Genomic DNA, 57619 nt, shown 5'->3' with positions numbered 1-57619 from the left:
TTCACAACAGCCGAATGGCTGGTCATCCAGTGTCTTTGCTTTCAGGCACTGGATGACCAGCCATTCGGCTGTTGTGAAGCGCTTCCCGCCTTCGCGGGGATGACAGTGATTATTCAAACCTTCCTTAGTGCACCCTCCACATGCGCCCGCAACGCATCCACAAACACTCTGACCTTGAGCGCCCGCTGCGTCGAAGCGGGAAACACCGCATAAATGCCTCCTTCGGGTAGCGTCCACTGCGGCAATACACGAATCAACCTGCCCGCTTCGATGTCCTGGCTTACGGTGAAATCCGTCATCACACCGAAGCCGCCGCCACTCAGCACGACCTGCTTCATCGCTACCGCCGAGTCGGCGGTAAACACCGCGTCAAAGAAAACCTCCTCGGCTTCGCCTTGCGGCCCGGCGAATGTCCAATGGGCCGGTTTATCGAGCACCGAGAACGCCGCCATCGGCCGCCCCGAGAGGTCTTGCGGGGACTTTGGCAGGCCACCCGCGCGCAACAGACTGGGGCTGGCGACCAGCCATAGGGCAAAGCTGCCGAGTTTCACGGCCTGATGGCTGGAGTCAGCGAGCCAGCCAAGACGGATGCCGACGTCCACACGGTCGGCGACCAGATCCAGCACGCGGTCGGCCGTGATGAGTTCGATGCGCAGCGAGGGGTGTGCCTGGGTCAGTGCGGCAGCGACCGGCGCGACGACGGTTGCGGCGTAGTCCATCGGTGCGGTGACGCGCAGCGTGCCGGTGACTTCGCCGCTGTGGCAACGCGCGGATTCGATCGCCGCCTCGGCTTGCTCGACGATGACGCGGCTCGCTTCATAGAAGGCCTGACCGGCCTCGGTCAGACTCACGCTGCGAGTGGTGCGCACCAACAAGGTGGCGCGAAGTTCAGCCTCCAGCTTCTGAATGTGCGTGGTGACCATCGCCTTGGCGACATCGAGCCGTCGCGCGGCGCCGGCGAATGTACCCTCCTCGACCACCGCGACAAACACCGCCAGCCGATTGAGGTTGATACCGCTGACTTCGCTCATGTGGTCGTTCGCCCGGAGTGAATAGTGAGTTCGGAGGTGGCATCTTACGGGTACCGGCCATTCTCTCCATCATGCGCACACCTCGATGCGAAAGAAGCCAGACCGATGAACATCCCGCAGATCTCCCATCACTACGTTGACGTCGACGGCATCAAAGTCTTCTATCGGGAGGCCGGCCCCAAGGACGCACCGACCTTATTGCTGCTGCATGGTTTTCCGTCGTCGTCGCATCAGTACCGCCGATTGATGGATGCGCTGGGCGACCGCTATCACTTGGTTGCACCGGACTATCCCGGCTTTGGCCACAGTGACGCCCCCGTCCCGGCCACGCTAGGCGGAACGTTTGCCTATAGCTTCGACAGCCTGGCGGATGTGATCGAAGGCTTCTGCCGCGCACTCAGACTGGATCGCTTCGTGGCCTATATGTTCGATTTCGGCGCACCGGTAGGTTTTCGTCTGGCGGCGCGCCATCCGGAGTGGATCGAGGGTTTGGTGATCCAGAACGGCAACGCTTACACGGCTGGCCTCAGCCCGATTGCGCAGGAATTCACCGCGATGAAGCCGGGTGTGAAAGGTGCCGAAGAAGGCGTGCTTGGCCTGCTGACGCTGGAGATGACGCGTAGCCAGTACCTCACCGGCGCGGCACATCCCGAGCGGATCTCCCCCGATGGCTGGACCATGGACCAGCACTTCCTCGATCTACCTGGCCGGGCGCAGATCCAGATCGATCTCGCACTGAACTACCACTCCAACATCACTCTGTACCCGCAGTGGCAGGCCTGGCTGCGCGAACACCAACCGCCAACGCTGATCTTCTGGGGTCGTCACGATCCATTTTTCGTGGAGGCTGGCGCGCGGGCTTATCTGGACGACGTACCGAACGCTGAGCTGCACGTGCTGGATACCGGGCACTTCGCGCTTGAAGAATGCCTGCCCACCATCGCCCCGCGAATCGCAAGCTTTGTGGACCGTACGAGCGTGAACAAGGATGGCCAAGCCGAACGCGTCTGACATGCCTCATGTCGTAGCGTTCGGCTCGGCGCGATCCAGGAAAGTTCAAGACAGCCTGGGAGCCGCGTTACGCTCTCAGTGCCTGCTGCTCGACGTTGCTAACGCACGTGCTGGCGGCCTTATGAAGGAACTGCTTCAGCAGTGCCGCATGATCTGCCCGAAGGGCGTCGTTCGTCGGCGGGTCATTGGGATCGGTCGGATCAACCTTGCACAATTGCTGTGCAACCAATGCACCGGTCTTGCCGTCAATCAGACGAACACGCGCCGCATAAAAGACGTGATACTTGCTCCACTGGGTCGGGTAGTAGCTGTACATCCAGTTGATGGTCTTTACATCGAGGATGACGTCAGCGCCGGGATAGATCTTCACCAATGACGCTGGATTGTCGTCAGCGGCAATCTGATGCGAAGACGGAAGCACCGTAGCCGATCGTTTTACCGCCATGTCATTAGCGATCTGTTCGCTGATTTCAATGGCCGGGTCTTCGATATTCTCGGACTTAACCAGTTCATTGCCCGCGCTGACCATCGCCATGGCGCCAAACATGCCAAACGCAGCCTTTCCAGGCGTCATGGCAGAAAAGTCCGGCTTGGCATATTGCGTCACCACAACATGCTTGCCCTGCAGAGCTGACCCTGAATCCAACGACTTGGTGGGCGCGGACACACACCCACTCAGAACGACGGCAATGGCCGCCGCACAGCAGAACTTCTTCATGTTTTCCCCTGTTTGAATCCCCTCGGCCAAGCGGCCGAAGGCATCCTAGCAATGCGCCTGAACGCCGGTCCAGGGTTTCAGCATCGAGCCATTCGCCGTCGTCTTCGAAACGAATCAATCCTGTGGCTCACCATCAAAAGTCGCGGATGGGAGATCTTGGGAGGACCCTCCCCCCACATGAGAGCAGAGGGAGGGCACGCGGTTCCTGAGGGTTAAAACGACACCCTTACCCCGACGTTTGCCGCAGCCTGCCAGTTCGCCCCGAGGTGTGTACCGAGAGCGCGCTGGTAATCGAACTTCCCATACAAGTCGATTCGCGTCCCCAGCCTGGCGGTCAAGCCGCCCCCTACTCCGGCAGCGTTTTGCGCAAAGGTGTTCTGCAGCGTCGTCTGTGCCGCTGACGTGCTGTAGGTGGCGGTAAAGCGATCAGTGCCGTTGTGGACCAGGTTCACCTCCACATACGGATGCGCCACGGACACTGCACCGGCCGAGACATCCCACATCCCGCGCACGCCAAGCTTGCCGCTCACGCCCGAGGTCGAGCCCAACGACACCGTGGTGCCGCCGCTCAGCGTGGTCGTATCGTAGGTTTGATGTTGGTAAACCAGCTGGGCCAATGGCGCCACGGCAAAGCTCGGGCTCACCTTGAATGGCTGCCCCACCTCCAGTGCCACCAAGGCGCTGTTACCTTGCACGCGACCGGCATCGATATTCGTTTGATCGCGCGTCATGGCGCCCTGGATCACACCATTGACGTAGAAGCCGGAAGCGCGCTCATACGTGGCGTATCCATCCAGCGTATAGGCATGGCTCTTGATGACGCCTGCTGCGGCGTCCGCAACACCGCCCACCGTGCCGGTGGCAGTGCCCTGACCGTGCAGCAGGGTGCCAAAGGCACCGACGGTGATGTGCGAATCATCTGCCGTCGCACCCTGCCACAGGGCGGCACCGACCTGCAGGCCGGTCACGCTACCCGTCAGCCCGGCTTGGGTGACACCGGTGCTGTGCTGGTCGAGGCTGGAGACAAGCGTGCGCCCCCAAACCGCCGGACCTTGATCGGTGGCGATCGCATCCCCCTCTCGATCGTGACGGGTGGCCAACGCCGCTTGCGTCATGGCGTTGATCATTTCCATCGCCGCCGGCAAACGTGCGGCTTCCGGGCGGTACATCTGGAGCGCCGGATCAACCGGAGTGGGAGTGGTTGGAGTAGCCGGATCGACGGGAGTCGGAGGAGTTGGAGTAGTCGGAGTAGCCGGATCGACTGGAGTCGGAGGAGTCGGTGTGGTCGGAGTAGTCGGATCGACTGGCGTCGGAGGAGTCGGAGCCTGCGTCGTCAGGTACCAGTGTTGACCCGCGCCCCGGCTATCGCCAGCCCGCAATCTGTATACATAAGGACCGGCCATCACCGCGCTGGCCAGGGTAAAGCCATCTTTGCTGCTCTGCGCGGTCGTGTCGGCTCCGTTGATGCCTTGCACGACCTCAATGCCATTGCCAGTCGTGGCTGCACCGAGCCCGCCGACGTTGTTGATAGCCAATTGAGTGTGGCCAGTCACGCTACCGCCATTGACGATGAGCCGGTCGCCCACGGTGGCGCCGTCGTTGAGCACCTCATTGAGAACGAGGGTGCCGTTTTGGCCGGCGTAGTTGGTCACCGTCAGCGTGGTGCCTGGCGGCGTGTTATTGCCCAGGGTTACCCGGCCCGCGTTCGTCAGGCTGATAAGTGTCTGGTCGAAGCCGTTGAGGTCGAGTGTGCCGCCACTGGCCACCGTTACCGGCGAGTTCGGGCTGAACGTATTTGACGCGCCGGCCTGCAGCGTACCTTCACTGACGCTGGTGGTGCCGCCGTAGATGTTGGCGCCAGTCAGCGTCCACGTGCTGGTGCCGGTCTTCAGAAAAAGATCAAACCCCTGATACTGGGCAGTCGAACCCACGTCACCCAACTGCGTGGTGTCAAACGTCTGGTCGACTGTGCCGCCAAGCGCCAGTGCGTCACCGCCGTTGGTTGTCCCACTGTTGCTGACGACATTGCCGGTGAAGCTGTAGTCGGCCATCAGCATCAAGGTATTGCCGCCGCCGCTTAACTGGACTGCGTTCGCGCGCGTGTTTGTTGCCACTCCATTCGATGCACCGGCAATGCCACCCGCCACCGCACCGTTGATCGTGATAGTGGCATCACCTGTGCTGACGATGCCGACACCACCGGCACCGCCGGTTGTCTTGCCGTTGCCACCGTTGCCGCCGCTGATCGTTCCCGCGGTTTGGTTCAACGTAAAACCCGAACCGGCAACACCTGCGCCACCATTGCCGCCATTGCCGGAGACCGATAGCCAATTGGTGGCTCCGCCGGCACCACCGTTGATGGTGCCGGCACTCGTAAGGCTGGAACCGGCGGCTTCCGCGTTGACGCCTGCCCCGCCCGCACCACCGTTGCCACCGGCCGACCTACCGGAACTATTACTACCGCCTGCCCCACCCGATCCGCCGGTGCCGCCCGTAATCGTGGCCCCGCTGTTGTTCAGAAGCGTGAAGGCATCGCCACTGCTGGCAATACCGATGCCCTGGCCGCCGACGCCGCCGTTGCCCCCTATGCCCGGCGTAACCGGAGGGGCGGGACCACCGCTGCCACCGGCACCGCCGCCACCGTTGCCGCCCGTCATCGAACCACTGTTGGTAATCAGCGCACCGTTACCACTGGTGACCGCATTGCCGCCCGCGCCACCAAGGCCACCTGCACCGCCGCGCGCCAAGCCGTTCAGGCCAGCCATGCCACCTGTGCCGGCCGTCCCTCCCGAGCCGCCCTGAGCGAGGCCACCATTACCGGCTACCCCGCCGTTGCCACCCGTGATGGTGGCGCCAACGTTATTGGTCAGGATGAAGCTGCCGTCACCGGTCGCAGATCCGACACCGCTACCGCCGGCGCCACCTGTACCGCCTGTGCCGCCTGTGCCGCTGGCGCCACCTTGGCCACCGTTGCTACCGACGCCGCCGCTACCACCGCGACCACCCGTACCACCGTTGGCACCGGCGCCGGCTTTGCCACCGGCGCCGCCGCTGATCGTCCCGGAATTGGTGAGCACGAAGCTTGTGCCGCCGAGGATGCCACTGCCTCCGGCACCACCGTCTGACCCGCGCGCACCGTCTCCGCCCACGCCACCGGCGCCACCGTTGCCTGTGCTGCCTGCGCCGCCAGCTCCGCCGTTGCCGCCAGAGGCGGCAAGTCCGCCGTTGCCGCCAGTGCCGCCCGCGATCTTCCCGGTATTAGTGACATTGAAATCAGTACCACCAAAAGCGCCGTCGCCACCGGTACCACCGTTGCCGCCGCTTGTACTCGCTGCGCCATCGCCACCGGCCGCCCCGGCTGTGCTGTTACTTGCGCCTGCACCACCCGCGCCACCGGTGCCACCTGTGCCACCGGCACCCCCGGTGATCGCTGTGCTGCTATTGGTCCAGGTCACACTATCGCCGGCAAGAACGCCATCACCGCCAGCGCTGCCGGAGCTGCCAGCCGTTGATGACGGGGTGCCATTGCCACCTGTTCCAGCACTGGCAGACGTTCCCGACGAGCCATTCGCGCCTGCAGTTCCGGCACTACCTGCACACGTGTTCGAACTGGAAGTGGTGTTCGTTGAATTCGACGCAGGGGTGCATGTCTGCGCCATGGTGCGCCCGGAAGCGGCAGCAAAGCCGAAGGCGCAGATCAAGGAAATCGTCCGCAGCAGGCGGCTCGCCCCGCTGCCCCGCTTTTGGCCCTTGGCCAGTTCGCTGGCCGCCACGAAGGTGCGCCTTTTCTCGCACCATATATTTTTGAAAACCCTGTTCACAATTGAGACCTGCTTACAGGTGGGTGACTCTTTCCTCAGGAACGCGAGCAGGTCGCGTTTCCCATACCGGCACAGCAACCGCATTCGCACGTCGGATTGCTCTGCCGGACACTGGTCGAGGGTGCCACCTGCTGTTTCTGAACTCTGTTCTGCACATGACAGATGAGACGAAGTCACGCCCGGGCAAACAGAATGAATGCCGGATCGTGCTTCAAAAGGATGGCCGCCGCGGGCCAGGGGCGAACACCAAGTGCGGCCGGGAAAGTCCTGGGACTTTCGGAAGCATGGCGACTCAGCCTCTCTGATTCGAGTCCAGAGCAGCTCGCTTCTCACCTTTCAATCGAGGGCTTTACACCAGCCTTAGTCGCTCATGGCAAGCGCGAGTAGTCGCGGGTAGTCAACAATGTGAATACACCGATAAAGAACATCGATGAGCCCCATGCGTTCTAACGCTTTCATCTCCGCGTTGACCTTCGGCCTGCTGCACCCGACGATGTCGGCGACTTCTTCCTGGGATAACTTCAAGCCAATGGCTACGCCACGGGACGATTCCACGCCGAATTTATCCGCGAGTTGAAGCAGCACTAATAGGCAACGCTTCCTGAGCGAAAGCAGTGAATGACTCGGTAGAAGTTGATGCGCCCTTCTGCCTATACGGCATATCTTGCTTATCAATAGATCAGTGAACCTTTGATCAGCGAATCTTGCTTCGTTCACCGTGTGTCGAGACAACAAAATCACCTTGCCGTCCGTTCTGGCGACGTGGTCATAGGCATTTCTTTGACCGTCGAAACAGGCGAAGAGATTGAGGATATCGCCCGGTGCACCATAGGCGACGACCTGTTTACGGCCATCGACGGACATAACACTCGACTCAATCGCGCCGCTGAGAATGAGCGCAATATCCTGAAATTCCGCATTCCGGTGAAACAAGACGTCGCCGCGCCTCAGCACGCGCACACGCCCTTCCCCGAGAATGAGCTGAATGGTTGATGGCTCCATCAACTCGTGCCATTGCAATCGCTGAAGCGCTGCCGCCGCCAAGGCCCGCTGTCTGGCTTCCATCGCTTCCGGAATGGTGTCTACATCTAAGGTGGAAACGCAGCTGGCGGAAAACCAGCACGTGTATTCATCATTCGATGTGCAGCCAGCCCGTTGGCGAAGCTCTGGCCCTGGGCAGCGGAACGGTATGGGGACCTGCAATACATGGGTCACGGTCTAACTCCCCCCATAGTCTCATCCGTCTGTTCCGGCGAGTGCCCCTCCTTGGCGCGCCGTATGTGAGACATGGTGGACATTCACGATGAGAAACTCTGTCATCTGAAGAACAATTGCTAAAAAGCATCTTGCTCGCATGTGAGATGCCCCCTCTTCTTCGACATATCATTGATCTTTAACTTAGGCGCCCATCTCAATTTATGGCCAGCAAGCAAGCCGATCGTCCAGCGAAGCAACACCTCTGCGGACATAAGACTAGGGATCATGGCCACCGGCTTTACGCCTTAGTGATGACCGTCGCGGCGACCATGACAGGCTGCGCCAGCGAAGCCACCCGCCATGACGCACCATCGACGCAAAGCGCCACCACCGTGACGGATGCGTCATCCGTTTGGCCAGGCAAGGACGAAGTCAACGCTTTGCGAGCGGCACCGGCACGATGGCAGGCGCTTCGCTCCAACTGCGATCGTGACCTTGGCTACACGCCACACCCCGTTAGCGACTTTTCGCCTCCCCAACATTACGTCGATCGTGAGGGCGAGCAGCGTATCGCCAAGCCCTTCACCGACGATGGCCATGTGGCTTACCGTGAGGCGATGTGTTTTGCGGCCAGCGGCGACAGGCGTTATGCCATGGCGAGCGAGCGAATACTTGATGCCTGGGCTACGGGTGTGCAGCACATCGGCCAGGGACAAGGCGTCGCCGACTTTAATTTCACCTTCCCCTTGTACGCATTAGCCGCATCCATGGTGCGTACCGATGCTCAATGGAACGATGCTGCGTTTCGCGCATTCGTGCGACAGCGTGTGCTGCCGGTTTCAACGGCATCGCGCACCAACAACTTTGGCAACTGGGGTGTGCTTCTCGAGGCAAGCAGCGCGGCTTATCTGCACGACCGCAGCTTGATGCAGCGGGCCGCACAGCGCTGGCGTGCCCTGATGCTTAGCCAGGTAGCGCCGGATGGATCGTTGCCGGCGGAGATCTGTCGCAGCAATACCTCAAATTACTGCGGCGGACCGGACAAGGGCGTCAATGGTCTCTCCTACACCCATTACTTACTGCTTCCCACCACGCTGGCCGCTGAGATCTTCCATAACGATGGAATCAATATTTACGCCGGCGATGCAGGCCACCAACTCAACCTCGCGTATGCACAGGCCGCTCATTGGACCTTGCACCCGGAAACCTTTCCCTACTATGCGAGCAACGGCGGCCATCTGAATGGCGTGCGCAATGCCGCGTACTTCTGGATCTTGCAGCAGAGGATTCCCAACGACGATGGCCGTGCCGTCATAGAGCAAGGGCATCTCGGCATGGATGGTTTTGAGATGGAATTGCTGTACGCGCACAAGGGTTGATTTGCAAAAGAATGGGGTCAGGTTCACTTCCCTTCCGCACTCAGTGGGAAAAAGTCTCTGACCCCTTTTTTAGTGGCCGTCACCCGACTCAGGTCGACGCAGGCGAAGACTTTCGATGCCCTCGGCCAGCACGCGTACCCGCGATTGCGGCCGGCACTTGTCGGCGCAGCCAGGCATGCGCCGGGTCGGCGGCGTGGCGCGGATGCCACGCCATCACAACCGTCTCGCCACGCGGCAGAAACGGCAGCGGTACCACCACAAGACCAAGGCCAGGCGCCATCGCCCGCGCCAATCGTTCACTCAGAGTGGCAACAAAATCGCTACGCGAGGCAATGACGGGCGCCGCACTGGCGTTGGCCACGGTAACCACAACGCGACGCGACAGACCAAGCGCGGCCAATGCGTCGTCGACTAACGAGGGTGCCCCGGGGCGCCGCTGCACATCAACGTGCGCTTGTGTGACGTAGCGGCGTGCCGTTGCTGGACGATCCGCGAACGGATGACCGGCGCGCACGACGGCGATCATCGATTGGGGAAACAGTTCGACAACCTCGATTTCCGGATCGCGTGGTCTGAACGTACCGATGTCGAGATCGACGCGACCTTCGCGCAGGGCACCGGGGTCGTCGTGTGTCTCGGTCACGAATCGCAACTGCGCGCGCGGCATGTCCGCCGCCAGCGCGGTGCCGAGCGCGGCGCCGAAAGCGATGGCGAAGCCATCCGGTGCGCGCACGACGAAGGTGCGCTCTGTGGCCGCCAGATCGTCCCCCGGCGGCGTGTGTATCAACGACGCAGCCTGCGCAATCCATTGCGCCACCGGCTCGCGTAGCGCTAAAGCACGCGGCGTAGGCACCAGGCGACGGCCAGCGCGCACCAGCAGCGCGTCACCGGTCAGCTCGCGCAAACGCGCAAGCGCATGGCTAGTCGCCGGCACGCTCAGGTGAAGACGCTCGGCGGCGCCGGTGACGCTGCCGGCGGCCAGTAGCGCGTCCAGCGTACGCAGCAAGTTCAGGTCATACGTTTTCATGCCATGCAACATTTACTTCTGAATATTGCACTGGTCAAGCGGGTTGGTCGGGTCCAGGCTAGTGTCATTGCCCCCGCCGTCGTCACCCGCATTACCACGTCGACGATCTACGCCACCTTGGCGCTCATGCTCGCGCCGAGCGGTAACAAGCGCGATGCCGCGACAGGCGTTGTGGCTGATGCCACCCCTCCTCCCCCTGACGACCGTCTGATTCCCAAGAACAGCCATGACCAACATTTCAGAACACGACTCCCCCATCCTCGTGACCGGCGCCGCTGGCGCAGTGGGTGCCATCGGCCGCAACGTCACCAGCATGCTGCTGGCCCAGGGCCACCACGTGCGCGCCATGGTGCGACGGGAGGACGCTCGTGCAGACGACCTTCGCCGCCTCGGTGCCGAGGTCGTGGTGGGCGACCTGACTGACCTCGCATCGGTGCATCGCGCCGTCGAGAGCTGCAAGCGCATCTACTTCGGCATGTCGGTCTCCGCGGCCTACCTGGAGGCCACCGTCAACATGGCCGTTGTCGCCCGGCACCATGGCGTCGAGGCCGTCGTGAACATGTCGCAGATGACGGTCTCTCAGATGAGCATCACCGAAACGACCGACAGTCCCCAGCACAAGCTGCACTGGCTCGCTGAGCAGGCGCTCTCGTGGTCAGGCCTTCCGATGGTGACCATTCGGCCGACAGTATTCCTTGAGGGTTTCTTCCAGGTGCTCGCCGCAGCCGGCGTGCGCGATCGCGATGCGCTCGTGCTGCCGCTCGGCGACGGCCGCACCGCACCCATCTCCGCTGTAGACGTTGCGCGTGCTGTCGCCGTAGTGCTGGACGATCCGGCGCCGCACATTGGCCGCATCTACAACCTCACGGGAAAGGAGTCCGCCGATCTGGTGCACTTTGCGAACGTCTTTTCCGAAGTACTCGGGCGCACGATCACCTATCGGGATGCACCGGTCGATGCCTGGACCGACAAGCTACGCGAGGCCGGCTTTCCCGAACACCTGCTGGCTCATTTCGCCGCCATGGCGCGCCTGCATCAGCAAGGCCGCTACGACCGCATGACGGACGACTTCACTCGATTGACGGGCCGCGTACCGACAAGCATGCACGAGTTCGTGCAAGCGCATGCCACGGAGTTCACGCGGCCCACCACGGCCGCGTGAACGATGCTTTTCATCTACCGCAGAAACTCAACCTCGAGGGATGAAGGTTGTGTTCAATGCAGGCTGGTGGCGGCGTCCTCGATCACCTTCGCCACCTGTTCGGGTTGCGAAATGTAGACAAGGTGGCTGGCCTTGATTTCGGTGACCTTGGAGCCGGCGCGCTGATACATCGAGCGCTGCAGGTCGGGACTCAGCACATGGTCGTCGGTGGTGAGCACCGCCCAGGTGGGCTTGGTGTGCCACGCGGCGTCGGACACCGTGGCGGTGAAGGCCGCCTTGGCCGCGAACGGCTGTGACGCCGCCATGAAATCCGTGCGGTTCTTGATGAGGTCGCCGGCAAAATCCGCAGCGAACTTCGACGGCTCGACGTACAGATGGTCGTCGAGGGTGGCGACCACGTCATTACTCGGGGCGGGCACCGAGCTGAGCAACTGGCTCACGCTTTCGCCTTCCTTGGGCTCCAGCGCGGCCACATAGACCAGGCCCTTCACCTTGTCGCGCGTGCCGGCGACCGAGATCACGGCGCCACCGTAGCTGTGGCCGACCAGCAGCACGGGGCCATCCTGTCGACGGATCAGTTCACGAGTGAGATCGATGTCGTCGGCAAGCGATTCGATGCGCGGCTGCTCGACGGTGACGTTGTAGCCCTTGTGGATGAGGATGTCGTGCACCACGCGCCAGCCGGAACCGTCGACGAAGGCGCCCGGCACGATGACGATGTTCTTCACGCCATGTGGCTCGGAAGCGTGCGTGGGTACGGGCTTGACGTCAGCGGCGATCGCCGGAGCCTGGGCGGCCACAAACCCAATGGCGAAGCTCAACAACGTTCGCATGAAGGCATGTCCCCGCGATACCGGGGATGGCTGGGTGCGGAGGAGGTGGGTGGAATCATCGCGCCCGGCGCCATCGCTGTTGCGGGCCAGGCCTTCGTGGCTGCCGACCTTGCCGGTGTGGGGGATGGTGTTGGACATGACGAGTTCTCCTTGGGTGTCGTGTGGCGCGCTGGCGGCATGCCAGCCGGAGTGACTAGGAGACGCCCGCCGCGTAACGCCGGTGTGTCACACGCCCAGCCCAAATGCATCGAAATGTAAGGCGGCGACGGGCGGATACATTCCAATACAAAATGGGCATCGCGCATCGGCGGCTCGCGCCAGCACTGATGCATCACACGGATAGCGGTGCGCTATAAACGTGCCCGAAAGTGCCGGGCCATCTCGCCCTGCCCTTTCTTCCTCAATGTCATCGCCGGGTGTGCGATCTAGACCTTCACAGCGTCCCGAATTCGCGGCCGCGCTTCTCCCGCTCCAGATCGCACTGCACTTGCAGCAGCATCCAGTAGAGCGCACTGGTGTTGAGGACAACGGCGAGGCGGATGGCGTCGTTGGCGCGCATGGGAACGTCGCCCATGATGAGTCGCCGCAGGCTGGTCACGGTAAGCCCCGTGCGCCGGGCGAGGGCGGAGAGAGTCATAGCGCGGGGTATCAGGTAGTCGTCCCGCAGCACCTCACCGGGGGTGCGCAGGCGCTGTGAAGGGTCCACCCGCAGATGCGGGTCGAGGCGAATCAGGTTCATCGGATTTTCCGGTCAGGCACGGCAAGGCGACGCATCAGGGATGACATCGATGCGTGTCGGGGAATGTCCTGCGACGCTGTGCGTGATCGCCCAGGTGTGGCGCATCGATGGGTATCGACGCGCCACGGGGAACGATCACAGGACGGGGCTAAGCGTTCACTCTCAACGCCTCACCGTGCCCATCCACCAGACGTTCAAGGCACTGGATGGCGGTGGCCACTGCAATGGCCACGGCGGCCGGAAGCGGCCATTCCAACGACTTGTGGGAAAGCCCTTCGGTGCGGGCGTGCAGGCACTGCTCGTGATCGATGCGTAGCCGCGTCAGGGCATACGCGGCCAGGGCGAGATCTTCGCGGGTGAACACGAGCGAGGGAGGGAGTGCCGACGCCGACGCCGTGAGGGTGTCGGGTGGAGGAGTGTGGGTGCTGCCGGCGGGAACGGGCAGGCGTGCGCGTGCCGTATGATCGTGGGTAGCCAAGATCAACTCCTAAGGTTGGCTTTGGTCAGCGGGTCGTTTGAGTTACCGCTCAAGCGGCCCGCGCTTCACGACATTGCTGTCATGGTCACTCGCGGGGAACGGTTAAGAGACACCGCGAGTGACGTGGAGACGGTACCAAAGGCAAGCGCTAACGCGTGTCGGCGTTTCCCTCAAGCTGCCATCAGCTTCTGACGTGCTGACGACGGGGCCGATATCCTCAACGAGCGATCAGGTCTGTCGATCCAGAAAGACGTGTTATCGATGAAACGCGAGGTAGACCGCCTGATTCGGATGGAACGAACCACATCCGTTAGCGCAAGCACCGCGCAAACCAAGTCGATAAAGGTCTACGCGATCAAGCTTGCGCGATACCAGGACTTCGCCACCGTCCTCGAAGCTAATTAGCCCTCAATCAAAGAGCCTTACAGTCCGCGTGATGTTTGGGTGATTGACTTGGTATTTCTACGAGGATTGATGATTTAGAACCAGCAAAGTTCTCGTTCACTCAAGAAAAAGTCTCTGATCTTTTTTGGCAAACGATGACGACGGGCGCATAATCGCCGAATCGGGGGCGCCCGGTTGACTATGCAATCAAGCGGACCTACGCGGAGTGAGTTGCTCGCGCGATCACACACTCCGCCCGCACAGACCGCTCAGCATAGGCGTTGAATCTCGCGATGTAGCCATCGGCGCAGCCGAGTTTGTGTCTCTAAAACGTGATTAACGTAGGGAGGTGCGAAATGGTCGCCAGGAAAACGCGTGGCACTGTAACCATCAAGGTCAGCCACGAATATCGAGTGTCGCTACCCAGGGTAGCCCTTTCAAAGTCGCTCCAATTTATCGATGTCGATAATCTGGAAAAAAGAAAGAAAGCAACGATCGATTTTGGGCACGTTGAAACCGAATGCTGCTCAGCTCTGATAAGAGTGGATCTTGAGTACGGAAAAATTAAGGCTTTCCGTACTGAACGTTGCAAGACGGCCGGCACTCCGTCAAAAGCCTTCATCACAGCTGTTTCAGCAGCGCGCAAAAAACTAAAACAAACAAAGGGCGCCGGCATAGTCACTGTAGGAACCCCCATATCTGAGGTTCTTTCTAGTGCGCTGCGACTACCCGACATCATCATTTCCGATGGGTGCATCATGGTCTGTTGGGATGGGAGCGACGGCCGCGAACACTGCTTCTTCTGCTGCCTTGATCCCCGGACTTTATTCTTCTGCATGGGGCCATCCGACCTTCAGGCCGCGTTGTAGTTTTGCTCATCGCGGACTTCTGTGATGAGTGCCCAACAAAGCACTTCAGCCGACCGGCCTACCTCCGCTTCGCCGCGAAAGGCCGGCGGCTGAGTTTGGAAAACCAGGATCAGAGTGGACTTTCCATGAAAACTGGCAGGAAAAGTGCACTCTGACCCCTGTTTTGTCCTTGTCGTCCGAACAAAAAGGGGAGGAGTGCTTCTTCAGCCCATCGAGCTAAATCCTGTGCTCGCCTCGAAGGTTATTTCACGGATATGCCGAGGACGCCTGGAGGATTAGCTTCGCCCTTCGCGTCTGCGCCCGGGACTTGCGCAAGCTCCTTCAGCGTCACTCTTACTCTTTTGTCCATACCATGGTGTCTGGCTGAAGCTGGAAGTGACCTGTTCGTTGGTACAGCCGCTCAAGTGATTCATGCCTAACGCGGAACTGACTTCTCCGCTTGATCTTTGGCTTCGAGGACGACGCGCTTTCCATCTTGATCGCCGGATCGTAAAAGACAGCGCCTGCAGTCATCGCCTCAAGAAGTAGTCCAAAGTCAGCCTCCTCGCAGAGTAAAACGCGCGGACCATAGCGGTAGCTTGGCGGCGGCGAGTGCGATAGCGACGGCACATAGGCTGCTTGCGCGTGCTTTCTGTTCCAGTGCTCCATGAATTCGGTGAACTTCCATAACGCGGCAACTTCACCGTCCCGGGACACCAGCGCGATACAACCGTCGATGTCCGTTATCTTTCGCTTGATCGAGTCATAGCCCTGCAGCTCCAACTTGAGCCCGGTGTCGGGATGGAAGTCTTTGGTACAGTCATAAATGCCGCCAAAGTTGAGACGATCAGGCTTTCCGTTCTTGTCGGGATACCCGAAACGGCGCAGGAAGACATCAACTCCTTGATCGTGATAGATGCCGCCAGTCGGCTCGGGGGTCATCAATGTCACCGGTGACCTGGGCAGGAATTTTTCGAAGTCCCTGACGCCGTATTGCTTTATCTCCCAACCGAGGAAATCGGGCTCCGAGTAGCCGTTCGGCGATATACCAAGCTCCGCCTCCAGTGTGTAGCCACCGGCATTGCTCGCAATGTACGGTTGCAGAGCACCACCCCGATTGAGTCTCTGCGAGGGAATCCAGAGCTTTTGATGGATCGCTGCGAGCTTTGCGAGCAAGACGGTTCGCGTGTCTTCACCGGTTGCGGCGTCACTCAACTCTATGAACACGCCCAGCATGGGAGCGTCCGGGAGTGCCAGAACCTCCATTGCAACGGGATGGCCCTTACCCGCAGCGAAACCGAGAACGCGTTTGTCCTCAGTCATTCCGAGAACCAGGACGCGCCCCTCATCCCGCACCCTCAGCACCTTGCCCGGCGCGTTTCTGCAGCCCTTCAGAAAACCGGACATGCGGACTTCCGGGTATTTCGGATAAAGAATCAATTGCGCGCCGGGCGCACGGTAGCAACCGTGCTCATCTACCCAGTAGAGGTCCACATCAGCCTTGGCTCTGTCTCGCTTACTGCTGGCCTTCTCGTCGGCGTCCGCATAGATGCTGCCATGAGGGATTACGTTCAATGCCGAGAAGTCACCACCCAGGTAGATCTGGTTCTTTGAATTGTCGTTCGGCGCCAGCTTTTTGGCGTAGAAACGATTTGCTCCATGCGACTTCATCAGCGCCAGGACACCGGACACAGACTCGATCATGCTGACTCCCCCTGATTTCCATTTCAGCGTTGCCACCGTCAACGAGCGGACAGATGGCGAACTTCATTGCGACTCCGGCTCTGGCCGCACTTGAGCGAACACTCCCGAACGACATCGCGCCGCCAACTGGTATCACTCAATGCTGGGCGTAACCTTCCGTCACGATCACGACTCGGCCTGAGCCTCGTGACCCCCTTTATCGGCAGCCGCACAACAATCTGAAAAGGCTATACGTGGTCGAGATCTCCTGATCTCGGCGTCGCGAAGCGCGACGACCAGGCCCCTTTTTCAAAACCGAAAGTTGCTGACGCCGATGAGCCTCCATCTCAGACTTTGAGATGAGCGTTCATCAGACTTTCCTTGCGCCACTTTCGGACATTTCGCTCTAGCATGCAAGGGACAAACGAGTGATACTTCGTCACACATTTTTCCCGCAAAATAGATGACCCATGGCCGCCCATACCGAAGATCTCGACCTGATCAACAAGTTGCTTGAAATTTACGATCAGAAGCAGATCGCCGGCTTTCTGAATGAGGTGTCCCCAGATCACTGGTGCCGGGAGACCATTAACCGCTGGCTCAAAGGAAAGGCATCTCCCAAGCTGAGCGTGGCCGAACATGCTGCTTTAGAAGCACTGTTGCCCAAACCTCCGAAGGGCAAACGAGAGTTCGACTTTATCGATCTGTTCGCCGGAATCGGCGGACTCAGGCGCGGGTTCGAGCTGTCCGGTGGGCGCTGTGTTTTTACAAGTGAATGGAATGCCCCGGCCGTTCGCACTTACAAGGCGAACTATCACTCCGACCCGGAATTCCACAGGTTCAACGATGACATCCGGAAGATCACGCTGAGCGCTGATGAAAGCGTGAGCGAAGACGAAGCCTATAGGCACATTGCCAAAGCGGTGCCTGATCACGACGTGCTGCTGGCCGGCTTCCCCTGCCAGCCGTTTTCGATCGCGGGCGTATCCAAGAAGAATGCACTGGGCCGCGCGCACGGCTTCGAATGCAAGACTCAGGGCACCTTGTTCTTCGATGTGGCTCGCATCATCGCAGCGAAGAAGCCGAAGGCTTTTCTCCTGGAGAACGTGAAGAACCTGAAGAGCCACGATAAGGGGCGCACGTTCAAGGTGATCGTCGAAACGCTTGACGAGCTGGGCTACGAGGTGGCCGATGTCGCGGCCAGTGGCGCAGATGATCCTAAGATCATCGACGGAAAGCACTTCGTGCCCCAACACCGCGAACGAATTGTTCTTGCCGGATTTCGTCGCGATCTCGGAGTACACGACGGATTCACGCTGAAAGACATCAAGAAGCTTATTCCAAAGACAAAGCCTGTTCTGGGTGACATCCTTGAGAAGGAAGTGGAAGACAAGTACGTCCTGACGCCTAAGCTATGGACGTATCTGTACAACTACTCGATCAAGCACAAAGAAAAGGGCAACGGATTCGGCTTCGGTCTTGTCGGCACTGGCGACGTTACCCGAACGCTGTCCGCCCGCTACTACAAGGACGGCTCGGAGATCCTGGTCGATCGTGGCTTCGATTCCAAGAAGGATATCGACACGCCGAAGAACATGAAGAACCGGCCCCGCAGGCTTACACCACGCGAGTGTTCGCGACTGATGGGCTATGACAAGCCAGGCGAGGCCAGCTTTCGCATCCCGGTATCGGACATGCAAGCTTATAAACAGTTTGGCAACTCGGTCGTCGTTCCCGTCTTCGAGGCGGTCGCGAAGCTCATGAAGCCGCGAATTATCGAGGCGATCAAAAAGTAACGGCCAGATCGATTTCGTCATGACTGACGTTCACAACCCGGAACAACGCAGTCGCAATATGCGGGCCATCGGCCCGACCAATACCGCACCAGAACTTCAGGTCCGCAAGGCTCTTCATGCCGCGGGCCTGAGGTTTCGCCTTCATGTACGCGACCTGCCAGGAACCCCAGATCTAGTCCTCCCGAAGTACCGCTCCGTCATATTTGTGCACGGTTGTTTCTGGCATGGACATGACTGCCATCTGTTCAAAGTCCCGGCCACTGGCACCAGCTTCTGGTTGAAGAAGATCGAATCGAATCGGCATAGAGACGCCACCACTTCCAGAAAGTTACTGGACGAAGGCTGGAGAGTCCTGACGATCTGGGAGTGTGCTTTAAAAGGCAGAAACAAGTTGCCGATTTCCGAGGTGACGGAACGAACGCATCTCTGGCTCTGCTCTGAGTACCCACTTGGGACTATTCGGGGCACTACGCATCAGGCAACAACTTTCAAAACACAGGCATAGCGCTTACGATTTTCAGGCCGCGCACTTCCTAGCTCCGCTCTCTATCAGCAAAATCTGCATCACATTCGCCCCAAAAGCCCAAGTCAGATTCTACATGCCGTTTATGTGCGACTTAATCAGTGCCCTTAGCTCTTGGCGATCTTTGCCATGATGCAGTCTACGGTGGCAGCTCGGGCATAACCCGGCGGCGTTTGTAAGAGTGTCCTCCCCGTCCTCTGCAAGGGGAACTATATGATGAACCTCCAAGTAGGCGGTGCCGTCGTCTCTTTCAAATAGCTGACTCCTACAGCCGGGCATCTCGCACGCACCGGCAGCACGAGCCAAGGCTCCAGCAACTACTGCAATGCTTCGAGTGAACTCATTTCGCTCAACAACCTTCCTCTCTGGCCGACCTGTCGCCAGCTTGGCTCTCTCAATCAGCGCCTCCTTGCTTTCTCGCGACGCGGCGCGAATTACTGCCTGAGCCACCTCAACCGCTTCAGGTTCCTCGGCCGGAAGTTTCGCCGCGAACAGCTGCTTCCCCACGTTGCCGAGTATCACGTTGTCTCCAGGCGCAAGCCACGAGCTTATAAATTTCCCGCCCATTCTTGGCTCAGGTGTTCTCTCGTCTGGATTACGCGTGGAGAAATAGAAGCTTGCGTTGACCGAGTCTCTATCACCCAACAGAACTGCTACTTGAAACTGCTCACCCTTGATCGGCGTGACGCCTGCGGCTTCAACTGCTAAAAGCTGCTGCTCATTGACGACATAGGCAGCCTTTCGCTTGTCGGTATCGGTTACCGTTTTGATACCGTAGCTGTCAAAGATCATGTTCCAATCGATCGCCATATAAACCAACTCCCTGTTCGTCTGATTACCGTAGTCGCGCTATTGGATTGATACTCAAATTCGCCAGTGGAGTGCAAACTGGCGCCCGGAATAGGTCAAGTATCGGGGTCAGTTTCACTTTCTTCGAGTTAGACGTGACCCTGACCCTGCTGAAGGTGCGGTGCTCGCGATGCCGAATACGCTGGCTCACTCTCCGCCAGCCGAGCTAGCAATCGAATGGATTGATTCTGAGTTGGCTTCTACTTGACTTTACCGACGATCGACCGATACAGCTTAAGTTATTCAGGGGGCAAGGAATGGAAGATTTGGAATTCTTGACAGGAAAGAACTGGGTTGGGGGTGTCAGCATTATTGTCGGCCAGAATGGCGCTGGCAAAAGCAGCTATCTGCGTAAGCTTGCCGAGCATGGTCATGCCCAAGGCATAAACACATTGATCATCTGCAACACACCATTCGACAGCCTTGGCCCCGGAAAGCCAAGAAAGAAAATTTCCGCTCGATCCGGAACATTGTTGCCCGAGCGAATTCTAAAGTCGGTAATCACCGGAACATACAGGCAGTCAAAGTCGAGGGCCTCTGGTGTGGGCGCGGTACTCGACTACTGTGGCTATTCGACTAAGGTAACGGTTGCTTGCCGCGACGTGGACCTGAGCAACCTTGACGATGCTCTTCGGCATCGCCGATCCACGATGTCCACGATCGCATACGACGAATTCAGCGTCTCAGCAAGATTGCTCGAGTTTACTAAAGAATTGCAGTTTGATCTCGCAGGTGGCGTTACCGAGCGATTCACGAACAGTTATACGTTCAAGGTGCTGAAGTCTGAGAAGGAACTTAAGAGCGCCGGAATCGTTTCGTCCATCGATATCTTGCTGCACAGAAAGCAGGATGGAGCTCCCGTTGCCGTTGGCCAGGCGAGCTCAGGCCAACTTAGCCTGATATCCACGCTTTGTTTCTTGATGACGAAGATCCAGAAGCGGAGCCTGATCCTGATTGACGAGCCGGAAAATAGCCTTCATCCGCAGTGGCAACGAGAGTATGTAGATAAAATCTACTCTGTACTTTATTTGTATGAGCCGAAAATTTTCATTGCAACGCATGCGCCAATGATCGTGTCCGGAGCCCGATCTTCGGAGATTGAAATCGAAGTGAAGCAACTACACGGGGAAAACGAGAAGCCGCAGGCAATCGACATCGAACATGATGGTCTTGAAGAGACGATGTGGGACGTATTTGGAACGATCACACCTGAAAGTCACTTTTTAAGCGAACAGCTTGTTCAAGCGCTGGCGTTGTTGAAACGAGGTGAGCGACGCCTGGAAGACGTGCAGGAATTGATAGAAAGGCTCCGCTTGGCTGTTTACGACAAGAGGCAACATGAGGTTCTTGGCGCGGCCGAGGCACTATCAAAAAGAATTGCGGGAGATGCTCCGCATGACTGATCCTTACCTTCCTCTCCTGGATAGTTTTGATTGGAGTGAAGAGGAGCGTGAAGTAATCGACACAGCACTCGCTCATGACGATCCGTGGGACGACGGCGCTCCCGAGTTGCGTGGCATCAAGGAACAATTGAAGTTGATTAAGAAGCGCATCCAGCGCTTTCACCTTGATAGGCAAGGCTCGACCTGTTGCTATTGCCGCACAAACCTCCAGGGCGGCGGCCCATTTATGATTGATCGTGAGCACATACTTCCCAAGTCGAAGTTTCGTAAATTGACCTACACAATCTCCAACTTGTCCGTATCCTGCAAGCGTTGCAATCTCCAGTTCAAAAAGAACCGCATCGATTTTGTTGTAGACCCAAAGACAGTTGAAGCGAAGCATGACAAAAGCGACCAATATCTCTTTGCTCATCCTAACTTCGACCATTTGGATGATTTGATCGAGCGACTATCTGTCCAAGCCAATCGAAAAGTGGTGGTCACGTACAAAGTGTCAAATCACCCGAAGGCGACCTTTACCTATGAGTACTTCAACCTTAAGGAGCTTGAGGTTGATAGCTTTCAGGAGACGCAAGGCGGGAGATCTCTGGATGAGGTTGAGCAGGAAGTGAGGATGATGCTCAGTCTTGAACTGCAGGACCGCCAGGCCAAATAAGCGATAAGCGGGTCAGAGACCTTTTCCATCGTGGGGAAAAGGTCTCTGATCCCTTCTTTCCGCAACAAGCTAGCCCACCGTTACGGCATGAGAATTCAGGCGATGACGTTCGAGAGCTATTTGTTGGTTGTGAGTGAGAGCTGCCATACCCATGCGTGCTCGAGCACGGCATTGATAACGGCATCAGCCGCTACGCCGCCTTCATCTTCGGCAACATGTTTCCCAATTTTGAGCATGCGAGGATGACCTGAAAATTCGCTCAAGCTAATGCCTCCGTCTCCATTTAACTCAAGGGCTGAATGCCTGCCTCGCGGTGCGGACATTGGCATTCGACAGATTCGAAACGTAGAGGGACGGGACTCAGATGGCAGCCTTTGGTGCGCCTTCGAATGTCTTTTCGCCTTAAAGAGCCATCAACTGAATAGGACTTGCTCGACTCATGTCCCAAGTAAAGACAGTATTCCTAATCGCCCTATTTACTCTGACGGGGTCCACACACGTGCAAGCCGAAGAAGGCAAGCAATCGCTTGCCGGCACGTTAAATGTCGACCCACCCGACAGGTACGCGGCGACGTGGAGTATGTTTCCGCACCTCGACAGGCACTGGATGCTTGACACGGATCCAACTACGGCAAATGGGACATGCAGTGAGATTGCAAGCAAGGCCGTGCGCTTCGCTAACCAGATGAAGGCTGGGAAGACCGCCGACGATCTCTATCAGCCGCCTACAGGAAGCCAACCTGGCGCCCCAAAGGATCCCCTCGAGAAGTTGAATGAGCAAAATGGTCGTATCAACGAATCAGTGATCAACAATGTTTGGTCCAACTTTAAGAAGGGAAAGCTGCGCGATCTAAGCGACGAGCAGATATTCAACGCATACGACCTCTGGTGCAAAGCCACATATAGCCGAGTCACTAGCTAAGTTGGCCCTGCCTGGAGGAGATGGAGAAAAGGGGTCAGAGACATTTTCCCCGCGAGTGAGTGATGGCACGTGCGCGATCTCACATAGTTTGGCCGCAGCCGTCTCGCATAGTTTGGCCGATTCAGCCAACCAACTGAATTGGCTGATTTTATTGGTCGACGTAGTTGATTTGCCACGTAGAGTCGGAGCTGGTCGGGCGCTTGCGCAGGCGTCCGGGCGGATACCGAGCGAAGTTGCGTCCGCTTTGGGTCGGAAGCGCACGTTTAGAGGCTGAAATTCGCGATCCCATATCACTTCGCGCCCCGCGCATTAGGAATGATCGGCCGCCCGTTGTACCGGACAACTGCAGCCTCCGAGCACCCACTTCCTCATGCTTTTCGTCGCGGCATTGCCCGCTGATGGCTAAGCACGCTCGACCAGGCTCAAGATCCGCCACTAGGACGTTGGTATAAATGCCTCGCTGGCACACGGATTATTACTTCGGTGCCTATCGAGTTGGCCGCTTGAATGCTTAGCGTGCCTCCAAGGCTGCATATACGCTCCCGTGCGCCCTTGAGACCCCAATGTCCGCTTTTTTCGCCCAATGCAACAAGGGATGCGTCGATACCACGACCGTCATCTTTCACAACCGCGACGAATTCGCTGTCACCGTAGGTGATCGAAACCCAAAGATGCTTTCCCTCTGAATGGCGGATTGCATTGTTGGATATTTCGCGGATGACGTTCGCCACTTCGTGCGAAGCTGAGGTATTTAGTATGGGCTCACTACCGCTGACGCTTGTACGCAGAACCATGCCCGTGGATTCGCTCATGCCTTGGACGATATCCAGGGTTTCGCGTATCGGCGACATGGGTTCGTCGTCGCACGCACGCAATCTGGCGACTTTTGTGCGGCCGTCTGACACGGCTTGCCGTCCCCAGTCCGCAACCCGCTCAGCCTCGACTTTCGCCCATTTGTCGGTCGTCTTATCTTTGATGGTTTCCACACTAGTCAACATGGCTTGCACGCTTTGAAGTAGCGTGTCATGCAGATCCCGCGCTATACGCAGACGTTCGTCCTCTCTTATGCGCATCTTTGCCGTGACTTGCCTGATGCGAAGCATGTAGCCAAAGCACATAGCGAGCAGGACCATAAGTGCGCAGATCGCACGAAACCACCATGTCTCGTAGAACGCCGGCTGGATATGAAAGACGAGACTGGCCTCACTGCCGTTCCACACACCGCTTTCGTTGGCCGCGCGCACCTGAAACGTGTGCTCGCCCGGACCCAGATTCGAATAGTGGGCCTCGCGATTGCTGCCGGCCTCTTGCCAACTCTTGTCCACACCCAGAAGGCGATAGAGGAATTGCCCCTTGTCAGCCGCCCGCAAGAGGGGGGCATTGAAATCAATCTCAATCGTTGACGGGCGAGGTGGTAGCACGAGGGAGGCCTGCTTAACCGGATATCGCGTACCGTCGGCAACAAGAGCATCGATTCTCAACTTTGGTGGAACTGGGTTGACAACAAGATCACCGGGATCAAGCCATGTGATGCTTGATTGCGAGGTGAACCAAAGCCGGCCATCCGCTCCCTTGGATAGTGACGGCGAAGGAATGCCCTGCGCAGGTACGCCGGACATACCGTCAACCGACGAGAGCCAAAGGCCGTTCAGCGGGTGACTGGGATTCCTGATGGCCTCGGTAATTTCATCGCCGGCAATACGTGTGGCTCCTTCGGCCATATGAACCCAAAGATTGCCGCTATCGTCAAAAACCAACCCAGTGATGTCAGCGAAAGGCTTGTTGCCGCCAAGAGATAGCGTGTTGAAATGGCCATCTTTGAACATTGCAAGGCCACCTCTACCGCCAAGCAGAACGACATCATTGAAAGTAACCAAGGCTTTGATTACCCCAATTTCCAATCCGTCTTCTGCCCCGTACTCGTGCCGCACCGAGCCATCGATGACAAGAAGATGATTAGCCCTATGCCCTATAAGAAACTTGCCGTCTGGCATTTCAGCGGCCATATCCGCAACGTCAATGTCCGGCCGACTTGTCCACTTACCATCCGCCCACTCAAAACTGCCCGCCGGCCGACGATGGACGGCCAACAAGTGCTCATCTTTTCCGCAGGCCAACAGGTAGGCCCTTCCCTTCGAGGCACCCGGAGGCGCGGGCGCCACGTGCCTTACGTCGTCCCCGGTCACCTCCCACAGACCATCGTCATAGACGAGCCACGTTTTGCCGGAGCTGATGTCCGTACACATCGCAAAAGCATAGGTGCCGAATGTGGTTGGATGTAACGACGTGCCGTCCCATCGCATGAGTGGCAGGCCGCTCGATATCCAAGCCTCCCCGCGAGCCCCCGGCACGACCTTGGGGGATTGCAGCCCAGCGGGTGCAGGAACGCTGTTGAGTGAGACCTCTCGGAATCGGTCTATCCCGTCCTGCGTACCAACCCAGACATCCCCCTCCGAATCAATCGTAGAGGGCCAAACATAGTCACCCGTCAGGCCATCCGCTTTCCTGAAGGTATCGGTGATGAACTCCTTCTGATCTTTACCTTGAAATTCAGCGTTAGGTGATAGACGTACAACGCCCTCGCCGAGCGAAGGAAGCCACACCCCGCCATGTCGATCGAATGAAGGTGCCGCGGTCATGACCGGCAACGCCGGCAACTCAGTCAAGCTAGTACCTTCGATTTGAAACCGGCGGGTAGGCCCTCTGTCTTGACTGACGTACAGTACATTCGCGGGCGATATCTTCAGGCCAAGAATCAGATTCGTGACCTTTATATGCGTATCGACTGGATGGCAGTCAGTTTCTTGGCACCAATGAATCTGCTCTCCAGTCGCCAGCCATAGAACGCCTCGGCCATCGGCAACGGCCGCATTAATTCGTTTGTCGGGCTTGTCGGCGTCGAAAGGCACGACGCGTGACCATCTACCATCGTTCAACGCAAGCAAGCGCCCGGAGCCGACTGCATAGAGTCGGCCACGAAATCCCTCAAACATGCTGTCAGTGATCCTGATCTCATAGCCCTCAGAGGCCATGTAGTGTTTGAGGTGGCCGTCCTTCATCAAGCTCGCGCCTGGAGCCTCGTAACCCAACCACAACCCCCCGTCCCGTGACGCAAGTAAAGTCATGACCTGGGAAGACAACAGGTGCTCTCCCTTGGCGGGTGCGAAGGGGACAAATTTCAGCCCATCAAATCGACTCAATCCCTGGCCGCCGGCCACCCAGAGGTAACCGTCACTCGTTTGTGCCAGAGAGCTGACCTCACCAGGGGCGCCTCGGTCGGTCGAATAGGCTGTATGCCTGAAGTGACTTAGTCGCCAGCTAGCTGGCGATGCTCCTTGTGCATAGGTCATTGGCGACGCAACAAGGAGCACCAAGGCTGCCAGTGCAAACCATGCCGCAAACTGTCGACTTGGTTGAGCAGCACGTTGCCAACTTTCCGCTCGATTCGGTGTGCAGGCCAGAAGGCTACGCATAGAAGTGACAGCCCCCTGTAAGGCTGCAGATATCCAGCACGCAAAAACCCAATGACATCGGATATCGACCGCCGCCATGCCGTCTCCCAGTAGCGGTTAGAAGTGGGGGAGATGCCCCAAGATATTGCTTTCATCGCAATCGTAAACGGGCAACGTTGCAAAGAAAATCCATATGGCAGCGCATTGTTCTAGAAAACGCCAGCGCCCATCGCTCACCGGCAGCGATCGATAGAAACATCCCAAAAGCAACAATAAACACCTATTCATTGCGGCTCTTTCGCTGTACGAAGCAACCCATCGATCCCCGTCGCGCCCCTTAAATCATGGGATCGAACTAAACGAGGGATGGCTATACCGATAGCCGACGAGTTTACTGTCGTCGATAGCCAAGGAAGCGACTTCCGTTCGAACGTCAAACAGCGGTCCTTCCTTGCCTGGCCGACAGGCATTGCGTCGATACCAATAAAAAATCCAACACCGGGACAGAACGTCCAAGTCAGGCTAGCCCGGTCTCAATCAGTATTTCGACGCGTGCTTGGTGACGAGTGCGGGACGCGCGCAGCGCACCATCTTCGATGATGAATTGAATGCGCCGCGGAATCAGACGCAACTATTGTAAGAAACCATGTCGACTACTTATTGCGATGGCCTGCGTTCGGGCCAGCGTCTTGCCTCAGCATCTATTCTGTTTTGTTTACCCGCCCTGGCCGCAAGTGCCCTGGCAAGTGAGCCACGAATCGAAATACAAGCGGGATCTAGCTACATGGGTGATCACGGCGCCACCGCCATCTTTGTGGAAACCATGGGGAAGCAAAGGGCAGTCGCTGGGTCCACCCTTACCTGGCAGCCTGTGGCGTCGCTTGGTTGGATTGACCAGCGGAACATCTACCACTGCGAAGTGAGCCGCTATCGAGCGACCCACAGCACCGGGCTGCTTGCCGGAGGTGCTCGACTGCACTGGGGAGAACCGCAAGCTTGGTACCAACCACTGTTCTTCGGCTTTGAGCTCGCATATAACCATCAAGTCACTCAGGCCCTGAGTAGCCACTATGAGTTTGTCAGCACGCTAGGCTGGCAAAGCAAGCGCTTCAGCTTCCAGCTCCGTCACATCTCCAACGGCGGACTGCACGACCCAAATCGCGGGGAAACGATGGCGCTTGTCGGCATGGGCTTTGCCCTCTAGTAGCCCGGTCCGCCGAGTGGCACCCACGTACAACGCGCTAACTCCCGGCACCATTGCTTATAGCCTTGTGGCGCGTCCTGTGCGGGAGCAGGACAAGTCGTGATTGGGGAACACCTGATACGGGCTAGTTTTGTTCAAGCAATTCACCGGTCCGGTGCGGATCCTAGTGCGACTGAGCCGCACTTCTCCGATTAACTTCATCCAGTTCCATTGACCCTTTACATGCAGCGCCGCCTTTACCCTGCTTGACGCTAGTGAGTCGCCCCGTAGGTGTTCTCAAATGGATCCACCCTTGGAGAAAAAGCATGGATATCGACCTGAGTGGCTGCAACGCCGTTATTACCGGTTCAACGGGGGGAATTGGCTTGGCTATAGCGGTTGGTCTTGCAAATGCAGGGTCCCGTGTAGTCGTCACGGGACGCACTCGGAATCGCGTTGACCAAGCCATAGAGGTCGTGCGCAAACACTCGCCAGACGCGGATGTTGCGGGTGTCGTTGGCGACCTTGGCACTAACGACGGCGCGAAAAACCTGATGGAACGAGAACCCGAGGCTGACATCCTAGTAAATAACCTGGGCATCTTCGAACCGAAGCCGTTCTTTGATATTCCGGACGAAGACTGGCTGCGCTTCTTTGAAGTCAACGTGCTTTCCGGTGTTCGACTATCGCGCCATTATGCGCAGGGCATGATCCAACGTGGCTGGGGGCGGATTCAGTTTATTTCCAGCGAATCTGCATTGCAGATCCCCTCGGAAATGATTCATTACGGGACGACCAAGACAGCTCAACTGTCTGTGGCTCGCGGCCTCGCTGAAACGTTGGCAGGTACGGGAGTCACCGTAAATTCTGTACTACCCGGCCCCACCCGCTCAGAAGGTGTCAGTCAGTTCTTCGAGAAGATTGCGGCCTCACAAGGGACGTCGGTGCAAGACGTGGAACGCGACTTCATCCTCACTCACCGGCCGACATCACTGATCCAGCGGCTGGCAACTCCAGAGGAGATCGCAAATATGTGCGTCTATCTCGCATCTACGCAGGCCTCAGCGACCACGGGTGCTTCCGTCCGAGTGGATGGCGGCGTCGTGCGATCCATAGCGTAGCGCCGTGCGCGGGATTCATATGCCTGGCCGGCCTGAGCCGGCCCCAGAGATCGAATGAATCGATCCTTCAAGAGAACCAAAAGATCTGGCAAGAACACCACTTAGTAGGCATGTGCCAGCCCGCACGCAGCCGGCCAGAAAAGCCGCTCATCGAAAGTTTGGTGGGACCATCAACGTCCGTGCTTGGTGCTGCTCCGCTTAACTAGCTTTCGCAAATCCTGGATATCGCCTGCCCCTGGCGTCGGCACGGTCACGGCGTTGTGCGGAGAGCAGCGATGGATCGTCGTTGATCTGTGTCCTGCGACATCAGTCGCCTCAAATGCTCGATTCGCTAATCGATGCCACTTTTGTTCAATCCGCGCCGCCTTTCGCGCGCCATGCTTTTCCACGAGGTTACTGACGTTTCTACGCCCCGGTGCCGATCGGTCGGCACGAAGGATCAGTGCGTGGAATCCATATCACCACTCGCGACACTTCCCGAGAGCACAACATGTCCTTCGTCAAAACAGCATTCTTCGTTAAGAACGTCCCGGTCTTGGAGCGCATTATCCGCGTTCTTGTCGCTGCAGCGATTGTGATTCTTGGCCTCGCGTATCTAACTTCGCCGTGGAACTGGATTGCTGCCATCGCCGGTGTTGGATTCGGCTTGACCGGAGTCATTGGGTTCTGCCCCGCCTGCGCCCTAGTGGGCAGGCGGCTCGCGCGAAGTGCACGCGCCAACTACTTGTGACGCATCGACGAAGTCAGAACGTCGATCGACTTATCTACGTTGAACCGTAAAGCGTAAGGGCCTCGCAGAGTTTGACCTTATCTATTGCTGTGCATCTGGAGTAAGAGCCATGACCCGTCGCACATTCCTCGTAACAGGCGCAACCAAGGGTATTGGGAGGGCCATTTCTTCGCGCCTTGCCCATGCGGGGCACCAGATTATCGGCCTTGCCCGAAACGCAAATGACGCAGGCTTTCCCGGAACGCTTGTCTCTGCCGATCTCGGCGATCGTGTTGCGACCGGAGAAGTATTGGCGCGTTTGGTAGACAAGTATTCATTTGATGGCGTTATCAACAACGTTGGATACGTGAAGTTGGCTCCGATCGGTGATGTTGACCTGAATGACCTGGATGACATTCTCCGGATTAATCTCGTGCCGACGCTGCAGACGACGCAAGCGCTTCTTCCCCAGATGCGAGGCAAGGGCTGGGGTCGCATCGTCAACATCACCAGCCTTGTCGCACTAGGGTTTGCTCAACGAACCGCCTACGGCGCGGCAAAGGCGGCCGTCAACAGCTTTACGCGCACGTGGGGACTGGAGTTGGCGGAGACGGGCATCACCGTGAATGCGGTAGCTCCCGGGCCGGTCGAAACCGAGCTCTTTCGCGCCAACACCCCTTCCGGCAGCGAGGCGGAGCAACGCTTCCTTTCTTTCGTTCCGATGAGGCGCCTCGGAAAACCGGACGAACTGGCGGCTGCTGTCGAGTTTCTTCTCTCTGATGGCGCCTCTTACATTACGGGGCAGACCCTTTACGTCGACGGTGGCGCATCGATCGGGCGCGCCAGTTCCTGAATCGTGTGGCCGCGATCCGTGATCCGGCCTGGCCGGTCAGGGATGCCAGAACATGACTACACCGGCGCCAGGGCGACGGATCATTTCGACTAACACAAACGCGTCCTCTGGCCGTCCCCGGGGTTGTTCCTGGCCGCGCTGGTTTAGCTCAATGAAACATGTTCGAAGAAAACGAACATGTTCGTCGTTTTGGTGGAACGGCAATCTTGTGGATTTCGCGCAGCATGAGTCCGTACTTGAAACCCCACCCCAAAGGATCTCCCCATGAAACGTTTCTCCGATAAGACCGTACTCGTCACAGGCGGCAGCAGCGGCATCGGCCTGGCTGCGGCCAAGGCTTATGCCGAAGAAGGCGCACGCGTTGTCATCACCGGTCGCGACAAGACGGCCCTCGACCAAGCTGCGGCGTCCATCGGCTCCAGCGCCATCGCCGTTGTCAACGATGCCGGTTCCCTCCCGGCCTCGAAAGCACTGGCCAACGAGCTGTCCGGCCGCGGCCTGCGTCTGGATGCGATCTTCGTCAATGCCGGCGTCGCAAAATTTGCCTCGCTGGACAACGCCACTGAGGGGCTGTGGAACCAGATCTTCGACACCAACGTCAAAGGCCCGTACTTCCAGCTGCAGGCCTTGCTGCCCATCCTCAACAAGGGCGCGGCTGTCGTCATCAATGGTTCGATCAATGCTCACATCGGCATGCCGGACACATCGATTTATGCTGCAAGCAAGGCGGCCCTGATCAGTCTGGCACGGACACTGTCGGCGGAACTGCTTCCCCGAGGAGCACGCGTGAACGTGCTGAGTCCCGGCCCGGTGAGCACCCCGATCTACGGCAAGCTTGGTGTAGATGCTGGAACTCTTGAAACAGTTGCCGCCCAGATTCAGTCCCAGATCCCGCTTGGCCGGTTTGGCCATCCGGAGGAAATCGCGGCAACTGTGCTGCACCTGACATCCCCGGAATCCGCATTCATCGTCGGCACCGAAATCATCGCTGACGGCGGCATGAGCCAGCTTTGATGTCTCTGCCTTGGGAGGGCCTGCCTGGCCCTCCCAAGGTATCGCAATCAGGCATTGAGAGACTATTTATGCGTCGTTACATCTTTCTTGTGGCAAGCCTGCTCGGCATGAGCAGTTTGGCTCATGCCGGCGTAGCCCCCTACGCCAGCTCCTTTCACGAGCAGCAAATCCCGACCAACGGCACGCACCTCTATGTTCGCGTGGGCGGCCATGGTCCTGCCGTGCTGATGCTGCACGGCTTTGGTGATACCGGCGACATGTGGCAGCCGGCCGCAACCGCGTTGATGAAGGACCACACGGTGATCGTTCCTGATCTGCGTGGTCTGGGGCTATCTGAGCCGGCATCCGATGGCTATACAAAGAAGAACCAGGCCGAGGATATGGCCGGCCTGCTCGATCAGTTACACATAGACAAGGTCACACTGGTAAGCCATGACATTGGCAACATGGTCGCTTACGCATTCGCTGTTCAGCACCCGACTCGGGTGACCCGCTGGGTGGCCATAGATGCGCCATTACCAGGCATTGGGGATTGGGACGCGCAGTTACGGTCCCCTCGTACGTGGCATTTCAATTTTCACGGACCTGACGAGGAACGTCTGGTCGCGGGGCGAGAGCGCATCTATCTCGACCGTTTCTGGAACGAGCTGTCCGCCGATCCGTCCGCCATCGACGAAGCAACGCGTGAACACTACGCGGCGCTCTATGCCCGTCCGCATGCGATTCACGACGCATTTGAGCAATTCGCGGCCTTTCCGCAGGACGCTATCGACAATCAGGCATTGCTGGCCAGTCGCGGCAAGTTGCCCATGCCGGTGCTCGCCCTCGGCGCCGAGAAGTCCTACGGGGCACGCATGGCCGACATCTTTCGCAATGTCGCCACCGACGTCACGGGCGGAGTCATTGCCAACTCCGGCCACTGGGTGATGGAGGAGCAGCCTGCTGCCACGTCTGCCCTGATTGAACAGTTTGTGCGCAAACCATGAATCGGTTCGCCATGGCCCACACTGCAACGTGTAGTCACACTTCGTAACGAGGAGATCTACCATGAGTCAACGTCTCGATTTCTACAAAGCCAACCCCGGTGCCATCAAGGCAATGGTCGGTCTCGAGCAGCGCATTGCTCAAAGCTCGCTTGAAAAGCCCTTGATCGAGCTCGTCCGGCTCCGGGCGTCGCAGATCAATGGCTGTGCCTACTGCATGGACATGCACTCCAAGGATGCACGCGATGCCGGCGAAGACGCACGCCGACTGGCCACGCTGCCGGGCTGGCGGGAAACGCCTTTTTTCAGTGAGCGTGAGCGCGCTGCGCTGGAGTGGACCGAGGCTCTGACCCTGGTCAGTGAGGAGCACGTGCCGGATGAAGCCTGGACGTCGGTCCGCCCCCACTTCTCTGACGAAGAACTGGCCGACCTTACCTTGCTTGTCATCGCCATCAATGGATGGAATCGGTTCGCTATCGCTTTCCGCAAAATGCCGGGTTGATTACTAAGGCGGCCGACACGGACATTGTCTGATGTCGGCGCGACGGGAGCTGGCCATGAGGCCACCGAGTCCGCGGCTATGGGAAAGGCCTCATAACTTGGGCATGTACCGTTAGAAAAAAAAGGCCTGCGAATCCGTCGCGGGCCTTTTCTTTTTTCCTGTGGATTTCGGAAGGAGTGCTAGTCCCTTTTCCCTTGCTGGATGGCTCGCAGGAACTCGATGACTTCCTCGGCGCGCCCTTTGGCGACCAGTTCGCGTGCTGTGCATCCATCCAGTTCAGCTATCGCGACGTCGCGATACCAGGCGATGACAGCGAGGAACGAACCCTCGATCTTTCGCGCGGATTCCAACACGGCAAGCAACGCCGCCATCGAGGGCGGACGCCTGGCGCAAGTGGCGGACACTTTCTCGATCTCCTTGATCTCTGCAAGGAGGACGTCGTGTCCTTGATCAAATGGGGAAGGCAAAGGGCACATAGGCGAGATGGCCTGGGTTTGGCGTATCCACCATAGTCCCTGAGACGGGGCCAGAGATTGCTCAATAGCGCGACGCTTTGGAAGTTCCACGCAACGCACCCAGCACCATCCATTTTTCGATCTGATGCGGTACTGCGACATGGAAGCAGCCATCTCACCTGTAACAAAGGTGTTCCGACCGCATCGACAAGTCGGCTGTTTGCCCTGGCAGGTCACCGCCGACCCAGTACCTCGAAATTCTTCCTGGGGAAATGCTCGGCCCGTATAAAAAAGTTCAAGATTTGCCAGCTCTGCGTCTGGTTCCATCAGCTCGGCCATGGCACATGTGGACGCCGGCGCCCAGGCTCCACAGCTTGGTAACGCCGGATTCTCAGTCCGGTGGCACACACAGACCAGACTTCCGGCAAATCATGACGGTTTCAGTCCACTCAATCAGATCGGCCGCCTTGAAGCTGGAGTCAACCAGACTCGCAGCGCACATCGCCATGACCGATCAAGCACGATTGGCCTATACGGCTCACCGTCCCACCCGACATGCCAGCGGGTCGTCCATCAGCCGCTCCGTCCAGGGTGGGCCGACCGCCCAGCCCGTGCGGCGCGATCAGCAGGTCGCCGACGTGCTCGCCCAATTGGGAAGGCTGGCAATCTGCGACGCCTATCCTCCAGGACGGATGCTGGCGGAAAGCAGGCTGGACATTGATATCGACCGTGCGTGTGTCGTGACCATCCACGATGCCGACTCTCCCGACCGTCATGAGGGCTCGCCCGGGGGCGCATCAACGCTAGTACGCCTCTTGGTCACCGTGCGCATACCCGAGGGTGAGGGCCATCAGACCACCGCCCTCCGGAACGGACGCCTCGGCAGCCCCAGCGCCACCGGTGCTCTGCTCGATGCACTCGAACACCTTACGGCTGGCCAGCAGTCCTTAACGGAAGCACAAAGCGCCGTTTTTGACCGGCCAGCCCCGGGCACGCTACCGCCTATGTGCCTGGCCAAGGTAAAGCGCTATATCGAACAGCATTTGGCGGAACGCGTTCAACTGGCCGACCTCGCAGCGATCACCCGACTCTCCGTCAGCCGATTCATTAGCGCGTTTCGCTGCAGCACGGGAATCCCGCCTTACCGCTACCTCGTCCAGCGCCGTGTCGCCGCCGCGGCCGCCCTTATTCGGGAGACGAACCGCCCCTTGACCGACATCGCCCAGGAAACAGGGTTCTCCGACCAAAGCCATCTTTGCCGCAGCTTCGCGCAGGTGTTGCGGATGACTCCGGGGAACTATCGCCGCATGTATCGATGATGTGGCAAGCCGTTATTTGAACCGCGATAACCCAACGCTCTCTTGCCATCGAATACACCTCCACCAAATAACTCGGAAAAGCATGTCTGTCGATATCACCGGGCAAATCCAGCGCTGGTCAACCCTTGATGTGCCAGAGAATGAGCGGCGCGACTACTATGCAGCCACGTTGTCAGATAACTTGACGCCGATGGAGGTGGTCTGTGATGAGCCGGGACCACTCAACGCCGGGTTCATATCCACCCATCTTGGCCCCATCACCGTGTTTCGCATGCAGGGGACCAAGCATCGTTCCCTGCGCAAGAAACGTCAGCTCGCAAGGAGCACAGCACGAAGCATCAATCTGGTCATCAATCTTGCCTCCGAGTGGCGATTCATCCAGCGCAATCGCATGCTGCTCAGGACGGGCGACGCCGTGCTCGCCGATTCCCTGTTGCCATTCGAACTCGACCACGACGCCTACGACATCGTCAATCTCCAGATCTCCGAACCTTGGCTGCGCCAATGGATTCCCAGTCCAACCCTTCTTGTTGGACGGGTCATACCGCGTGACGTTGGCTGGGGCCGTGCGCTCTCCACCTTCGTCAGTGCCCTTTCACCCGAAGTCGTCCGCGGCTCGGCATTGCCCGGTCAGGTCTTTATAGATCAGGTCGGCGGGTTACTGGCACAGGTTGCGCACGAGCTGAACGGCCGCATTGCCCGGCCAAGCCTGGCGCAACGCGCTCTACGCATCAAAGCACAGTCGTTAATTGTCCAGCGCTGCATTGAGCAGCGGTTGTCCGCCGTCGAGGTGGCATGCGCACTGGACGTGCCGGAACAAGCCATGCACGCAGCGTTGGGAGCGTGCGGCGCCACCTTCGCGCAGATACTAATGGACGCGCGCGTGGAGCAAGCCAGACAGCTGCTGATGTCCCCGCTTCTTCGGCGAATTACGGTGGCGGAAATCGGACACCGCTGCGGATTCTCCGACCCCGCGTACTTTGCCCGCGCCATCCGCAAACGCACTGGATATCTTCCCTCTGAGCTTCGCCCATTCTCGTCCGCGTCGACAGCAGAGCATGATCATGCCGTATGAATGCTCCGGCTCTATCGCCCTTGGACCCTTGACGCTCGAGCATGTCGATTCGCTCCTTGGAGCGTCGCAGGCGACTGACGCAAGCGAGGGCAATGGTGGCTATCACTTGCTTTTCAACCACGGCGTTCCCAGGCAACTTCCCGGGCCGGCTCACCGTACGCTCAATACCCACGAAGCCGTTGTCCTAGACGAGGCAATGTTTTCCCGATTCGCCATTACCCAATCAACGGGCTTAATGCATTGGGTTCTTCCCGCCGATTGGATGCATGACATCATCAGCTCGCCGCGCCACCTCCTCGGCAATCCCATGCGTGCTCCGTGCAAATGGAGTGTCGCCTTGAACGCCTTCCTCTCCCAATTATCAGCCGATGTGATTCGCGCCGGCCCGGTAACACCCGCAAGGCTTGCGGTGCAGATCGGAACGCTATTAGCGCTGATCGCGGAATCCGCACAAAAAGATAAGCGGCAGACTCCGCTCCATCCCGATCTGCACGATCAAGCCAGGACTCGTATTGCCGAGCGATGCTGCGATGTAGACATCAACGCCGCCGATGTTGCGCGATCACTTGGCATATCCTCGCGGACGCTGCACCGCTCGCTTGCCCATCACGGTAAGACGTTTGGCGAGCTTCTCATGGCATCGCGAATCCAACTTTCCGAGCGCATGCTGAGTTCTCCCAATCTCCGACGACTTTCTATCGCGGAGATCGGCAGGCGGGCGGGCTTCAAGGACCCTTCGCACTTTGCCAAGGTCTTTCGACGACTACGTGGCATTTCACCAACCGAGGCGCAGCACCTGGCCACCATTGAATTGAAGCAAGCGGGTCGATAGCCCACCGATGTCCGCTCAATGCCCGCCACCGGTCATGCCTGCCTTGGGCTCGAAAGGAGGCTTGGCCAGCCACACTACGGCGATCAATGTCAGGAAGATCCATCCGAGCAGGTGAAACACCTCATTGAAGGACAGCTGATACGCCTGCTGCGTGAGTGTCTGGTTGATCATGGCTACTGCGTCTTGTTGGCCTCCGAGGTCTCTTAACGCTGTAGAGGTTGCGGGGTCGTAGATGGTGACATGCTCGCCCAGCCGCTCATGGTGGATGATGGCTCGGTGGTCCCACAGAAAATTGGTGAGGGACGCGGCGAAGCTTGCCCCCAACGTGCGCAGGAAAGTAGCGAGGCCAGCGCCGTCGGCGATCTCGTGGGGCGCCAGGTCGGACAGCAAGATGGTCAATACGGGCGCAAAGAAGAATGCCACCCCAAGCCCTTGAAGAAGCTGTATCAGCGCGATGTGCCGAAAATCGATGCCTATATAGAAATACGAGCGCATCAGGCAAGTCGCGCCAAGCATCAGAAAGGCGAAGCCTGCCAGTACGCGAAGATCGAATCGCGGTGCATAACGGCCAACAAACGGTGTAAGTATCACCGGCAACACGCCCAGCGGCGCGGTGGCGAAACCGGCCCAAGTCGCCGTATAGCCCAGGTTTCGCTGAAGCCACTGGGGTACCAGCACGTTGATGGCAAAGAAAGCGGCGTACCCCAGAACCAGAGCGAGCGTACCCATACTGAAGTTGCGATGCCTGAAGAGCTTCAGGTTGACGATGGGCTCATCGTCTGTGAGCTCCCAGATGAGAAAGACGGCAATAGCAATGGCGGATACCACAGCCATGCTGACGATGAATGTCGAGTTGAACCAATCCTCGTCATTGCCTTTGTCCAGAACAATCTGCAAGGTGCCAACGCCAACCACAAGCGTCACAAGGCCAACATAGTCCACCTTGGGACGACTGGTTGTCTCCGCCCTTCCCTTCATCTGCGCAGCGACTGTCAGGCTGGCGAAGATGCCGATGGGAACGTTGATGAAGAAGATCCATGGCCACGTGTAGTCATCGGTAATCCACCCACCAAGGATGGGGCCCGCAATCGGCGCGACCACCGTCACCATAGCGAAGAGGGCCAACGCCATGCCGCGCTTGTGCGGCGGATATATCGAAATCAACAAGCTCTGCGTGATCGGATACATAGGGCCGGCCACCGCCCCTTGCAGCGCCCGAAAAAGAATGAGCATGCTCATGGTTTGCGCGGTTCCACACAGGAACGACGCCAATGAAAAAAGCAGCGTCGACCAGACGAACAGGCGCGTTTCACCAAAGCGCCGCGTCATGAAACCCGTCAGCGGAAGAGCAATGGCGTTACTCACCGCGAAGGACGTGATCACCCACGTACTCTGGTTCGCACTGACGCCAAGATTGCCGGCAATGGTCGGCAATGAAACGTTGGCAATCGTGGTATCGAGCACTTGCATGAACGTTGCCAGCGACAAGCTGATCGTCGCCAATGCAAGATTTGGTGGACGAAATGCTTCACTCATGATGCTTCCCGCAACAGATAGGTGACGTCAGCAACACGCCTCAGCGCGCGCCGACCATGGCGACAGGTGTCGGGGCGTTTGCGTGCACGATGCGATCAATCAGCGCCTGAGCTTCCGCGAGCTGTCGCGCGTATACGTCCGTGGTGAGAATCGGTGTCAGCGGACTCTCTCGCGGAAGCAAAGGGCCACTCTGGTCATGCAGATCGACATCGACCACCGTCGACATGCCGATGCGCAGCGGATGTGCGTCAAGTTCTGACGGATCAGTGAAGTGAAGCCTGACAGGGATGCGCTGCACGATCTTTATCCAGTTGCCCGTGGCGTTCTGCGCGGGCAAGAGTGAGAACGCGCTACCCGTCCCGACACCGAGGCTTTCGATCACGGCCTTGTAGCTAACATCACCACCATAGACGTCCGCCCGCACGGCGACGGGCTGACCAATTCGCATGTGCAATAGCTGGGTTTCCTTGAAGTTTGCATCCACCCATACCTCGCGCAGGGGAACAACGGCCATCAAGGCATTGCCCGGCTGTGCGCGTTGGCCAAGCTGCACACTGCGTTTGGCAACGTAACCGGTCACGGGCGCAAGGATGTTGGTGCGTACGTCATCCAAATAGGCGGCGCGAAGCCGTGCGGCAGAAGCCAGCACGTCCGGGTGAGACGAAACAACGGTGTCGTCCACCAGCACCTGACTTGTGTTGTAACGCTGCGACGCGTTGGTGAGCGCACTCTGCGCCGATTGAAGACCATCGAGCGCATGTGCAAGCTCTTCGTTCGAGATGGCGCCGGACCGCGCGAGATCGCGTCGACGCTCGTAGTCTTTCTTGGCCCGGTCAAGCGCCACTCTGTTGATGGCTACCTCGGACGCCGCTCCCGACGCACTGGTGTACAGGCCGCGCACACGACGGACTGTGCTGGCCAGATCCGCCTTGGCTTTATCCAGAGCAACGTCCAACTCGGCTTTGTCGAGGCGGACAAGAACATCGCCTTTGTGCACCAAATCGCCATCATCGGCACCGATCAGCATCACCGTGCCGCTGACCTGCGATGTAATCTGCACGACATTGCCGCCGACATACGCGTCGTCTGTTCCTTCGGACCACCGTCCGACGGTCACGTACCAGACGACAACGCCAGCCGCGCCCATCACCACGACCAGCAACAGCGCCCGCATCAACCATCGGCGACGCGGTGAAGATGACGCGGGTGTGCCGGTTGCCTCCAAAGATTCGACTTTGCTGTTCATGGCGGGTCTCGTAGATCTGCCGTTGCGTTCGGCGTGGTTTCTCCAGGTGCAGGACGATAACCACCGCCAAGCGCCTGGATCAGTAGGATCGAGCTATCGACTTCCTGGAAGCGCAAGTCGGCGCGGTGTCGCTCGGCGACCAGCAACTGCTGCCGTATGACAAGTGTTTCTAGAAAGCTGCCGATACCAGCCCGAAAACGTTGTTCGGCTAGTTGCCAGGCATCGTTTGCCGCGTCATAGGCTTGTTGTTGCTGCTCGACCTGCTGGCCGAGCGAACGCAGTGCGGATAGCTGATCCGCCACTTCGCTGATCGAGCGGACCAACGTGGCGTTGTAACGCGCGACAGCAGCGTCGTATTGCGCATCCCGGGCTGAAAGTTCCGCGCGTCGCCGGCCGCCATCGTAGATCGGCAGGCTGATGGAAGGAGCAACCTGATAGAAGCGGGCAGGTAGCTGAAGTACATTGGTGCCGCCGAGGCTCACAAAGCCCGCGAGAACACCGAGGCTGACGTCAGGCATGAACGACGCGTGGCTCTCATCGATTCCTCGACGCGAAACTTCTACCGACCAACGCGCCGCCGTCAGATCCGCCCGGTGGCTGATCAGTTCAATGGGAAGCGCGACCGGCACAGCAACATCGAGGGGAGCTATGTCCCGAGGACGCGTCATCGCTAAGCCGCGATCGGGGCCGTCACCCAAGAGCGCGCTCAAAGCCAATCTTCTGGCGACGATGTCCCGGTCGGCCGCTGTCACGCGCTCGTGATCGCTGGCCACTTCGGCATCGATCTGCCGCAGCTGGGTGGCGCCGTCGATCCCCGCATTGACACGCTGCCGCGTCAGGTCCCGACTCTGCAACGCGCGGTCCAGCTCGTGCCCCGCAATATCACGCGTAACGAATGCGTGGCCAAGCTCCACGTAGAGTCTTGCGACGTTGATCGACAGAGCGATCCGCGCGGCTTGTCGCTCGGCGGACGCCACTTGCACCTGCCCCAACGCCGCCTGCCAAGCGGCCCGTTTGCCGCCCCATAGATCAAGATCCCAGTGGAGGCCGGCATCCACATGTTTTTCGAGCACGTAGTGGCCTATGCCAACCGGCGGCGGCAGCGTCTTCGGAAGGTACATCCCTGCCGCTTGAGCGGTGGTGGAAATATCCGGGCCACGTGCAGCGTTCGCCTCCTGGACACTGGCCTGGGCCTCCCGAAGGTGCGCCTCTGCGAGCGCTATGTCAGGACTGTTCGCAAGGGCGCGATCAATTAGTTCGTTGAGCTGACTGTCGCCAAGCCCAGACCACCAATCCTGATCCGGCCAGGGTCCGGACGTCGCGTGCAAATCATCAAGCTGCTTGCCTGCGCTGAGATCGGATGCCTGCATGGGTGTCAGCTGCGGATGAAGCCCGCGGCTACTGACGCAGGCAACCAGCGGCACAACTAAAGCCATTGCGACCAGGAGCCTGACATTGAACATGTGTCGCCACCATCTTTACGGATGACCAGGTACTCCGAATCTCCGTTCCGACCTGGTATGGCGACAACACTATCCAGTCGTATTCGAATCGAATTGCACGTTTTGATAGCGATTAGTACGTTGTCCTTACAGTCTCGACGCGCCCCCTCCCCACGCGGCACGAAGAATCGGCGCTACGTTCATTGGCGCCAAGGCTCAGCCTTGTCAGAATCGATGCCGTAGAGCCCGACAGCGCGTCGCAGATGGTTCGCATCCAAGTGACCGTGGGCTACCAGCGCGTCAATTGCCGTGTAAGCGATCCAGAATCGATCGACCTCAAAGAAAGCACGCAGATTCGCCCGCGTGTCGCTCCGGCCGAATCCGTCGGTGCCGAGCGCGATGAAGTTTCGTCCGGAAGGCAGAAATGGACGAATCTGCTCGGGCAGAGCCCGAACGTAATCGGTGGCAGCGATGATGGGTCCTGGTTTGTCCTGCAATAGTGCAGTGACATAAGCCAGCCGCGGCGCCTGGTCACGATGCAGGCGATTCCAGCGTTCCACTTCGTAGCCGTTCCGGCGCACTTCGCTGAAGCTCGGCACCGACCAGATATCGGCGGTTACGTTGAAGTCATCCTCAAGCAGCTTCGCCGCTTCGATGACTTCGCGCAGGATGGCGCCCGCACCCATGAGCTGAACACGGCTTTCGCCAGCTTGTAGCACTCCAGCATCCTTGAAGAGATACATGCCTTTGAGAATGCCATCGGCACTCCCCTCGGGCATATCGGGGTGCACGTAGTTCTCGTTGAGCACGGTGACGTAGAAGTACACGTCCTCCTGCTCTTGTAGCATCCGCCGGACTCCGTCCTGCAGTATCACCGCTACTTCGTAGGAGAAGGTGGGGTCATAGGAAATCACATTGGGAATGGCGCCGGACATGAGATGCGAGTGTCCGTCTTCATGCTGCAGTCCCTCGCCATTGATGGTGGTTCGACCAGACGTGCCGCCCACCAGAAAGCCTCGCGAACGCATGTCTGCCGCCGCCCAGCAAAGATCGCCCACGCGCTGGAACCCGAACATGGCGTAGTAGAAGAAGAATGGCAGCATGGCGACGTTGCTGACGCTGTAGCTGATGCCCGCGGCGATCCAGGCCGACATGCCGCCGGCCTCGGAAATACCCTCCTGCAGGACTTGTCCTTGGCGGTCCTCCCGGTAGTACATCAGCTGGCCGGCGTCTTGCGGCTGATACTGCTGGCCGAACGGCGCGTAGATCCCGATCTGCCGGAACAGACCTTCCATGCCGAAGGTGCGCGCCTCATCAGCGATGACAGGTACTATACGAGGGCCAATGTTCTGGTCGCGCAGAAGCAGATTCAGGCCACGGACAAAGGCCATCGTTGTCGATATTTCCCGATCGCCTGTGCCTTTCGTGACAGGTTCGAAAACCGACAAGTCAGGCGCCTGCAACGATTCATCCGCACGACGACGGCGTTGAGGAAGGAAGCCGCCGAGCGCCTGCCGCCGCTCATTCAAATAGCGCACCTCGGGTGAGTCTGCGCCAGGGTGGTAGTACGGAACGTTCGCCAGCTCGCTGTCCGGCACGGGGATTCTCAAGCGATCCCGCAGGGCCCGGATCGCCTCGTGATCCATCTTTTTCTTGTTGTGCGTGGGGTTCTGCGCCTGCAGCGCCTCACCCATGCCGTAACCCTTCACGGTCTTCGCGAGAATGACCGTGGGCTGCCCCTCGGTACGGAAGGCATCGTGATAAGCGGCAAATATCTTTTGAGGATCGTGTCCACCACGATTGAGATGCTCGATGTCCTCGTCCGAAAGATCTGCCACCAACGCCGCGGTTTCTGGATATCGCCCAAAGAAGTGCTCGCGCGTGTATGCGCCGCCCAGAGCCTTGAACGCCTGATAGGCGCCGTCCACCGTTTCCATCATTAGCTGACGGAGTCGGCCACTGGTGTCGCGCTCAAGCAATGCATCCCATCGTCCGCCCCACACCACTTTGATGGCGTTCCAGCCCGCACCGACGAAGGCGCCTTCGGCCTCCTGGATGATTTTTCCGTTGCCACGAACGGGCCCATCGAGTCGCTGCAGATTGCAGTTGACGACGAAGATCAGGTTATCCAGCTTTTCACGCCCGGCCAGCGAGATCGCGCCGAGCGACTCAGGCTCATCGAGTTCGCCATCACCCAGGAAGCACCACACCTTACGATCGCTGGGCGCAATCAAGCCGCGATGCTCGAGATACCTCCAGAAGTGTGCCTGGTAGATGGCCTGTATTGGCCCCAGCCCCATCGACACCGTGGCGACCTGCCAGTAGTCCGGCATCAACCAAGGGTGTGGATAAGAAGACAGCCCCCGCCCGGCACCCGCTACCTCCATTCGAAACAGATCAAGCTGCTCAGCAGTGAAACGGCCCTCAAGGAAGGAGCGCGCATACATGCCGGGGCTTGAGTGCCCCTGAGTGAAAATGAGATCCCCCGGGTGATCGGATGACGGAGCCCGGAAGAAGTGATTGAAGCCAACGTCGTAGAGCGTCGCCGATGACGCGAAGCTCGAAATATGCCCGCCAAGGTCTCCAGGCTTTCGGTTGGCCCGCACCACCATGGCCATCGCATTCCATCGGATGATGGACCGAATGCGCCACTCCATGGCCTGGTCCCCAGGACTGAGGGCCTCTCGTCGAGCTGGTATGGTGTTGACGTAGTCGCTTACCGTTTGGAGCGGCAACAACGTGCCTGTGCGCCGCGCAGAATTGATCATCCGATCGAGTAGATAACGCGCCCGGCTTGCACCATCGTTTTGAATAACAGCGTCGAGTGATTCGATCCATTCGTTGGTTTCCGATGGGTCGATGTCGGTTGGCTTGGGGTCGCTGGAGGTGTCCATGGGCTCACCACTCTCAGGGTTTGTCGTAGGTCACCAGTTCTTTTTGGTTCTCGTCGACAACAAAGATCGCCAGCAGGCTCGCTGGTTCTGTCTTGCTTGCGTTCTCGCTGACCACGTGATGCGCACCCGGTGGCTCGCTCCAACTTTCGCCCGCGTGGTACACACGAGAGCTTCCGTCCTCAAGCTGGCTACGTATGGAACCACTCAACACGTAGGCCACTACGAAGGCATTCCCATGCCGATGCGACTTTGAAGTCATACCTGGCGCGTATGTCACAAGAAGGCCCACCACCTTCTTACCTGGGACGTTCGGCAGAAGATGTGCGAATGCTGGCTGCACAGACTCGTGTGCCGCACTTATCACGGGTTCCGAAATCTCTCCTGCCTGACTGACGAATGACACAGTGCAAAAGGCGGCCAGAAGTAGTGCGCGAATTTTCATATGCGACTCCAGGCAAAGATATGTGAAGGGCCGATGATGACTACCGAGGAAATGGCGCGCCTGAACACCTCACGGAACAGGCGCTGCGGTGATACGAGCATAGGAAATTCGCAGCCGCCTTCATTGAACGTTCGGCGAGCCATTTGACGAAAATTTCTTCGCCCGCGCCGGCTATTCAGACGAGTTGCCTTGCCGGCGTCCGGACTGGTCTGACAACAACGATCCGTGCAGGGTCAGCCGCAGGGAGGGCCTCGGCCCTGTCGTCGCCCGGCGGCTAAAGCCACGCAGTACCGATCCTCTGCCAGGGAGCCTTAGCTTCTGCACCTACGAGCATTACTTAGCGCTGCCGACACCACGGCCCAGACCGCCAAACTACCCGACGCTTTTGGATTAGTGCTTGTCGATGTTTCGACGCCAGATACCTGGGGTGACACCAAGCCGGGCAGAAAACGCGCGAGTGAAGTGACTCTGGTCAGCAAACCCCGCCGCCAAAGCGATATCCGAGAGTGGGCTGTCGCCGTTCCGCATGAGATCCATGGCAAGCTCGATCCGTCGCTGGATGAGCCATTGATGCGGCGACATCCCGGTGCTTCGCTTGAAGGCATTGAGAAAGGCGCAGGCCGATAGGCCACACGCCGTTGCGACCGTCGCCAGCGCGATCCCGTCCGACAAGTGTTCGCGCATCATTTCCTTGGCGGTACGCTCCTGCCACGGAGCCAGACCGCGCCCCAGAGGCGCTATGTACTGGCGAACCCCAATGTAGTTCCGTGCCAGGTGGCTGCGGAAAGCCAGTAGCACGTGATCTACAAACAACGCGTTGCTGTCCTGCACAGCATGCAAGGCGGGCAACAACGCCTTTCCCAAGGACTCGATGACGCTATCGCCAACCATCTGGCCATGTCGGCATACAAGCGGCCCCGACGTGATACCAAGTTCTTCCGCCACTTCGTCGATCGCCGCTTGTGGCATGTAGAAGAACAACGGGTGATAAGGCTCGGCAATGTAGGCTATCGGATCGCGAGTGAGATCAAAGAAGTTGGATTGGCCCGCCACAATGGGCTGCACAGGAACGGACTTGCCATCCACCCACAGCTCGTGCCGCGAAAGTCCGCGCAACTGCAAACCGATGAGAAAAGCATCTTCGCGCACGATCGGCGCGGTGAATCCGTAATCGTATTCATCGCACCAAAGCTCAGTCACCGCCAGGCGATGTTGGTTGGCAGTCAGGGACACCAGAGTCGGTGGATCGTCCAATCGGAACGACCTTCCCAATCGACTACCGTAAGCCGCGTAGCCCATGACTGACCTCCCTCCGCGCCGAGCTAAGACCTATTGGATGGAGCCACCATCATCGTCGGCCCGTACCGGGCCCGGCGCCATATGTCTTTCTGCAGAGGATATAAAAAATCTTACGATGCCGTCACCGCAGTGGCGTTGATTACACGTGCAACTTTCCGAACCCGGCACCGCTGCATCGCATTTCCGATGAAGACCTCAAAAAATCCAACGTCCGGCAACTATCGACAATCGCCGGAATGAGAGCCTCAGTAAGCTGGCTCCCACAATGAGATGTGAGGGATGGCCACGATGAGGGCAAAGCGAAACCAACGCGACTTCCTGGCTACGACGTTGCTGCCTCAAGCATATGCAACCGATCCACACGACCGAATCATCTGCGCCGTAGGGCGCGACGCCTACAGCACCATCTTTGGCCTGATCCCCACAGCCCTTGCCGTGCTCCGCATCGCCGCAGAGATCGAGCCCGTGCCATGCCTCCTCCTCGATTGGTATCAGAACGACCCGATCGACGAACTGGGAGGCTACACCGCGGAGCAATTGGTAAGCATGGGGCGTGGAGAAGCTGTCATAGGCTTTCTTCGCCGCCTTCCCAGGACGTATCGTTGACTCACTCGCAGACGGACGCTTCCCGACTGAGCCGCTCCAGCGGCTCCTTCTCCATGGACCGCAGGTTCCGCCCTGCGATGTCGATCCAACCGCGTCGCCGGAATCGAGTCAGGATACGGCTCACGGTTTCGGCGGAAAGTCGCAGATAGTTGGCAATGTCCGCGCGGGACATCACTAAATGGAAGCCCTGTTGAGCGGGCTGGTTCATGGTCAGGCGGCTACGAATATCCAGCAGGAATACTGCCACGCGCTCTTCAGCCGTGAGATCCCCAGCCACCAGATTGGATCTATTCAGTTGTTCGCTCATCAACGATAGCAACTGGCGTTGAACCAGCGGATTACGTTCGGCAAGGGTCACCAATTGATCGAACGAAAGGCGGCAACATTCTGAATATTGGAGTGCAACGATCTCGCTCACATGCCGGCCGGAATGCACGGCCTCCAGGCCCACAAGTTCACCGGGAAAGTGAAAATTGGTGATCCGCTCACGTCCGTCCTTTGTCGTCAAACGAGTCTTGATCACTCCTTTGCGTATCATAAATACGTCTGTCAGGCGCTCGCCCCGCGATGCCACATAGTTGCCGGCCGAGAACGCACACTGCCTTCCTTCGGCACACGCGTCGCTCGACAAACCGCCATCCCCGGCACGACCAACACATCTACCTACGAAGAGGCAGTCTTTACAAATCACAGGCTGTAAGGGACGGAGCTCTCGATACCGACTGCGTTGACTTCGTGGACCATGCAACGGCAATGACATAGTTGAGTCAGCTGAACTCACAGGGGCAGCGCTCGCCACAGAACGTGCCGCCCAGTTCGATGATGCGTACATGGTATTTCTCGAACCTCTACATATGGAGGTGATGACGTCGGAACCATCACCGAAAGTCCCCGACACCCACCATCTGATCCCAGACGAGGTCGAAATCACCTTCCGCCAAAGCCTCATAAGCGGTGCGCCCGCCCAACGAGCGTTGCCGCATGCACATCCAGCGCGCGGCGCGATCCCTGGATCCCAAAAGCTGAAGAAGCATGCCGGCGATCGTGGCGGCGCAATTCTCAAGTTGACCGAACGCCTTCATCCGGGCCTGGTCACGCAATGCCTCCACTTTCGCCATCTCACTCGCAATGTCTTCGAACCTGAATTTGGTTGTTCGCATGATGGCGACTTTTCTATGGCAACCTTGGCACCCAAGCCTAGTCACTCAGGCATGGGCCGGCTTGTTCGTTCTTACTGGCCCTTGTCTTTTCCTTTCCCGCAGAAGTCGATCAAACGGTAGGCCATATGGCACGCCTTGCCGAGGCATAACGAATGGCATCTATGCCGGACGCGCACCTGTCACCGTAGTGGGTCGCTGGACAGTAACGCTGTGCAGCAACGCTCTCTGACTCACAGGGGGAGCCCAGTCCTGAACCCGACGGCACCACATGCCGCGCCTTTGAGACCCATTAACTTATCCGTACCCTTTTGAGCGTTGCGCCAATGGCCCCCCGGGTCGATCATCACCGCGATAAACCGCCGACGCACGTTAGGTGAGACCTGACTTGAACACCCCACAAAAGATGATCCGCGTATTGCTAGCCGACGATCACCCGATCATGCGGGATGGTTTACGGTCATCCATTGATGCCGAGCCGGATATGGAGGTGGTCGGTGAGGCCTCCGACGGCGAGCAGGCATTGGACCGATACCGAGAACTGCTGCCGGATGTAGCTCTGCTTGACCTACAAATGCCCAATGCGGATGGGCTTCAGGCCATCCAGGCGATTCGAGCTTTGTATCCAAACGCCTGCCTGGTGGTATTGACGACCTATCCCGGCGATGCGCGGGTTCGCCGAGCACTCGAATCTGGCGCTCTCGCCTATTTGCTCAAGACAGCCAATCGGGCGGACATGCTGGCAGCCATTCGCGCGGCGGCGGCTGGGCGTCGTGTTCTGACGAGAGAAGCCGCTCAGGACTTGCACGCCCATGAAGGCCACGAGCTTCTCACCCCACGCGAACTCGTCGTGTTACGCCTGGTGGCTGAGGGCAATGGCAATCGCGGTATCGCACAAGCCCTGTGCATATCCGAAGATACAGTCAAGGCCAGAATGAAAAGCATCTTGGACAAACTTGGCGCCGAAGATCGGACGCACGCCGTCACCATCGCGCTACGGCGCGGCTTCATGGACTAAATTGATCGTCACTCCGCTAGCGCGAGCGCTCGACCAGCGTTCGCACTACGCCAGGCGCCCGGGCTGACGCCCATCCGACCCACGAATACTCGCGTGAAATGGCTTTGGTCCGAAAAACCGACGGATAGCGCGATATCCGCCAATGAGATGCATCGATCAGCCATCAAGTCCAGGGCGCGATCAATGCGCTTACCTATCAGCCACTGATGTGGCGTTTCACCAAATGTCGTACGAAACGCCCGTAGGAACGTACTAGGCGCAAGTTGGCAAGCACTTGCCATGGCCTGCAGCGAAATGCCGTTGGTCAGGTTATCCATGATCAACGACGTAGCGCGCCGATGTTGCCACGGTAGCAAACCTCGGCTGCCACCCCGCGACTGGACGGCGGGTGGCGCGCCATAGGTATCCAACAGATGACCACGCAGTGCCAGAAACAAATGGTCCACCAGCGTCTGGCTAGGTCGATGACCACAGGTGACCATGGATAACATGGTTCGGGCCAACACGGTGACGAACGGATCGTCCATGACGCTTCCGGTTGCGCAGTCCAACGCCTTATCGCTCGCGTCCTCATCCATCATCAGCGCATCCATCGGGATGTGAAACCAGATTGCGTGAAGAGGACCTTCCGCAAAGAACGCCGGATCCTGCTGCAGGTTTGCCACCATGACCGCTCCCTCAGGCAGCGGCCCGCGACTTACGCTTTGGCCGTCAACCCACATCTCGTGATCCCGTAGCGGCTGCAAGTTCACAGCGATGACATACGAGCGATCGCGCGGAAGTGGGGAAGTTGGGCCGTCCATTGGAGTATTTCGACGCACGTCCGTCATAGCGAACACGGCATCGCGCATGGGTGAAGCCAGCAGCGTTGCCGGATTGGAAACTCCAAATGATTGACCAAGACGTTGACCGTAGGCACCACACATGGCTGCTCTCGTCGCGAATGAATGAGTCTTGCTCGGAGCTACACTGTATGGATGGCCGAAGGTACGCGCGGCACCCTAATGGGTACAAATGATTGGAGAAGCGTTGTGTTATCACTGACAGAACAGTTACACACGAAATCAACGGCACGCTTGTCTATGTGTTTGGGACGAAGGCCGCATTAACCAGCGTTAACAAGCTCTCGTCGTCGTTGAGCACGATGAAAAGAAATTCAAACGCACTAGGCGTCCCATCGTGCAACTTGTGCGGAGCCGTTGGTGGGAAAGATGCCCTGTTACACCCCTGTTTCGCAGGTGGCTGGGTGCTGGGTGCTGGGTTGAGCGCCTCGAACATCATTGGCGCAAGGCCACCCAGATCTCCTTGGCGACGTTGCCATTTGGAGGGACCCTCGACGCGGTCGAAGACATCGCTGTGCGCTTCCTCTCGACTGGCCGTAGAACGGCCACGTCCACGCTCCGTCCTTGGCTACTGAAGAACCGCTCCGCCCGGCGCTATTCCAGCCGTTTTCGCGTCCGCTTTTGCAGTACTAAAACCGACGCCCTCTCGGCGCAGGCGCTGGCGACGCCTCCATAAAAGATAACTGGCTCAACGTCCTGCGTCTTTCGCCTTAGTCGGCGGTGGCACAAGAGGGGACGAACGGACGCGATCTTATCCAGCCAACGAACTGAAGAATATTTCCGAGGGGGAGGCAAAAGCCCCAGGGCGTTGGCTTGCGGGCTCGGGCGCCTTGCGTACTTCGCAAACGGAAGCACCTGACATCAGGATGCTTGGATCTCGACGTGCGCCGAAGGTGTCGACAAGACCATGCTAAGGAATGACACGCTAGATTGAGGATTCCGCTGGATGCGACGCTGACGCTCTCGTCAGCCTGCGGCCAAACAATGTTTTACGTTCAAACATAAGTTGGCCAGAACGGCAAACTTATGCTTCCAGCCACACTTGGACACTTTATGCTTTATTTCAACCATAAATTGTCCGAAACGGCCAACTTATGCTTTAGCGAACAGCTTGGAGGCTAGATCTGGCAGATGGTGGGCCCACCAGGATTCGAACCTGGAACCAAGGGATTATGAGTCCCCTGCTCTAACCGTTGAGCTATAGGCCCTTGCGTGCCGGCGTTGCGCCGGTGTGGGGCGAACATGGTAGCGGGGTTGGGTGGGGGCGTCGACCTGGTGGGGCGGCCCGGCGCGTCGGAATTGTCGGTTTGGTGGCGCGGGTGCCGTAGACTTTGCGCTGTCGCGCCCGGTTGCAGGCGCCCTGCCCTGAAGGATGCGCCATGCGCGAGCTGATTGAACGTTACCTGGCGGCCTATAACCGCATGGATGTGGATGCCATGGTGGCGACGATGCATCGCGATGTGGTGTTTGAGAATTTCACGGCCGGGGTGCTGAGCGTGCGCACGCAGGGCGTGGATGAGCTGCGGCATCTGGCGGAGAGTTCGCGTTATCTGTTTTCCGCGCGGCGGCAGCTGATTGTTGCCTATGAGGAGCGCGAGGATATGGCGACGGCGCATATCCTGTTTGATGGCACGTTTGCGGTGGATTTGCCCAATGGCGTGCGCGCGGGGCAGTCGATTACGTTGAATGGGCGCAGTGAGTTTCGCCAGCGTGAGGGGAAGTTGGCGTATATCGGGGATTACAGTGAGTGAGGGGTGTTGTGGGGGCCCTCGCTTTTGCTGAGTTGTCGCGCTCAAGGGCCAAAGTCGCTGGATTCCCGCTTTCGCGGGAATGACGGTGAGGGTGTGCCGGGGTTGCCTAGTGGCTCAGGCCAGACGCGCTGGTGTCGACTTTAAAAGCATCTGCATCGGCGCGGCGCAGTAGTGCGTTGCGCCAGTGTTGTTGTTGGGCGGGAGTGGATTCCGTCAGCCATTGGGGTTTGTTGGCTACCCAGGCGGCGACGGGTACGCCGTCTTCGTAGAGCACGCGGGTGCCGGTGACGGCGGGTTGTTTGTTGCCGGCGAGTACGGTGCCGACGAGGTTGAGTGGGTCGGAGCCGCTGATGCAGACGAGTTCGTTCTGCGGCTGCAGTTGGCGCACGGCGCGCAGGCGGGCGATGGCTTCGGGGAGGGCGAATTGTTCGCCTACGAGGCCTTCGACGAAGCGGCCGCCGCGGATTTCGCCGCGGGCTTCCAGGCGGTGGTAGACGCGCAGTAGTTCGCGCCAGCTGGGGAGCCAGGGGGCTTCGCGTTCGAGCAGTTTCCAGAAGACGACGCCGTAGCGGCGCAGGAGGCTGCGGGCGATGTGTTCGATGGGGTCGGTGTCGGGTTTGTTGGTTGAGGTAGGTGGGGCTTTCTCGAGCACCCGCCCCTCATCCGTCCCTTCGGGCCACCTTCTCCCCGGAGGGGAGAAGGATTTGGGTGTGCGCACTAATGACCAGCGGCCGGCGTCTTCGATGCCGGTGAGCATGTGGCGGCGCAGGCGGCGGTGGCGATGGGCGTCGCGTTTGGCGGCGGGTACGAGTAGTGCGCGCAGGCCGGCGAAGCTGTCGGCGGTGATGCGGCCGGCGGCGACGAGTTCGCCGAGGGCGTCTTCGAGTTCGGTGCGCAGCAGGTGGGTGTCGCTCATCAGTTCGTCGAAGAACAGGGCGCCGTGGTCACGCAATGCATCGAGCACGGCTTGTGCGCGTGAGGAGATGGCGACCTCTTCGGTGTTGCCGTCGCGGGTGGCGATGTTGGTCCAGAGGGGTACGCTGCGGCGTGGCAGCAGCACGATGGGTGTGGCTCGCACGGGGCCGCCGCCACTGCCGGAGCCGCTGCGCAGACGACTCCAGCTGACGCGGCCGGCGCGGCATTGTTCGTCGAGCCAGGTGATGGCGTAGTCGTCGATGCGCGCGGGCAGCAGTTCGCTTTCCCAGGAGCCGGCGGCGGCTTCGAAACCTTCGAGCTGGGTGAGTACGGCGGGTAAGGCGTCGGGGCCGCTGAGGCGTGCGCCGGGTGCGACGTGTTGCCAGTCGAACAGGAAGCGCATCAGGTCGCGGCGGCTGACGGGTTCGATTTCGCGGCGCAGGCGGCCGATGGTGTAGCGGTGGATGCGTGCGAGCAGGTGGCGTTCGCACCATTCCACGTCGTGCGTGCCGGGCGTGAAGTGGCCCTGCATGACGTAGCCTTCGGTTTGCAGGCGGATCAGGGCGAGGTCGATGTCGCTGGGTTCGACGTGCAGCACCGTGGCGAGTTGGGCGACGGTGGTGGGGCCGGTGCCGGTGAGGCGGCCGCGGAGGAGTTCGAGCAGGGCGTCTTCGCGTGTCCAGGGTTGGGCGGCGAATTCGGCGGGGGCGTCGATGGGTGGATGCAGCGTGGCGGCCGGGTGGACGGCTTGCCATTTGGGGAGGGATTCGGCGGTGGTCCAGATGGTGGGTTGGGTCGCTTCGGGGGTGGACTGGGGCAAGAGTGACCCCTCACCCCAACCCTCTCCCCGGAGGGGAGAGGGAGCTAAAAGCGTCGCTCGATGCGACTGCGCGAGAGACGCCAGCCAGTCGTTCCAACCTTCGTTGGCATCGGCTTCGTGTTGGGTGATGCCGCCTAGGATGCCGAGGGCTTCGTGCATTTCATCGGCGCTGCGTACTTGTGGCCATGCTTCTTCGCGTACGGCGTCGATGGCGTCGGCGTCGAGGCGGCCGAGGTCGTCGGCGTTTTCGGGGTCGGACCAGCGGCGAGATTGCACGGCTTGCGTGCGGCGTTCTTCCAGCGGGGCGTCGTCGAGGAATGCATAAGGTGCGGCGCTGAGCACTTCGCCGGCGAGGGGGCTGGGTGCAGCGAGGTCGCGTGCGACGACGGTGATGGTGCCCTCTTCCAGCCCTCGCAGGATGTGTAGCAGGCCGTCCACGTCCATCGCTTCGCGCAGGCAGTCGTGCAGGGTCTGGTTGACCAGCGGGTGATCGGGAATCTCCCGCTCGCCCACGATGTTTTCGAGGCACGCCACCTGGTCGGGGAAGACGGTGGCGAGCAGGTCTTCGCTTTTCATGCGCTGCAACTGCGGCGGCACTTTGCGGCCGCCCTGAAAGCGCGGCAACGCGAGTGCGGTGGTGGCGTTCCAGCGCCAGCGCGCGGGGAATAGCGGCGCGTCGAGCAGGGCCTGTATCAGTACGTGCTCGGCGGAGCTGGAATGGAGATAGTGCGCCACTTCGTCCAGCGGGAAGCTATGGCTGGTGGAGAGCGAAAGGATGATGGCGTCTTCAGTGGCCGCCGCCTGCAGTTCGAAATTGAACTGACGGCAGAAGCGTTTGCGCAGGGCGAGACCCCACGCGCGGTTGATACGGCTGCCCCAGGGCGTGTGGATGATGAGCTGGGTACCACCGGATTCGTCGAAGAAGCGCTCGAACACCAACGTTTGTTGCGTGGGCAACACGCCGAGCGAAGCCTTGGCGGCGGCCATGTAGTCGGCCAGCTGTTGCGCGGCGGCTTCGCTGAGGCCTAGTGCGTGCGTCAGCCAGTGCGATACCGCGGGTGCGCCGCCCGCGTCGAGGTGTTCGGAAATCTCTTCGCGCAAACGCGATACGCCGTGCGAGAGTTCAGCGGTACGGCCCGGCGCTTCGCCCAGCCAGAAGGGAATGTTGGGTGGCACGCCTTGCGCGTCTTCCACGCGCAGACGATCGCGCTCCACGCGCTGGATGCGATAGCTGGTGTTGCCCAGCTGGAACACATCGCCGGCCAGGCTTTCGATGGCGAAATCTTCGTTGACCGTGCCGATGATGGTGGCTTGCGGTTCCAGCACCACGAGGTAATCGGCGGTGTCGGGAATGGCACCGCCCGACGTGATGGCGGTGAGCTTTGCCCCGCGGCGCGCACGCAACTGTCCGTGCACGGCATCGCGGTGAATGTAGGCAGCACGTGCGCCACGGCGCGTGGTGAAGCCTTCGGCGAGCATGCGCACGGTGGCGTTGAACTGTTCGCGTGTGAGGTGCCGATAGGGGTGGGCGCGGCGCAGCGTGTCGTAGAGCGCGTCTTCGCTCCACTCCTGGCAGGCCACTTCGGCCACGATTTGCTGCGCCAGCACGTCGAGCGGTTGCGGCGGCTGAATCAAGGTATCCAGTTCGCCGCGGCGTACGCAGTCGAGCAAGGCGGTGCACTCCACCAGATCGTCGCGCGTGCTTGGGAAAAGGCGTGCCTTGGGCGTGCCGTCGACCGCATGGCCGGAGCGGCCGGCGCGTTGCAGAAAGGCGGCGATGGAGCGCGGCGAGCCGAGCTGGCAGACGAGATCCACATCGCCGATATCGATACCGAGTTCCAGCGATGCGGTGGCTACCAGCACTTTGAGGTCGCCGCGCTTGAGGCGTTGTTCGGCGTCGAGTCGCTGTTCTTTGGCGAGGCTGCCGTGGTGGGCGGCGACGGCTTCTTTACCTAGTCGTTCGGAGAGATGCCGCGCGACGCGCTCGGCCATGCGGCGCGTGTTGACGAATACGAGTGTGGTGCGATGGGTTTCTACCAGTTGCGAGAGGCGGTTGTAGACGAGCTGCCAGCAGTCGTTGGACATGACTGCTTCGAGCGGTACGGGTGGGACTTCGATGGCGAGGTCGCGCTGGCGGGTGTGGCCGACGTCGATGATGCAGATTTCATCCTTCTCCCCTGCGGGGCACGCGGGGAGGGGCCATGGATGGCTCCCGCTTTGAGGAGCGAGGAGAAGGTGGCCCGAAGGGTCGGATGAGGGGGTGGGGCTTGCGGGATCGTCTTTCTTTGCGCGGCTCTTTTTGAGCTTGTCGCTAGGTTGGCCCCTCACCCCAGCCCTCTCCCCGGAGGGGAGAGGGAGTTGGGCGTGCGCTCCGACCAGGAACTTCGCTACGTCTTCAATGGGCTTTTGTGTTGCAGAGAGGCCGATGCGTAGGAGTCGGCGTTGGCATAGCGATTCAAGTCGCTCCAGCGACAGCGCCAGATGTGCACCGCGCTTACTCGAAGCCATCGCATGAATTTCATCGACGATCACCGTGCGCGTGCTCGCCAGCATCGTTCGGCCGGATTCCGAACCCAACAAGATGTAGAGCGATTCGGGCGTGGTGACGAGAATGTGCGGCGGCTGTTTGCGCATCCATGTGCGCTCGGCCTGCGGTGTGTCGCCGGTGCGCACGGCGGTGCGTATGTCCACATCGGGCAGGCCCATCTTGGCCAGCTCAGCGCGAATGCCTTCCAGCGGCGCTTCGAGGTTGATGCGGATGTCGTTGGATAGCGCCTTCAGCGGCGACACGTACACCACCGTGGTGGCGTCGGGCAGCACGCCACCGTTCGCTACGCCTTCGCGCACCAGCGTATCAATGGCGGAGAGAAAGGCCGTGAGCGTTTTACCGGAGCCGGTGGGGGCTGCAACCAGGGTGTGTTTGCCTGAACGGATGGACGGCCAAGCGGCTATCTGCGGCGCCGTAGGTGCCCGAAAAGCGCCCCGGAACCAGGCGGCAACGGCAGGGTGAAAATCGTGCAGGGGCATAGAGTTAGGCCTGGCGCAACCACTCTTTGAGAGGGAAAACTTGGGGGCGAGTAGGCCTTTTGCCAAGCAATCGTAAAATAATACGCTTCAGTCGTTGACAGATTTACGTGACAATATCGTTAAGCCGCCGTACTCACGGGTACGTTTCAGCGGCATCTGTTGCCTTTTTCTATCTCTGTCTCTGGGGACATTCCAATGACCGCCGCAAGCTCGACGCGCGTAGCCGTGCTCGCCCTTTCCATTGCCAGCGCCCTCGCCATGGGTACCACCGCTCACGCACAGGATGCCAACGCACCCGCTGCCGCGGCCCCCGCCAAGTCGCAGAATGGCAAGCCGGTGCAGCTTGAAACCATCAACGTGACCGCTGAAAAGCGCGTCGAGAATCTGCAGAAGGTGCCGGTCTCCATGACCGTGGTGACGCCGGAGCAGATCAGCAATTTCGGCCAGGCCGGTGACTCCGTGCTGATGCTGGCCGGCCGCGCGCCGAGCGTGTACGCCGAGACGTCGTATGGCCGCGAATTTCCGCGCTTCTACATCCGCGGTCTGGGCAACAGCGATTTCGACCTGAATGCGTCGCAGCCGGTGTCGATGGTGTACGACGACATCGTGCAGGAGAACCCGATCCTCAAGGGCTTCCCGCTGTTCGACCTGCAGCAGGTGGAAGTGCTGCGCGGCCCGCAGGGCACGCTGTTCGGTCGTAACTCGCCGGCCGGCGTCATCAAGTTCGACTCGGTGAAGCCGAGCCAGGAAACCTCGGGCTACGCCAAGGCCTCGATCGGCACCAAGGGCACTGCGAACGCTGAGGCCGCGTTGGGCGGCTCGCTGGGCGGCAACTGGTCGGGTCGTATTTCGGCGCTGGCGCAGCATCGCGACGGCTGGATCGACAACGGCTACACGGGCCAGAAGGACGAGCTGGGCGGCTACAACGACCGCGCCGTGCGTCTGCAGGCCATGTATGACGTGCAGGGCTTCAACGCGCTCATCAACGTGCATGCGCGCTGGCTCCAGGGCACGGCCGAGGTCAATCGCGCCAATGCGATTCCGCTGGGCAGCGATAGCTTCGTGCCGGGCTTCAACCGCGACGTGGTGTACCAGGACGGCCGCAACGAACAGCACCTGTTTACCTGGGGCAGCAATGTCCACCTCACCTGGAATCTGGGTGATTACACCTTCACCTCGATCACGGGCTTCGAGAAGGCCGACACGTACAGCCGCGGCGACGTGGACGGCGGTATCGCCATTCCGCAGAACCCGAGCCAGCTGCCGTACGTGACGCCGTTCCCGGCGGAAACGGCCGATGCGCTGCCGCACGATCGCCAGGTCACGCAGGAGTTCCGCCTCGCCAGCAATCCGCAGGATCGCCTGAACTGGCAGGTGGGCACGTACTACTTCAACGAAAACATCGCGATCGTCAATTACGACTACAACACGCTCAACAACCACGCGCTGGACGGCTATGCACAGCAGAGCCAGAAGACCACCGCGTACGCCGTGTTCGGTTCGACGGATTACCATCTCACCGACGACTTCGACGTGCGTGCCGGTGCGCGCTGGTCGCACGATTCGCGTGACTTCCACGTGGACCGCATTCTGTCGCCGATCGGCGGCGGCCCGCTGTCGCTGGGCGCCAACCCGCACGATTCGCGCTGGAGCGGTGACCTGACCGGCACCTGGGAAGTGAACCAGAACGTCAACGTGTACGGCCGCATCGCCAACGGCTTCCGCGCGCCGAGCGTGCAGGGCCGCGTGCTGTTTGCCGACTTCATCTCCGAGGCCAAGCCGGAGACGGTCACCTCGTACGAACTGGGCATCAAGACCACGGGTATGGACAACCGCCTGCGCTTCAACGCGGATATCTACGACTACACGATGCACAACCAGCAGCTCACCGCGGTGGGCGGCGACACCAACGTGACGCGCCTGATCAACGCGAAGGAAACCCGCGGCCACGGCGCAGAGTTCGACCTGGAGGCGTATGTCACGCCGAACTTCGTGCTTACCGCTAACGGCAGCTACAACTACACCGAGCTGAAGGACCCGACCCTGGCCGTGGCGCCGTGCGGTTCCGGCTGCACGTTGCTGAACCCGCTGGATGCGAACGGCAACGCGCTGATCAACGGCAACCCGCTGCCGAACGCACCGAAGTGGATTGGCAACCTCACCGCGCGCTACGGCATCCCGTACGGCGAGAGCGGCGAGTTCTTCATCTACACCGACTGGAGCTACCGCAGCGAAGTGAACTTCTTCTTGTACGAGTCGGAAGAGTTCCGCGGCAAGCCGACGCTCGAGGGCGGCCTGCGTCTGGGTTACAACTGGGATTTCGGCAAGCGCGAAATCGCCCTGTACGGCCGCAACATCACCAACAAGCAGTACATCACCGGTGCGATCGACTTCAACAACCGCACCGCGTTCGTCAACGACCCGCGCATCATCGGCGTGGAGTTCCGCACGGACTTCTGATGGCCCGGCCGGCTGCCACCGGCCCGATCACCATCAATCAAAGGGGGGTGGCCTGGCCACTCCCCTTTTTCTTTGGCCGGCGAATGGATCCCCAAGCGGACCCTGCTTGGTGCAGAATTCGTCAATTTCCCGTCGAGAGTGCGATGTGAACCACCCGGGCGACCACGGCAGCGACCGCACCCATCTCCTGACCATGGCCGATGGCCT

General features: G+C 59.4%; 47 protein-coding genes, 1 tRNA gene and 1 pseudogene (1 of these 49 running past the window's edge). 24 read left to right on the top strand and 25 right to left on the bottom strand.

Features of this window, described 5'->3' with window-relative positions:
- Positions 1 to 113: 113 nt before the first annotated feature.
- Positions 114 to 1031: a LysR family transcriptional regulator gene (locus OQE56_RS18315; protein ID WP_267226256.1), complete on the bottom strand. Its 918-nt coding sequence runs from the start codon at positions 1029 to 1031 to the stop codon at positions 114 to 116.
- A gap of 105 nt (positions 1032 to 1136) precedes the next feature.
- On the opposite strand from OQE56_RS18315, the gene OQE56_RS18310 reads away from it, so the two are divergent.
- Positions 1137 to 2042, top strand: a complete 906-nt coding sequence (locus OQE56_RS18310) for an alpha/beta fold hydrolase (RefSeq protein WP_267226255.1) — start codon at positions 1137 to 1139, stop codon at positions 2040 to 2042.
- A gap of 67 nt (positions 2043 to 2109) precedes the next feature.
- On the opposite strand, the gene OQE56_RS18305 is transcribed toward OQE56_RS18310, so the two are convergent.
- The 4 genes and pseudogenes from OQE56_RS18305 to OQE56_RS18290 all read right to left on the bottom strand — a co-directional run bounded on the left by OQE56_RS18305 (position 2110) and on the right by OQE56_RS18290 (position 7796).
- Positions 2110 to 2760 carry a hypothetical protein gene (locus OQE56_RS18305; RefSeq protein WP_267226253.1) on the bottom strand — a complete coding sequence of 217 codons (651 nt, stop codon included), beginning with the start codon at positions 2758 to 2760 and terminating at the stop codon, positions 2110 to 2112.
- Between the two features lie 212 nt (positions 2761 to 2972).
- Complete coding sequence (locus OQE56_RS18300; RefSeq protein ID WP_267226252.1) at positions 2973 to 6215, bottom strand: autotransporter outer membrane beta-barrel domain-containing protein; 3243 nt, start codon at positions 6213 to 6215, stop codon at positions 2973 to 2975.
- Between the two features lie 288 nt (positions 6216 to 6503).
- A pseudogene (locus OQE56_RS20145) lies at positions 6504 to 6665 on the bottom strand (ESPR-type extended signal peptide-containing protein); the annotation flags it as partial.
- A 276-nt stretch (positions 6666 to 6941) separates the two neighbouring features.
- Positions 6942 to 7796 (bottom strand): Crp/Fnr family transcriptional regulator, encoded by an 855-nt coding sequence (locus tag OQE56_RS18290; protein ID WP_267226248.1) that lies wholly within the window; start codon positions 7794 to 7796, stop codon positions 6942 to 6944.
- Between the two features lie 293 nt (positions 7797 to 8089).
- Here OQE56_RS18290 and OQE56_RS18285 point away from each other — a divergent pair, with 293 nt between their 5' ends.
- A complete protein-coding gene (locus OQE56_RS18285) occupies positions 8090 to 9157 on the top strand; it encodes an alginate lyase family protein (protein WP_267226246.1) in 1068 nt (355 codons plus the stop codon).
- Between the two features lie 88 nt (positions 9158 to 9245).
- Here OQE56_RS18285 and OQE56_RS18280 read toward each other — a convergent pair whose 3' ends face one another.
- Positions 9246 to 10184 carry a LysR family transcriptional regulator gene (locus OQE56_RS18280; protein ID WP_267226244.1) on the bottom strand — a complete coding sequence of 313 codons (939 nt, stop codon included), beginning with the start codon at positions 10182 to 10184 and terminating at the stop codon, positions 9246 to 9248.
- 226 nt (positions 10185 to 10410) lie between these two features.
- On the opposite strand from OQE56_RS18280, the gene OQE56_RS18275 reads away from it, so the two are divergent.
- Positions 10411 to 11346: an NmrA family NAD(P)-binding protein gene (locus OQE56_RS18275; protein WP_267226242.1), complete on the top strand. Its 936-nt coding sequence runs from the start codon at positions 10411 to 10413 to the stop codon at positions 11344 to 11346.
- Between the two features lie 53 nt (positions 11347 to 11399).
- Here OQE56_RS18275 and OQE56_RS18270 read toward each other — a convergent pair whose 3' ends face one another.
- From OQE56_RS18270 to OQE56_RS18260, 3 genes are all read right to left on the bottom strand, one after another.
- Positions 11400 to 12317 carry an alpha/beta fold hydrolase gene (locus OQE56_RS18270; RefSeq protein ID WP_267226240.1) on the bottom strand — a complete coding sequence of 306 codons (918 nt, stop codon included), beginning with the start codon at positions 12315 to 12317 and terminating at the stop codon, positions 11400 to 11402.
- 295 nt (positions 12318 to 12612) lie between these two features.
- Positions 12613 to 12918 (bottom strand): HigA family addiction module antitoxin, encoded by a 306-nt coding sequence (locus tag OQE56_RS18265; protein WP_267226238.1) that lies wholly within the window; start codon positions 12916 to 12918, stop codon positions 12613 to 12615.
- 148 nt (positions 12919 to 13066) lie between these two features.
- Complete coding sequence (locus OQE56_RS18260) at positions 13067 to 13396, bottom strand: hypothetical protein (protein WP_267226235.1); 330 nt, start codon at positions 13394 to 13396, stop codon at positions 13067 to 13069.
- Positions 13397 to 14136: 740 nt separating this feature from the next.
- On the opposite strand from OQE56_RS18260, the gene OQE56_RS18255 reads away from it, so the two are divergent.
- Complete coding sequence (locus tag OQE56_RS18255) at positions 14137 to 14649, top strand: hypothetical protein (RefSeq protein WP_267226233.1); 513 nt, start codon at positions 14137 to 14139, stop codon at positions 14647 to 14649.
- 333 nt (positions 14650 to 14982) lie between these two features.
- Here OQE56_RS18255 and OQE56_RS18250 read toward each other — a convergent pair whose 3' ends face one another.
- Positions 14983 to 16332 (bottom strand): MvaI/BcnI family restriction endonuclease, encoded by a 1350-nt coding sequence (locus tag OQE56_RS18250; protein ID WP_267226231.1) that lies wholly within the window; start codon positions 16330 to 16332, stop codon positions 14983 to 14985.
- Between the two features lie 449 nt (positions 16333 to 16781).
- Between OQE56_RS18250 and dcm the strand changes: the two genes are divergently transcribed.
- Both dcm and OQE56_RS18240 read left to right on the top strand, forming a co-directional pair.
- A complete protein-coding gene (gene dcm, locus OQE56_RS18245) occupies positions 16782 to 18107 on the top strand; it encodes a DNA (cytosine-5-)-methyltransferase (RefSeq protein WP_267226230.1) in 1326 nt (441 codons plus the stop codon).
- Positions 18108 to 18126: 19 nt separating this feature from the next.
- Positions 18127 to 18612 carry a very short patch repair endonuclease gene (locus OQE56_RS18240; protein WP_323748598.1) on the top strand — a complete coding sequence of 162 codons (486 nt, stop codon included), beginning with the start codon at positions 18127 to 18129 and terminating at the stop codon, positions 18610 to 18612.
- 90 nt (positions 18613 to 18702) lie between these two features.
- Here OQE56_RS18240 and OQE56_RS18235 read toward each other — a convergent pair whose 3' ends face one another.
- Positions 18703 to 19440: an HNH endonuclease gene (locus OQE56_RS18235; protein ID WP_267226228.1), complete on the bottom strand. Its 738-nt coding sequence runs from the start codon at positions 19438 to 19440 to the stop codon at positions 18703 to 18705.
- Between the two features lie 296 nt (positions 19441 to 19736).
- Here OQE56_RS18235 and OQE56_RS18230 point away from each other — a divergent pair, with 296 nt between their 5' ends.
- The gene (locus tag OQE56_RS18230) at positions 19737 to 20882 is read left to right on the top strand and encodes an AAA family ATPase (RefSeq protein ID WP_267226227.1); all 1146 of its coding nucleotides are present in this window, start codon (positions 19737 to 19739) and stop codon (positions 20880 to 20882) included.
- Complete coding sequence (locus tag OQE56_RS18225; RefSeq protein WP_267226225.1) at positions 20875 to 21537, top strand: HNH endonuclease; 663 nt, start codon at positions 20875 to 20877, stop codon at positions 21535 to 21537. The genes OQE56_RS18230 and OQE56_RS18225 overlap by 8 nt, the downstream gene beginning before the upstream one ends.
- 116 nt (positions 21538 to 21653) lie before the next feature.
- On the opposite strand, the gene OQE56_RS18220 is transcribed toward OQE56_RS18225, so the two are convergent.
- Positions 21654 to 21800 (bottom strand): hypothetical protein, encoded by a 147-nt coding sequence (locus OQE56_RS18220; protein WP_267226224.1) that lies wholly within the window; start codon positions 21798 to 21800, stop codon positions 21654 to 21656.
- A 236-nt stretch (positions 21801 to 22036) separates the two neighbouring features.
- Between OQE56_RS18220 and OQE56_RS18215 the strand changes: the two genes are divergently transcribed.
- Positions 22037 to 22459, top strand: coding sequence for a hypothetical protein (locus tag OQE56_RS18215; RefSeq protein ID WP_267226222.1), 423 nt, complete (start codon positions 22037 to 22039; stop codon positions 22457 to 22459).
- Between the two features lie 422 nt (positions 22460 to 22881).
- Here OQE56_RS18215 and OQE56_RS18210 read toward each other — a convergent pair whose 3' ends face one another.
- Positions 22882 to 26010: a sensor histidine kinase gene (locus OQE56_RS18210; protein WP_267226220.1), complete on the bottom strand. Its 3129-nt coding sequence runs from the start codon at positions 26008 to 26010 to the stop codon at positions 22882 to 22884.
- 685 nt (positions 26011 to 26695) lie between these two features.
- On the opposite strand from OQE56_RS18210, the gene OQE56_RS18205 reads away from it, so the two are divergent.
- The 7 genes from OQE56_RS18205 (at position 26696) to OQE56_RS18175 (ending at position 32276) form a co-directional block, all read left to right on the top strand.
- The gene (locus tag OQE56_RS18205; RefSeq protein ID WP_267226218.1) at positions 26696 to 27115 is read left to right on the top strand and encodes an acyloxyacyl hydrolase; all 420 of its coding nucleotides are present in this window, start codon (positions 26696 to 26698) and stop codon (positions 27113 to 27115) included.
- 305 nt (positions 27116 to 27420) lie between these two features.
- Positions 27421 to 28215 (top strand): SDR family NAD(P)-dependent oxidoreductase, encoded by a 795-nt coding sequence (locus OQE56_RS18200; protein ID WP_267226216.1) that lies wholly within the window; start codon positions 27421 to 27423, stop codon positions 28213 to 28215.
- Between the two features lie 490 nt (positions 28216 to 28705).
- Positions 28706 to 28945 carry a YgaP family membrane protein gene (locus tag OQE56_RS18195; protein WP_267226214.1) on the top strand — a complete coding sequence of 80 codons (240 nt, stop codon included), beginning with the start codon at positions 28706 to 28708 and terminating at the stop codon, positions 28943 to 28945.
- Positions 28946 to 29054: 109 nt separating this feature from the next.
- A complete protein-coding gene (locus tag OQE56_RS18190; protein ID WP_267226213.1) occupies positions 29055 to 29777 on the top strand; it encodes an SDR family oxidoreductase in 723 nt (240 codons plus the stop codon).
- A 264-nt stretch (positions 29778 to 30041) separates the two neighbouring features.
- A complete protein-coding gene (locus OQE56_RS18185; RefSeq protein ID WP_267226211.1) occupies positions 30042 to 30791 on the top strand; it encodes an SDR family oxidoreductase in 750 nt (249 codons plus the stop codon).
- 68 nt (positions 30792 to 30859) lie between these two features.
- A complete protein-coding gene (locus OQE56_RS18180; RefSeq protein WP_267226209.1) occupies positions 30860 to 31777 on the top strand; it encodes an alpha/beta fold hydrolase in 918 nt (305 codons plus the stop codon).
- A 61-nt stretch (positions 31778 to 31838) separates the two neighbouring features.
- Positions 31839 to 32276: a carboxymuconolactone decarboxylase family protein gene (locus OQE56_RS18175; protein WP_267226207.1), complete on the top strand. Its 438-nt coding sequence runs from the start codon at positions 31839 to 31841 to the stop codon at positions 32274 to 32276.
- Positions 32277 to 32455: 179 nt separating this feature from the next.
- Here the strand turns inward: OQE56_RS18175 and OQE56_RS18170 are convergent, their stop codons facing one another.
- Complete coding sequence (locus OQE56_RS18170) at positions 32456 to 33070, bottom strand: hypothetical protein (RefSeq protein WP_267226205.1); 615 nt, start codon at positions 33068 to 33070, stop codon at positions 32456 to 32458.
- Positions 33071 to 33237: 167 nt separating this feature from the next.
- On the opposite strand from OQE56_RS18170, the gene OQE56_RS18165 reads away from it, so the two are divergent.
- The 3 genes from OQE56_RS18165 to OQE56_RS18155 all read left to right on the top strand — a co-directional run bounded on the left by OQE56_RS18165 (position 33238) and on the right by OQE56_RS18155 (position 35957).
- The gene (locus tag OQE56_RS18165) at positions 33238 to 34050 is read left to right on the top strand and encodes a helix-turn-helix domain-containing protein (RefSeq protein WP_267226202.1); all 813 of its coding nucleotides are present in this window, start codon (positions 33238 to 33240) and stop codon (positions 34048 to 34050) included.
- Positions 34051 to 34132: 82 nt separating this feature from the next.
- Entirely contained in the window at positions 34133 to 35125 is a 993-nt protein-coding gene (locus OQE56_RS18160) for a helix-turn-helix transcriptional regulator (RefSeq protein WP_267226200.1), read from the top strand.
- Positions 35109 to 35957: a helix-turn-helix transcriptional regulator gene (locus tag OQE56_RS18155; RefSeq protein ID WP_267226198.1), complete on the top strand. Its 849-nt coding sequence runs from the start codon at positions 35109 to 35111 to the stop codon at positions 35955 to 35957. Before OQE56_RS18160 ends, OQE56_RS18155 begins: the two co-directional genes overlap by 17 nt.
- A gap of 15 nt (positions 35958 to 35972) precedes the next feature.
- On the opposite strand, the gene OQE56_RS18150 is transcribed toward OQE56_RS18155, so the two are convergent.
- The 6 genes from OQE56_RS18150 to OQE56_RS18125 form a co-directional block, all read right to left on the bottom strand.
- Complete coding sequence (locus OQE56_RS18150) at positions 35973 to 37493, bottom strand: DHA2 family efflux MFS transporter permease subunit (RefSeq protein WP_267226197.1); 1521 nt, start codon at positions 37491 to 37493, stop codon at positions 35973 to 35975.
- A gap of 40 nt (positions 37494 to 37533) precedes the next feature.
- Positions 37534 to 38739 carry an HlyD/EmrA/EmrK family protein gene (locus tag OQE56_RS18145; RefSeq protein ID WP_267226195.1) on the bottom strand — a complete coding sequence of 402 codons (1206 nt, stop codon included), beginning with the start codon at positions 38737 to 38739 and terminating at the stop codon, positions 37534 to 37536.
- Positions 38736 to 40202, bottom strand: a complete 1467-nt coding sequence (locus OQE56_RS18140) for an efflux transporter outer membrane subunit (protein WP_267226194.1) — start codon at positions 40200 to 40202, stop codon at positions 38736 to 38738. Before OQE56_RS18140 ends, OQE56_RS18145 begins: the two co-directional genes overlap by 4 nt.
- 179 nt (positions 40203 to 40381) lie before the next feature.
- The gene (aceE, locus tag OQE56_RS18135) at positions 40382 to 43075 is read right to left on the bottom strand and encodes a pyruvate dehydrogenase (acetyl-transferring), homodimeric type (RefSeq protein ID WP_267226191.1); all 2694 of its coding nucleotides are present in this window, start codon (positions 43073 to 43075) and stop codon (positions 40382 to 40384) included.
- A 13-nt stretch (positions 43076 to 43088) separates the two neighbouring features.
- On the bottom strand, positions 43089 to 43517 hold the full coding sequence (locus OQE56_RS18130; protein WP_267226189.1) for a cupin domain-containing protein: 429 nt from the start codon (positions 43515 to 43517) through the stop codon (positions 43089 to 43091).
- A 390-nt stretch (positions 43518 to 43907) separates the two neighbouring features.
- Entirely contained in the window at positions 43908 to 44816 is a 909-nt protein-coding gene (locus OQE56_RS18125; protein WP_267226188.1) for a helix-turn-helix domain-containing protein, read from the bottom strand.
- A 288-nt stretch (positions 44817 to 45104) separates the two neighbouring features.
- On the opposite strand from OQE56_RS18125, the gene OQE56_RS18120 reads away from it, so the two are divergent.
- On the top strand, positions 45105 to 45422 hold the full coding sequence (locus OQE56_RS18120) for a hypothetical protein (protein ID WP_267226186.1): 318 nt from the start codon (positions 45105 to 45107) through the stop codon (positions 45420 to 45422).
- Position 45423: 1 nt separating this feature from the next.
- Here the strand turns inward: OQE56_RS18120 and OQE56_RS18115 are convergent, their stop codons facing one another.
- Both OQE56_RS18115 and OQE56_RS18110 read right to left on the bottom strand, forming a co-directional pair.
- Positions 45424 to 46053 (bottom strand): helix-turn-helix domain-containing protein, encoded by a 630-nt coding sequence (locus OQE56_RS18115; RefSeq protein ID WP_267226183.1) that lies wholly within the window; start codon positions 46051 to 46053, stop codon positions 45424 to 45426.
- Between the two features lie 247 nt (positions 46054 to 46300).
- Positions 46301 to 46582 (bottom strand): antitoxin Xre/MbcA/ParS toxin-binding domain-containing protein, encoded by a 282-nt coding sequence (locus OQE56_RS18110; protein ID WP_267226181.1) that lies wholly within the window; start codon positions 46580 to 46582, stop codon positions 46301 to 46303.
- A gap of 403 nt (positions 46583 to 46985) precedes the next feature.
- Between OQE56_RS18110 and OQE56_RS18105 the strand changes: the two genes are divergently transcribed.
- Positions 46986 to 47597 carry a response regulator transcription factor gene (locus tag OQE56_RS18105; RefSeq protein ID WP_267226261.1) on the top strand — a complete coding sequence of 204 codons (612 nt, stop codon included), beginning with the start codon at positions 46986 to 46988 and terminating at the stop codon, positions 47595 to 47597.
- 8 nt (positions 47598 to 47605) lie between these two features.
- On the opposite strand, the gene OQE56_RS18100 is transcribed toward OQE56_RS18105, so the two are convergent.
- A complete protein-coding gene (locus OQE56_RS18100; RefSeq protein ID WP_267226179.1) occupies positions 47606 to 48523 on the bottom strand; it encodes a helix-turn-helix domain-containing protein in 918 nt (305 codons plus the stop codon).
- A 1048-nt stretch (positions 48524 to 49571) separates the two neighbouring features.
- Positions 49572 to 49647 (bottom strand) — tRNA-Ile (locus OQE56_RS18095).
- Between the two features lie 171 nt (positions 49648 to 49818).
- On the opposite strand from OQE56_RS18095, the gene OQE56_RS18090 reads away from it, so the two are divergent.
- Complete coding sequence (locus OQE56_RS18090) at positions 49819 to 50190, top strand: nuclear transport factor 2 family protein (RefSeq protein WP_267226176.1); 372 nt, start codon at positions 49819 to 49821, stop codon at positions 50188 to 50190.
- Between the two features lie 106 nt (positions 50191 to 50296).
- Here OQE56_RS18090 and OQE56_RS18085 read toward each other — a convergent pair whose 3' ends face one another.
- Entirely contained in the window at positions 50297 to 54952 is a 4656-nt protein-coding gene (locus tag OQE56_RS18085) for a DEAD/DEAH box helicase (protein WP_267226174.1), read from the bottom strand.
- 195 nt (positions 54953 to 55147) lie between these two features.
- Between OQE56_RS18085 and OQE56_RS18080 the strand changes: the two genes are divergently transcribed.
- Positions 55148 to 57412, top strand: coding sequence for a TonB-dependent receptor (locus OQE56_RS18080; RefSeq protein ID WP_267226172.1), 2265 nt, complete (start codon positions 55148 to 55150; stop codon positions 57410 to 57412).
- A 145-nt stretch (positions 57413 to 57557) separates the two neighbouring features.
- On the top strand, positions 57558 to 57619 hold the 5' end (the start) of the coding sequence (locus OQE56_RS18075; protein WP_267226171.1) for an alpha/beta hydrolase. Its footprint extends 790 nt past the window's final position; the window shows 62 of its 852 coding nt (coding positions 1–62); its start codon is at positions 57558 to 57560; the stop codon falls past the right edge of the window.

Source organism: Dyella silvae (genome assembly GCF_026421305.1).
Taxonomy (GTDB): domain Bacteria; phylum Pseudomonadota; class Gammaproteobacteria; order Xanthomonadales; family Rhodanobacteraceae; genus Dyella; species Dyella silvae.
Note: the sequence above shows the minus strand (reverse complement) of the source record. Positions and strands in the feature narration are given on the sequence as shown.

Excerpts from the sequence above, each read along its gene's own strand:
- OQE56_RS18280 (WP_267226244.1), bottom strand. The coding sequence starts at position 10,184 with ATGAAAACGTATGACCTGAACTTGCTGCGTACGCTGGACGCGCTACTG.
- OQE56_RS18105 (WP_267226261.1), top strand. The coding sequence starts at position 46,986 with ATGATCCGCGTATTGCTAGCCGACGATCACCCGATCATGCGGGATGGT.
- OQE56_RS18230 (WP_267226227.1), top strand. The coding sequence starts at position 19,737 with ATGGAAGATTTGGAATTCTTGACAGGAAAGAACTGGGTTGGGGGTGTC.
- OQE56_RS18180 (WP_267226209.1), top strand. The coding sequence starts at position 30,860 with ATGCGTCGTTACATCTTTCTTGTGGCAAGCCTGCTCGGCATGAGCAGT.
- OQE56_RS18140 (WP_267226194.1), bottom strand. The coding sequence starts at position 40,202 with ATGTTCAATGTCAGGCTCCTGGTCGCAATGGCTTTAGTTGTGCCGCTG.
- OQE56_RS18195 (WP_267226214.1), top strand. The coding sequence starts at position 28,706 with ATGTCCTTCGTCAAAACAGCATTCTTCGTTAAGAACGTCCCGGTCTTG.
- OQE56_RS18255 (WP_267226233.1), top strand. The coding sequence starts at position 14,137 with ATGGTCGCCAGGAAAACGCGTGGCACTGTAACCATCAAGGTCAGCCAC.
- OQE56_RS18150 (WP_267226197.1), bottom strand. The coding sequence starts at position 37,493 with ATGAGTGAAGCATTTCGTCCACCAAATCTTGCATTGGCGACGATCAGC.
- OQE56_RS18210 (WP_267226220.1), bottom strand. The coding sequence starts at position 26,010 with ATGGCGGCGGTCGATATCCGATGTCATTGGGTTTTTGCGTGCTGGATA.
- OQE56_RS18155 (WP_267226198.1), top strand. The coding sequence starts at position 35,109 with ATGATCATGCCGTATGAATGCTCCGGCTCTATCGCCCTTGGACCCTTG.
- OQE56_RS18310 (WP_267226255.1), top strand. The coding sequence starts at position 1,137 with ATGAACATCCCGCAGATCTCCCATCACTACGTTGACGTCGACGGCATC.
- dcm (WP_267226230.1), top strand. The coding sequence starts at position 16,782 with ATGGCCGCCCATACCGAAGATCTCGACCTGATCAACAAGTTGCTTGAA.
- OQE56_RS18240 (WP_323748598.1), top strand. The coding sequence starts at position 18,127 with ATGACTGACGTTCACAACCCGGAACAACGCAGTCGCAATATGCGGGCC.
- OQE56_RS18080 (WP_267226172.1), top strand. The coding sequence starts at position 55,148 with ATGACCGCCGCAAGCTCGACGCGCGTAGCCGTGCTCGCCCTTTCCATT.
- OQE56_RS18205 (WP_267226218.1), top strand. The coding sequence starts at position 26,696 with ATGGGTGATCACGGCGCCACCGCCATCTTTGTGGAAACCATGGGGAAG.
- OQE56_RS18275 (WP_267226242.1), top strand. The coding sequence starts at position 10,411 with ATGACCAACATTTCAGAACACGACTCCCCCATCCTCGTGACCGGCGCC.
- OQE56_RS18315 (WP_267226256.1), bottom strand. The coding sequence starts at position 1,031 with ATGAGCGAAGTCAGCGGTATCAACCTCAATCGGCTGGCGGTGTTTGTC.
- OQE56_RS18285 (WP_267226246.1), top strand. The coding sequence starts at position 8,090 with ATGACCGTCGCGGCGACCATGACAGGCTGCGCCAGCGAAGCCACCCGC.
- OQE56_RS18085 (WP_267226174.1), bottom strand. The coding sequence starts at position 54,952 with ATGCCCCTGCACGATTTTCACCCTGCCGTTGCCGCCTGGTTCCGGGGC.
- OQE56_RS18175 (WP_267226207.1), top strand. The coding sequence starts at position 31,839 with ATGAGTCAACGTCTCGATTTCTACAAAGCCAACCCCGGTGCCATCAAG.
- OQE56_RS18165 (WP_267226202.1), top strand. The coding sequence starts at position 33,238 with ATGACCGATCAAGCACGATTGGCCTATACGGCTCACCGTCCCACCCGA.
- OQE56_RS18090 (WP_267226176.1), top strand. The coding sequence starts at position 49,819 with ATGCGCGAGCTGATTGAACGTTACCTGGCGGCCTATAACCGCATGGAT.
- OQE56_RS18170 (WP_267226205.1), bottom strand. The coding sequence starts at position 33,070 with ATGGCCGAGCTGATGGAACCAGACGCAGAGCTGGCAAATCTTGAACTT.
- aceE (WP_267226191.1), bottom strand. The coding sequence starts at position 43,075 with ATGGACACCTCCAGCGACCCCAAGCCAACCGACATCGACCCATCGGAA.
- OQE56_RS18200 (WP_267226216.1), top strand. The coding sequence starts at position 27,421 with ATGGATATCGACCTGAGTGGCTGCAACGCCGTTATTACCGGTTCAACG.
- OQE56_RS18145 (WP_267226195.1), bottom strand. The coding sequence starts at position 38,739 with ATGAACAGCAAAGTCGAATCTTTGGAGGCAACCGGCACACCCGCGTCA.
- OQE56_RS18185 (WP_267226211.1), top strand. The coding sequence starts at position 30,042 with ATGAAACGTTTCTCCGATAAGACCGTACTCGTCACAGGCGGCAGCAGC.
- OQE56_RS18225 (WP_267226225.1), top strand. The coding sequence starts at position 20,875 with ATGACTGATCCTTACCTTCCTCTCCTGGATAGTTTTGATTGGAGTGAA.
- OQE56_RS18130 (WP_267226189.1), bottom strand. The coding sequence starts at position 43,517 with ATGAAAATTCGCGCACTACTTCTGGCCGCCTTTTGCACTGTGTCATTC.
- OQE56_RS18305 (WP_267226253.1), bottom strand. The coding sequence starts at position 2,760 with ATGAAGAAGTTCTGCTGTGCGGCGGCCATTGCCGTCGTTCTGAGTGGG.
- OQE56_RS18120 (WP_267226186.1), top strand. The coding sequence starts at position 45,105 with ATGAGGGCAAAGCGAAACCAACGCGACTTCCTGGCTACGACGTTGCTG.
- OQE56_RS18250 (WP_267226231.1), bottom strand. The coding sequence starts at position 16,332 with ATGATCGAGTCTGTGTCCGGTGTCCTGGCGCTGATGAAGTCGCATGGA.
- OQE56_RS18235 (WP_267226228.1), bottom strand. The coding sequence starts at position 19,440 with ATGGCGATCGATTGGAACATGATCTTTGACAGCTACGGTATCAAAACG.
- OQE56_RS18190 (WP_267226213.1), top strand. The coding sequence starts at position 29,055 with ATGACCCGTCGCACATTCCTCGTAACAGGCGCAACCAAGGGTATTGGG.
- OQE56_RS18270 (WP_267226240.1), bottom strand. The coding sequence starts at position 12,317 with ATGTCCAACACCATCCCCCACACCGGCAAGGTCGGCAGCCACGAAGGC.
- OQE56_RS18125 (WP_267226188.1), bottom strand. The coding sequence starts at position 44,816 with ATGGGCTACGCGGCTTACGGTAGTCGATTGGGAAGGTCGTTCCGATTG.
- OQE56_RS18265 (WP_267226238.1), bottom strand. The coding sequence starts at position 12,918 with ATGAACCTGATTCGCCTCGACCCGCATCTGCGGGTGGACCCTTCACAG.
- OQE56_RS18160 (WP_267226200.1), top strand. The coding sequence starts at position 34,133 with ATGTCTGTCGATATCACCGGGCAAATCCAGCGCTGGTCAACCCTTGAT.
- OQE56_RS18100 (WP_267226179.1), bottom strand. The coding sequence starts at position 48,523 with ATGTGTGGTGCCTACGGTCAACGTCTTGGTCAATCATTTGGAGTTTCC.
- OQE56_RS18110 (WP_267226181.1), bottom strand. The coding sequence starts at position 46,582 with ATGCGAACAACCAAATTCAGGTTCGAAGACATTGCGAGTGAGATGGCG.